Genomic DNA, 55,830 nt, shown 5'->3' with positions numbered 1-55,830 from the left:
CAGCTCGACGAGTTCCTCGACATCGTCGTCCACGTCCACGTCGACCGGCTCGTCGACGTCTTCGTCGACTTCCAGCTCCACCTCGTCGTCCTCGAACGGCAGCACCTCATCCTCGACGTCCAGCGGCACCGAAGTGCCCGAACCGTCGATGGTCCTGCTGTTCGGCGCGGCCGCGGCCGCGCTGGTCGCGCGCCGGCGCTTCACCAGGCCCAAGGCCGCCTGACACCATCGTTACGTCACGGGAACTTTTCCCGTAGCCTCCACACGGTCCGGGAAAAGGGAAGGGCGGCCTCCGCAAGGGGAGCCGCCCTTCTTCTTGTCACGTCATGCTAGTGCAGTGCAGCCCCGGCCTCGCAAGGAGGCCGGGAACAGCCGGCGCGGCGGTCAGGCCGCCAGCTTGCGCAGCACGTAGTGCAGGATGCCGCCGTTCATGAAGTATTCGACTTCGTTGGCGGTATCGATGCGGCACAGCGCGGTGAAGCTGAAGGTCGATCCGTCGGGCCGGGTCACTTCCACTTCCACGTCCTGCCGCGGCTGGAGGTTGGCCACGCCCTTGATCGTGTAGGTATCGTCCCCGGTCAGGCCCAGCGACTGGCGGGTGGCGCCATCCTTGAACTGCAGCGGCAGCACGCCCATGCCGACCAGGTTCGAACGGTGGATGCGCTCGAAGCTTTCGACGATCACCGCGCGCACGCCCAGCAGGTTGGTGCCCTTGGCCGCCCAGTCACGGCTGGAACCGGTGCCATATTCCTTGCCCGCGATCACGACCATCGGCGTACCGGCGGCCTTGTACTTCATCGCCACGTCATAGACCGGCAGCACTTCGCCATTGAACTTCGAGAAGCCGCCTTCGACGCCCGGCACCATTTCGTTCTTGATGCGGATGTTGGCGAAGGTGCCGCGCATCATCACTTCGTGGTGGCCACGGCGCGCGCCATAGCTGTTGAAGTCGGCCTTCGAGACCTGGTGCTCCAGCAGCCACTGGCCGGCGGGGCTATCGGCCTTGATGTTGCCGGCGGGGCTGATGTGGTCGGTGGTGATCGAATCGCCGAGCACCAGCAGCGGCTTGGCCTCGATGATGTCCTGCACCGGAGCCGGCGTCATCGACATGCCCTCGAAGTAGGGCGGGTTGGCGACATAGGTCGAACCGGCGCGCCACTGGTAGGTTTCCGAACCCGTGACGTTGATCGCCTGCCAGTGCTTGTCGCCCTTGTAGACGTCGGCGTAGCGGGCCTGGAACATGGCGCGGTCCATGCAGCCGGCCATCGTCGAATAGACTTCCTCGTTGGTCGGCCAGATGTCCTTGAGGAACACGTCCTGCCCGTCCTTGCCGGTGCCGATCGGGGTGGTGACGAAGTCCTCGATCACCGTGCCCTTCAGCGCATAGGCCACGACCAGCGGCGGCGAGGCGAGGAAGTTGGCGCGCACGTCGGGGCTGACGCGGCCTTCGAAGTTGCGGTTGCCCGAGATCACCGCGCTGGCGACGAGGCCGTTCTCGTTGATCGCCTTGCTGATCGGATCGGCCAGCGGGCCGGAGTTGCCGATGCAGGTGGTGCAACCATAGCCGACGAGGTTGAAGCCGACATTGTCGAGGTGCGGCTGCAGCCCGGCACGTTCGAGATAGTCGGTGACGACCTGCGATCCGGGAGCAAGGCTGGTCTTGACCCAGGGCTTAGGCTTGAGGCCCAGCTCGTCGGCCTTCTTGGCGACGAGACCGGCGGCCACGAGCACGCCCGGGTTCGAGGTGTTGGTGCAGCTCGTGATCGCGGCGATCACGACGTCGCCGTCGCCCAGGTCGAAGTCCTTGCCTTCGACCGGCACGCGCGCGTGGGCCTTCTTGTAGGTTTCGGCCATGTCCTTGTTGAACACGTCGTCCACGTCGGGCAGCGAAACGCGGTCCTGCGGGCGCTTGGGGCCGGCAAGCGAAGGCACCACGGTCGACAGGTCGAGTTCGAGCGTCGAGGAGAAGATCGGCTCCACCGAGGGATCGATCCAGAAGCCCTGCTCCTTGGCATAGGCTTCGATCAGCGCGATCTGCGCTTCCTCGCGGCCGGTCAGGCGCAGGTAGTCCAGCGTCTTGTCGTCGATGCCGAAGAAGCCGCAGGTCGCGCCGTATTCAGGCGCCATGTTGGCCAGCGTGGCGCGGTCGGCCAGCGTCAGGCCGGCAAGGCCCGGACCGTAGTATTCGACGAAACGGCCGACCACGCCATGCTTGCGCAGCATATTGGTGGCGGTGAGCACCAGGTCGGTGGCGGTCACGCCTTCCTGCAGCTGGCCGGTGAACTTGAAGCCGACCACTTCGGGAATGAGCATCGAGACCGGCTGACCCAGCATCGCCGCTTCGGCTTCGATGCCGCCCACGCCCCAGCCCAGCACGCCCAGGCCATTGATCATCGTGGTGTGGCTGTCGGTGCCGACGCAGGTGTCGGGATAGGCCACCGTCGCGCCGTTCTGGTCGGTGCTGGTCCACACCGTCTGCGCGATGTTCTCGAGGTTGACCTGGTGGCAGATGCCGGTGCCCGGGGGCACGGCGTAGAAGTTGTTGAGCGACTTGGAACCCCACTTGAGGAAGTCATAGCGTTCCATGTTGCGGTGGTATTCGATCTCGACGTTCTCCTCGAACGCCTTGGGGTGGCCGAATTCGTCGACCATGACCGAGTGATCGATCACCAGGTTCACCGGCACCAGCGGGTTGATCTTGCTGGTATCACCGCCCAGCGTAGCGATCGCATCGCGCATCGCGGCAAGGTCGACCACGCAGGGCACGCCGGTGAAATCCTGCAGCAGCACGCGCGCCGGGCGGTACTGGATCTCGTTCGACGATTCGCTGGGGTTCTTCTGCCAGTCCACCACCGCCTTCACGTCGTCGGTGGAAACGGTGAAGCCGCCGTCCTCGAAGCGCAGCAGGTTTTCCAGCAGCACCTTCATCGAGAAGGGCAGGCGGGAAATGTCCCCGAACTTCGCCGCTGCCTTGCGGAGCGAATAGTAGGCATAGTCCTTGCCGCCCACGCTCAGCGTGCTGCGGGTTCCGAGCGTATCCTGTCCGACCTGGGTCATGGCTAAGTGTCGTACCTCCTGCCGTTGGCCAAGAGCCATCCATCGGGGCATTCCCGCGACGACGCGATCGTTGCATAATCGGCGCGAAAGTGCGGTTCCGGATGACCCGAAATCGAGTGCGCGATGCGCGCTAACCGCCGCGCCGTCAAGGGTAGCCAAGGTCTAATTCGGCCAAAGCCCAGCATTACATCGGCTAATGCTTCGCAACAGCAATTCAGATCGGAACGAAGCGGGATCAAGCCGCTGGTTCCGGCACTTTCCCGGCGCTCGCCGCATCCGCCTTACCGGCCCGCACGGCGATCAGGCAGCCCGCCACGATCAGGGCGACGCCTGCGAGCGTGCGCAGCGTCAGCGCTTCGCCGAACATCAGCCAGCCGACGATCGCCGCCCAAATGAACGCGGTATATTCCAGCGGCACCAGCACCCGCGTTTCGGCGCGGGCATAAGCCCACGTCATCAGCATCAGCGAGGCGGCGGACAACGCCGCCGAGGTCACGATCCAGCCCAGCGCGGCCGGCGTCGGCGCCGGAGCCACCCACAACAGGCCGGGCAAGAGCACCAGCGCGGTTACCGCGTTCTGGAAGAAGGCCACCTCTTCCGGCCCAGCTAACAGCGCCTGGCGCCGCTGCAGCACGAGATTCCAGGCGTAGAGCACGGCGGAAACAAGGATGGCGCAAAGCCCTTTCACCCCTTCGGCGGAATAATGCCCACCAAGCTTGCCCGCCACGATCACACCCACGCCCATCAGCGCCAGCAGCGATCCGCCCACCGCGCGCCGCCCCACGGGCTCGCCCAGCCAAATGGCGGCGAGATAGAGCGCGATCAGCGGCGCGATGAACGACAGCGCGATGCCTTCGGCCAGCGGTGTGCGCACCACTCCATAGAAGAACAGGATCGCCATCACCCCCGCCACCACCGCGCGCAGGGCATGGAGCCGTATCGTGGACGCCGCCGGCCAGCGTCCGCGCCGGCCAAGCCAGACCGGCAGCATCAGCGCCGTTCCCGCCACGCTGCGCAAGGCCATCGCCGCATAGGCGCCGACAAGAATCGACGCCTCCTTCATGAAGCCGTCCATCACGCTGAACGTGGCAAGCCCCGTCAGCGCGATCAGGATGGGAACGGCATGTGCGTGGCGGGCCATGCGCCAGGCTCCTAGGGATTCCGGCGCCGAATGGAAACGCCATTCGGTCGCCTGCCCGACGGCCAGCGTTTCCGGAACCAAGCGGCAGGTGAATGATTCAGGCTATGGTCAGACGCCGGGCTTGATGGAAGGGCCAAGTGCGGTGCATGAAACATCCAAGGCCACGTCGGCATCCCGGCGGCGGCATCACCCGACGAAAGACAGGGGCTTGTACAGAATGCGTGCAAAGGGTCGGCCGATGGCTCGAACGATGATTTCCGGAACGCTGGCGGTCGCGCTGCTGGCGCAAGCCGGCGTGGCCTCCGCCGCGCAGAACGGCCCTGTCGACCTGACCGCGCAGGCTCCCGCGCCCCGGCCCAGCGCGACATCCACACCGAATCCCGCGCCCGCGCCCGCCGCTTCGCCATCCGCGCCGGCAACCGCGCCGGCGGCTCCCGTCGTTCAGCCCACGCCGGCGCCGCTGCCGCCGCCGCTGGCGGAATGGTCCGTTGCCGACGCGCAGGCGCTGCTCGCCGCGATCCGCGGCATCGGGGCCGAAGGGCTATTTTCCCGCGATTACGAGCCAACCGCGCTTGCCGCCGCCATCGCCAAGGGGCCGGGGCCCGATCTCAACGCGCTCGCCAGCCGCCTGTTCGTCTGGCTGGCCGAAGACCTGCGCGATGGCCGCACCCCGATGACCGCGCGCATCCAGTGGTTCGCGGTCGACCCCGACCAGGACGTGCGCCCGTCGTCGGCGCTGCTGGCCGAAGCGATGGAAAAGCACGACGTGCCGGGGGTGCTCGCTTCGCTCAACCCCACACACCCGGATTACGCCGAACTCAAGTCCATGCTGGCCAAGGCCAAGGACCCCACGCAGATCGCGATGATCCGCGCCAACATGGACCGTTGGCGCTGGCTGGCGCACGATCTGGGCCTGCAATACCTGATCATCAACGTGCCCGAACAGGAACTGCGGCTGACGGTGAACAACAAGGTCATCCGCAGCTATCGCGCCATCGTCGGCAAGCCGGGCAAGACCGCCACGCCGCAGCTGGCCGAACAGGTCCGCAACGTGGTGTTCAACCCGACGTGGACGGTGCCGCAGTCGATCGTGAAAGGTGAAGGGCTGGGCGCCAGGCTGATCGGCAACCCGGCCTCCGCCCGCCGTCAGGGCTATGCCGTCAGCAAATCCGCCGATGGCACGATCACCGTGGTGCAGCAGCCCGGGGCGAACAATTCGCTGGGCCTGATGAAGCTCGACATGCCCAACGAACATGCGATCTATATCCACGATACGCCCAACCGCGCGCTGTTCAACCTGCCCAGCCGCGCGTTGTCGCACGGCTGCATCCGCGCCGAACGCGCCAGCGAACTGGCGATGACGATGGCCATTCTCGGCGCGGACATCACGCCGGACCAGGGTGTCGAATACACGCTCTCCGGCAAGTACACCAAGGTGCCGATGACCAAGACCTTCCCGGTCTACATCACCTATTTCACCGTCGCGCGCGACGTGAACGGGCTGATGCGCAGCTTTTCCGACCTCTATGGCCGCGATGCCCCAGTCATCGCCAGCTTCGCCCAGCCGCGCCAGCTCCACACCAGCCAGCGCAAGAGCAACGAGGCCGTGATCAAGCTCGATAATCCGCTGTAAGGCATCGGCACCGCAAGGCGCGATCCCGCGGGGTTCTATCCGATCCCCAGCCGGTCCGCATAGAGCAGGCGGCCGCCGGAGAGGTGCCACAGCGCCTCGTTGAAGTCCGCTTCGCCCATCGCGAAGCAACCGTCGCTGCGGCCGAGCTTGCCCCATTTCGCCAGCATGTCGGTATTGGCGTACCACGCCGGGTGCATCACGATCGCCCGGTCGAGCGCGTTGGTGTTGTCCGGGTCCACCCCGCCCAGCCGGATCGAGGTGCCGTACTTGCCCTTGTACCATTCGTAGGTGATGAACGCCCCGCGCGAGGTGGCGAGGCTGTTCGGCTCGTTGGAAAAGCGCTTGAGGAAGCCGTCGTGCTCCGGGTCCGATCCCTTGCCGTGGGCGACCAGGAACGAGCGCACCTCGCCCTTTTCGAGATCGGCGAAATGCAGGCGCGGCAGCGAGGACGGCAGCGCGAAATCGGCCACGCCCACCACGTCGGTCCGCCACAGCTGCGCGCGCACGCGCTCCATCTGCTCCTTCGCCACGTCCAGGATGCGGCGGTGCTGCTCGGTTGGCGAATAGGGCTGCGCGAAAACCTTCGCCGGCGCGACCGCGGACACGGCCGCCAGACCCACGCCTTTCAGCACCGCGCGCCGGTCGATTCCGGCTTCGTTCCCACGAGTCTTCATACCACTACCCTGCCACATCGCGCCCTGCCCTAAGCTTAACGGCGCGAATCGTGTCCCCGTGTCAGGAATCTGACGCCTTTGCCCCGAGTCGCGCAAGCGCTTCTCCATCCACGCGCATGACGGTCCATTCGTCCATCGGCCGCGCGCCCAGCGCCTTGTAGAACCCGATGGCCGGTTCGTTCCAGTCGAGAACCCACCATTCCAGACGGGCGCAGTCGCGCTCGATCGCCAACGCGGCGAGGTGCGCCAGCAACGCCTTGCCCAGCCCCGCCCCGCGCGCGGCGGGCCGCACGAACAGGTCTTCCAGATAGACGCCCGGCCGGCCCTCGAAGGTTGAGAAGTTATGGAAAAACAGCGCGAAACCCTGTGCCGCGCCATCCACTTCGCCGATCACCACTTCGGCATAGGGGCGCGGACCGAACAGCTTGGCGCCCAGCACCGCCTCGTCGAAGCGCACCTCGTGCGCCAGTTTCTCGTATTCCGCCAGTTCGCGGATGAAGGCGCCGATCAGCGGCAGGTCTTCGGGCGTCGCAGGCCGGATGGAAATGCTCATGCCCGCGCGGTTAGCGGAGCGCACGCCGTGAGCGCAAGTCAGCCAAGAGAAGTCAACTTGCCGAAATCACCAGCCGGTCGCCTTCCAGCGTCACCTTGCCCAGCCGCTTCAGCGCCGACTGCCCCAGCAGGTTGACCGAAAGATCGCGCACCACCACCGCCTCGACCCCGCCGATCTCGCGCCCGTCCACGGCGAGCCGGTCGATCCGCCGCGCACGGCGCTTTGGAGCGGATTGCCGCGATCCGGGCCATCCGCATCGCGCGCGGCATCCAGATCGGCGACCGTCACCGAAGCCGCATCCGTCGCACCGCTTTCCGGCCCGGCCAGATTGAACACGCCGCCGCCCTGCGCCAGCATCAGCAGCAGCGCGGTCATCCCGACAACAAGAGCCAGCAGGCGATTCATCGCCCGCCGGTCTAACCGCAAGAGGTTGACGATTGGGAAACCGGCCCCCGGGAAACAGGCCACCCCGGACGGCGGATATTACTCCGCCGCTTCGCTGACCTTGTCGTTCGCGGCCTCGATTTCCGCCGCCTTGGCTTCCACCAGCGCCACGATGTGATCGAGCATATCCTCGCTCTGCACATGGTGGTCGGTCACGCCCGAAAGATAGACCATGTGCTTGCCGTTACCGCCACCGGTCAGGCCGATATCGGTCTCGCGCGCCTCGCCGGGGCCGTTGACCACGCAGCCCAGCACCGAGAGCGAAAGCGGCGTCTTGATGTGTGAAAGCCGCGCTTCCAGTGCTTCCACGGTGCGGATCACGTCAAAGCCCTGCCGCGCGCACGAAGGACACGAGACGACGCGGACGCCGCGCGTGCGCAGGCCAAGCGATTTCAGGATTTCGAAGCCGACGCGCACTTCCTCTTCCGGTTCGGCCGAAAGCGAGACACGCAGGGTGTCGCCGATCCCGGCCCACAGCAGATTGCCGATGCCGATCGAGGACTTGACCGTGCCGCCGATCAGCCCGCCCGCCTCGGTGATGCCCAGGTGCAGCGGGCAATCGACCGCTTCGGCCAGCCCCATGTAGGCGGCCACGGCCAGAAACACGTCGCTGGCCTTCACCGCCACCTTGTATTCGTGGAAATCGTGGTCCTGCAGCAACTTGATATGGTCCAGCGCGGATTCGACCAGCGCTTCGGGGCAGGGTTCGCCGTACTTTTCGAGCAGGTCCTTCTCCAGGCTGCCCGCATTCACGCCGATGCGGATGGCGCAGCCGTTGGCCTTCGCCGCGCGCACCACTTCGGCCACGCGTTCGGACGAACCGATGTTGCCGGGGTTTATGCGCAGGCACGCCGCGCCCGCGTCGGCCGCTTCCAGCGCGCGCTTGTAGTGGAAATGGATGTCCGCGATGATCGGGATGCGCGCCGCCTTCACGATCTTGCCGAGCGCGGCGGTGCTTTCCACATCGGGGCACGACACGCGGATCAGGTCCGCGCCGGCATCCTCGCAACGGCGAATCTGGTTGATCGTCGCCACCGGGTCGGAGGTCAGCGTGTTGGTCATGGTCTGGACCGTGATCGGCGCATCGCCACCGACGGGGACCGTGCCGACCATGATCTGGCGGCTCTTGCGACGCGCGATATCGCGCCATGGACGTACGGAAGACATGCGCGCCCTATACCGCCGCCCGCGCGTGCGCAAAAGCCCGCATGTGGCCCAGTCACGAAATGGGTGATGAAAGTGAGGTGTGAACCCTACAGCTTCAGCGCGAACAGCCAGTCCTCGTCGCGCTGTTCGCCCACCATGAAGTCCACCTCGCCCACCTTGACGAAGCCGTAGCGCCCGTAGAACCGCTGCGCGCCGGGGTTTTCGCTCCACACCGAAAGCTGCACCTCGTCCGCGCGGCGCCTGCGCGCCTCGTCCAGCGCCCAGTCCATCAGCCGCGCGCCAAGGCCTTGCCCCAGCACGTCAGGATCGCCGTAAAGCTGCTTCAATTCCAGCGGACGGGCCGCATCGGTCACGCGCGGCAGGCTACTTTCCAGCAGCAGCTTGCAGAACGCGAGCAGCCGCCCAGCCCCGTCCTCCACCACCGCTGTCACCATGCCCGGATCGGTCAGTTCGGCATGAAGCTTCTGCTCGGTGTGGCTGCCATCGAGGAATGCGGCGAGGTCTTCGGGGCGATAGAGATGCCCGAACTTGGCCACGAAGGCGCGACAGCCGAGATCGGCCAGCACGGCGGCATCGGCAGGCGTGGCAAGGCGGACGGTCAGGGAATGTGTGGCCATGCCCCGGCCATAGAGGCAGGAGCCACGCCTTTCCAGCCTTGCCGGTTCGCGATCAGTTGCCCGCGGCGGCGACCTTGGGCGGCTTGGTGTAAGGCACGAACTTGTCCAGGCCCACGAAGCCGCGCTGGAAGTGACTGGTGCGGTCGACGAGATGCACCGTGTCGATGCTGCACAGCTGCGAACTGGTCAGCCGGGTGACGAGCACGTCGTCGTTGTCGAGCGATTCGGCGCCCACGCGCGGCTTCTGGACATAGAGCGTGCCGCCCGCGTCATAGACGATCGCGATCTTGTCGTAGATCTGGGTCGAACGGACAGTCGGCATGTAGATGCAGTCCACCGGCGCGCCCGCCACGCGTCCTTCCAGAGCCTTGGCAAGCTGCTGTTCGGGCGTCAGTTTCGGCTTGGCGGCATCGGCCGCCGCAGCGGTAAGCACCATCGCTGCTGCGGCCAGAGCGAAACCCGTCCTGCGCGCAATTCTGTTCATGGCTTGCACGTCCTTTTCCCGGAAAAATCGATCTTTGATCGATGGCACAATTCCCCTGAACAGGCGCTGACCGGCGCAGCGTTCAGGCGGGCAAGACCAATGCCATCCATTCGTCGCGCGTCGCGGGCTGGGTTTCCAGTTGCGGCACGTCGTCCGGCAGCGCGATCCACGGCTGCTTGCGCGATGTCCACACGTGGAACGCGGGCACAAGGTCCGGGCTGTCATCGCGGGTGCCGGTGCGGATCGTGGCGATCTCGGGCCGTTCGTGGTTTATCGTATAGACCCGGGTCATGCAGGAAGGGCACGCGACGTGCGTCACCGTCGCGCCGTGACTGCCCGTGCAGGTGCCCTCGATCGGCGCGCCTTCGGTCACCAGGTCAGCCACCAGCACCTGCTGGTTCAGCGCAAAGGCGCTGCCCTGCCGCGTCTGGCAGCCCTTGCAATGGCAGGCATAGGGGCGGAAGCCTCGGTCAACCACCCGCCAGCGCACCGCGCCGCAGGCGCAGCCGCCGGTTATCGCGTCGCCAATCGCCATCGCCGCTCCCCGCGTCAGCCCGTGCCGCCCACGGTCAGGCCTTCGACCAGCAGCGTCGGCTGACCGACGCCGGCCGGCACGCTCTGCCCGCCCTTGCCGCACACGCCCACGCCCTCGTCGAGCGCCAGATCGTTGCCGATGCCGACAACCTTGGTCAGGCAGGTGGGGCCATCGCCGATCAGCGTGGCGCCCTTGATCGGCGCGCCCAGCCTGCCGTTCTCGATGCGATAGGCCTCGGTGCAGGAAAACACGAACTTGCCGCTGGTGATATCGACCTGCCCGCCACCAAAGCTCTTGGCGAAAATCCCGTTCTTCACGCGTGACAGCAGTTCGGCGGGATCGTCGTTGCCGCTGCGCATGAAGGTGTTGGTCATGCGCGGCATCGGCGCGTGGGCATAGGATTCGCGGCGGCCGTTGCCGGTGGGGGCCACGCCCATCAGCCGGGCGTTGAGCCGGTCCTGGATATAGCCCTTGAGGATGCCGTCCTCGATCAGCACGTTTTCCTGCGTGGGCGTGCCTTCGTCATCGATGCTGAGCGAGCCGCGCCGGCCGGCGCCGCCCACGCCCAGCAGCGTGCCATCGTCGATCACCGTCACGCCGGGCGCGGCCACGCGCTGGCCGATCCGGCCGGAAAAGGCGCTGGTGCCCTTGCGGTTGAAATCGCCTTCGAGGCCGTGGCCCACCGCTTCGTGCAGCAGCACGCCGGGCCAGCCGGGGCCGAGCAGCACGGTCATTTCACCCGCCGGCGCGGCGACCGATTCGAGGTTGGTCAGCGCCTGCGCCAGCGCGCTGTCGATCGCGCGGTTCCACGTCTCGGGCGCGAACAGGTCGTCGTAGAGCCGCCGGCCGCCGATGCCGAAGCTGCCGGTTTCGCGCCGCCCGTCCTGCTCGGCCACGATCGAGACGTTGAGCCGCACCAGCGGCCGTACGTCATGCGCGACGAAACCATCCGCGCGGACGATCTCCACCACCGACCAGCTTCCGGCGAGCGAAGCCGAAACCTGCGCCACGCGCGGATCGCGGGCGCGGGCCGCGGCATCGATCTGTTCGAGCAGCCGCACCTTGGCCTCGAACGGCACGGCATCGAGCGGCGAAGCGTCGGTGTAGAGGTGGCGGTTGCTGCTGCGCGGCGGCGCGGCGGCGCTGCCCTTCGCCGGATCGAGCAGCTTCAGCGTCTCGCCCGCGCGCGCAATGGCGGCGGCGGAAATTTCGTTGGCGTGGGCAAAACCCGTCATCTCGCCCGAAACGCCGCGCAGGCCGAAGCCCGCATCGCGCGAATAATCGGCCGTTTTCAGCCGCCCGTCATCGAAGCCGAAGCTCTCGCTGGCGATGAACTGGAGATAGAGTTCCCCATCGTCACACGCGGCCAGCGCATCGCGCGTCAGGCGCAGGGCATCATCGGGCGTCAGCGCGCCGGAACGGTAAAGGAGCGAGCGGGTGTCGGAAAAATCGGTCATCGACTCCCGATATAGGAGGCGAAACGCGCCCGCGCTACTCGGGAAAGATCAGGCCGCCTGCGCGGCGTCAGAGCTAGCAGTATCCGCCGGGCCGCCCTTCAGCACGAAGCGCTTGTCGCAATAACCGCAATCGACATAGCCGCGCTCGTCGATTTCCAGCCACACGCGCGGATGGCCGAGCGCCGAGGGCTTGAACGCGGCGCCGCCGCGAATGTCGCCCGCACCGTCGCAGCTGACGCGGTGGGACGTAGTGAAAACGGTTTCGGGGGCCTTGCTCATGGCCGCGCTATAGCGGGGAAGCGGCGGCGATTCCAGAGCGTGCGTGGACAAGGGCGGGTCATCCTTTGGTCCGGGGTCGCGGTGCATTGGCCCTTTACCCGGCGCGGTTCGTGCCTAAATAGCATAGCCTATGGATTCCACACCCACGGTTCCGCCCGCGATCCGCATCCGCGACCTCGTCAAGCAATACGCCGCCTCAGGCAAGGCTCCGGGCAAGCTGGCCCTGCAGGGCGTGAGCTTCGACGTGCCGCAGGGCCAGATCTTCGGCCTGCTCGGCCCCAACGGCGCGGGCAAGTCCACGCTGATCAACACGCTTGCCGGGCTGGTGATGAAGACCTCGGGCAGCGTCGAGATCTGGGGCCACGACATCGATCGCGACCGGCGCAACGCCAAGGCATCGATCGGCATCGTGCCGCAGGAAATCGTGTTCGACCCGTTTTTCACCCCGATCGAGGTGCTGGAGAATCAGGCCGGGCTCTATGGCGTGCCCAAGGCGCTGCGCCGGTCGATGGACCTGCTGCGCGCGGTGCATCTGGAAGACAAGGCCAAGGCCTATGCCCGCACGCTTTCGGGGGGGATGAAGCGCCGCCTGCTTATCGCCAAGGCCTTGGTCCACAATCCGCCGATCATCGTGCTCGACGAGCCGACCGCCGGCGTGGACGTGGAACTGCGCCGCCAGCTCTGGGAACTGGTCTCGCACCTCAACAAGGAAGAAGGCGTTACCGTCGTCCTGACCACGCACTATCTCGAAGAGGCCGAGGAACTGTGCGAGCGCATCGCCATCATCAACCACGGCCAGCTCATCGCCAACAAGCCCACGCGCGAACTGGTCGACATGGCACGCGAGAAGATCGTGGTGCTGACGCTCGACCGGGACGTTCCCGCCGCACCGCAGCATCCGGCCTTCCGCAAGAGCGTGATTTCGGGTGAACGACAAGTCGAGGTCACGTACGACAAGGACCAGATGAATGCCGGCGAAGTGCTCGCCCTGGTGCAGGGACAGGGCTACGCAATCGTCGACGTCTCCACGCGCGAAGCCGATCTCGAGGACGTGTTCGTCTCGCTCACCAGCGAACCCGCGCAGGCTGCCTGAACGCCCGCAAGCGAAGCCATCCCGGATTTTGCACTTGCGAAATTGAACAAACGCGGCCCTCCCTGCCCCGCCGCGCCCGCCAGTTCGCGCTTTTCAAACGGCTTCGCGCGCGGCAAAGCGCGCGCGTGACAGAATCCTTGCAGACCCGCGGGCGGCGTGCAGCGGCCACGGATCGCGCAGAACAGGGCATGGCGCGGGCCATGACGGAAGGCAGCAGGCAGTGAGCCACGACGTCCTGATCATCGGTTCCGGCGCGGCCGGGCTAACCGCCGCGCTGGTGCTGGCGGAAAAGTGCCGCGTCCTCGTGCTGGCCAAGGGCGCGCTCGATGGTGGGTCGACCGCCTGGGCGCAGGGCGGCATCGCCGCCGTGCTCGACGAAGGCGATACCTTCGAGGACCACATCCGCGACACGATGATCGCCGGGTCCGGGCTGAACCGGCACGAGACGGTCGAATTCGTGATCGAGCACGCGCCCGAGGCCATCCGCCGGCTGGTCGATCTGGGCGTGCCCTTCAATGCCGAGGCCGGTGCGCTGCACCTGACGCGCGAGGGCGGGCATTCGCACCGGCGTATCGTCCACGTCGACGATGCCACGGGCGCGGCGGTGCAGAAGGCGCTGCTGCAGGCGGCGCGCGAACACCCCAACATCACTCTGCTGCCGGGACGGGCCTGTATCGATCTGATCACGGGGCGGCACGAGCAAGCGCGCTATTCCGGATCAGGCCGGGTCTGGGGAGTCTATGCGCTCGACGAGGCCAGCGGCACGGTGGAAGCGCACACCGCGCGCGCCACGATCCTCGCCACCGGCGGCGCCGGCCGCGTCTATCAGTTCTCCACCGCCCCGCGCGGCGCGACCGGCGACGGCATCGCCATGGCCTGGCGCGCCGGCGCGCGCGTCTCCAACATGGAGATGATGCAGTTTCACCCCACCTGCCTCTATCATCTGGAGGTCAAGAACTTCCTGATTACCGAGGCGGTGCGTGGCGAGGGCGGGCGGCTGATCAATCCGCGCACCGGCAAGCGTTTCATGGAATTTTACGACGCCGAACGGCTCGAACTCGCCCCGCGCGATATCGTGGCGCGCGCGATCGATTCCGAGATCAAGCGCTTCGGCCTCGATTTCGTGCATCTCGACATCAGCCACATGCCGGCCGGCTTCGTGCGCAGCCACTTTCCCAACATCTACGAGAAGCTGCTCGGCCTCGGCATCGACATGACCAAGCAGCCGATCCCGGTTGTGCCCGCGCAGCACTATACCTGCGGCGGCATCCTGATCGACCTGGCCGGCCGTACCGACCTGCCCGGTCTCTACGCGGCGGGCGAATGCACCGAAAGCGGGCTGCACGGTGCCAACCGCCTCGCCTCCAATTCGCTGCTCGAATGCTTCGTGTTCGGCGATGCCGCCGCGCGCGACATCCTCGCGCGGTGGGACAGCTTCGACGCCCCACCCGCGGTGCGCCCGTGGGACGAAAGCCGCGTGACCGATTCCGACGAGGAAGTCGTGATCAAGCAGAACTGGACCGAGATCCGCCGCTTCATGTGGAACTATGTGGGCATCGTGCGCACCGACAAGCGGCTGGAACGCGCCGCGCACCGGATCAAGATGCTGGAGGGCGAGGTCAACGACTACTACGGCCACTTCCGCGTCTCGACCGACCTGATCGAACTGCGCAACCTGCTGCAGAGCGCCGACCTGATCGTCCAGTCGGCCCGCGCCCGGCACGAAAGCCGGGGCCTGCACTACAACCTGGATTATCCGCAGACCGACGATGCCGCGCGCGATACCGTCCTGACACCGCGCTGAGTCCCGGCCCCGGCCCCGGGCATCAGGCCATCAGGCCATCACGTTGAACAGCGTGCCCGGCTGGAGCGACGCGAGGTAGTCCTGCGCCTTCTGCTCGTCGCTCTTGCCCGTCTTGGTGCCCGACGTGGCATTTGTCGAACCGGTATCGGGTTCCGTGGTCACGCTGGTCTGCGTTTCGGTGCTGCCGTCGCTATAGGTGATGACCGTGGTCATGATCCCGCCGGCGACCGTTTCCACGCGCGAGACTTCGGTCTTGGTGTCGCCCCCACCGCCCCCACCATGACCACCGGCCGGCCGCGCCGAACCGGCCGCCGCTGCCGCGACCGAGGCTGCTCCACTGGCGTCGGTGGAAGCGCTTGCGCCGGAGGCGGTTCCCTCGATCTGATCGAGCGCCTTGCCGACCGCCTCGGCATCCTTCGCGGTCAACTTGCCCGAAGCGACATCGTCGGCGATCTTCGCATCGATCGCGGCGCGGAACGCGGTGCTGTCGACCGTGCCCGAAACGCTGGCCGACATGCTCGACGCCAGCGATTGCCGGGTGTCGGCGAGATCACCTTCGACGATCTTGATCTTGTCGGCGGACAGACCGCTCGTCTGCAACAGGCTGGCCAGCGTGCTGCCGGACGAGGCGGCCGACGTGACGGCCGATGTAATGGAACCGATCGACATGGCTATTCTCCTTGCTCTCGCAAGGACGGACCGAAATGGCGGAATTCTAATATTTTTCGCTACATTTCACCGCGTTTCACACCCTGTCCGGATGCTGCGCGATGTAGCGCCAGATCGCCCCGATTGACGGACTCCTAGTCCAGATTCGGCCGCAGCCAGCGCTCCGCCGCGGCCAGGTCCATCCCGCGCCGGCCGGCGTAGTCCTCAAGCTGGTCGCGCCCGATGGTAGCAACGCCGAAGTACTGGCTTTCCGGGTGGGCGAAATAGAAGCCCGAAACCGCCGCCGTGGGCAGCATCGCCTGGCTCTCCGTCAGCACGATCCCGGCGTTCTCTTGCGCGCCCAGCAGATCGAACAGGATCGGCTTCAGGCTGTGATCCGGGCAGGCCGGATAGCCGGGCGCGGGACGGATGCCGCGGTACTGCTCGCGGATCAGCGCCTCGTTGGTCAGCTGTTCGCCCGGCGCATAGGCCCACAGCGTCGTGCGCACGTACTGGTGCAGGCGTTCGGCGAAGGCTTCGGCGAAGCGATCGGCCAGCGCTTTCAGCAGGATGTCCGAATAGTCGTCGTGCGCGGCCTTGAACCGCTCCAGATGCGGTTCGATGCCGTGGATGCCGACGGCGAAGCCGCCGATCCAGTCCCCCGCCGGATCGATGAAATCGGCCAGGCAGAAATTGGCCCTCCCCGTTCCATTTGGCCCGCGGCTCTTGATGAATTGCTGGCGCAGGAACGGCAGGCGCACCGACCGTTCGTCGTCATCGGGATGCAGCACCACGTCGTCGCCGTGGCGGGCGCAGGGCCAGAACCCGGCGACAGCCTTGGCCGTCAGCCACTTTTCGGCGACGATGGTTTCGAGCATCGCGCGGGCATCGGCGTAGAGGTTGCGCGCGCTTTCGCCCACCACCGCGTCGTCGAGGATCGCGGGATAGGTGCCAGCCAGTTCCCAGGCGCGGAAGAACGGCGTCCAGTCGAAACAGTCGACCAGATCGGCGAGATCCCATTCCGGGAAGACGTGCAGGCCGGGCTGTTCGGGCGGCGGCGCCTTTTCCGAGAAATCGGGCGCGAAGGCGTTGTCGCGCGCATCGGCCAGCGGCAGCAGCTTCGATGCGCCCTTGCCCGCGCGGGCATCGCGCACGTGCTGGTAATCGGCGGCGGTCGCCTTCACGAAGCCATCGTGCTGCGTATCCGACAGCAACTGGCTGGCGACCCCGACCGCGCGGCTGGCGTCGAGCACGTGGACCACGGGGCCGTCATAGGCCGGGTCGATGCGCAGCGCGGTGTGGACCTTGCTGGTGGTGGCCCCGCCGATCAGCAGCGGGATGGTCATGCCGGCGCGCTGCATTTCCTCGGCCACGGTCACCATCTCGTCGAGCGAGGGGGTGATGAGGCCCGAGAGGCCGATGATGTCGGCCTCGTTCTCGTTGGCGGCCTGCAGGATCGTCGCCCACGGCACCATCACGCCCAGGTCGATCACCTCGTAGCCGTTGCACTGCAGCACGACGCCGACGATGTTTTTGCCGATATCGTGTACATCGCCCTTCACCGTGGCCATCACGATGCGGCCCTTGGCCTTGGAGCCGGCGTCCTTCTCCGCCTCGATGAACGGGATCAGGTGCGCCACCGCCTTCTTCATCACGCGCGCGGACTTGACCACCTGCGGCAGGAACATCTTGCCCGATCCGAACAGGTCGCCAACGGTGTTCATGCCTTCCATCAGCGGGCCTTCGATCACTTCGATCGGGCGGCCGTTGCGGGCGGCGATCTGCTGGCGCGCTTCCTCGGTATCGTCGACGATATGGGCGTCTATACCCTTGACCAGCGCGTGTTCCAGCCGGCGCACGACATCCCAGCCGCGCCATTCCTCGGCCGCCTTCTCGGCCGCCTTGTCCTGGCCCTTGTAGCTTTCCGCCAGGTCTATCAGCCGTTCGGTGGCGTCTGCCCGGCGCATCAGCAATACGTCCTCGCAGGCTTCGCGCAGCACGGGATCGATCTGGTCGTAGATGTCGAGCTGGCCGGCGTTGACGATCGCCATGTCCATGCCCGCCGGGATGGCGTGGTAGAGGAACACCGAATGCATGGCGCGCCGCACCGTCTCGTTGCCGCGGAACGAGAACGAGAGGTTGGACAGGCCGCCGGAAATGTGGACGTGCGGGCAGGCCGCCTTGATCTCGCGCGTGGCCTCGATGAAATCGAGCGCGTAGCGGTCGTGCTCCTCGATGCCGGTGGCAACGGCGAAGACGTTGGGATCGAACACGATGTCTTCGGGCGGGAAGCCGATGCCCGTCAGCAGCGTGTAGGCGCGGCTGCAGATTTCGACCTTGCGCTCCTTGGTGTCGGCCTGACCCTTTTCATCGAAGGCCATCACGACCACGGCCGCGCCATAGTCCATGCATTTGCGCGCGTGATCGAGGAAGGCTTCCTCGCCTTCCTTCATCGAAATCGAATTGACGATCGGCTTGCCGGAGACACACTTGAGGCCCGCCTCGATCACCTCCCACTTCGAGCTGTCGATCATCACCGGCACGCGCGCGATGTCGGGTTCGGCAGCGATCAGCTTCAGGAACGTGGTCATCGCCTCGACCGCGTCGAGCAGGCCCTCGTCCATGTTGACGTCGATCACCTGCGCGCCGTTCTCGACCTGCTGGCGCGCGACCTCGACCGCCTTCGCGTAGTCCCCCGCGAGGATCAGCTTCTTGAACGCGGCGGAACCGGTAACGTTGGTGCGTTCGCCGACGTTGACGAAACGGGAAGAGGCTTGGGTGGTCATCTGATGCTCCCCCCTCCCGCTTGCGGGAGGGGCCGGGGGTGGGTTCTTTTCTCTTGGAGCGGGCGCCGTTGCGCTGCCCACCCCTGCCCCCTCCCGCTGGCGGGAGGGGAACTGGTTCACGCCGCCATCACGAACGGTTCCAGCCCGGCCAGGCGCGTGACCTGATCGGGATGGGGCAAGGCGCGCGGGGCAAGCCCGGCAACCGTCTGGGCCATCGCCGCGATGTGATCGGGCGTGGACCCGCAGCAGCCGCCGAGGATGTTGACCTGGCCATGGTCGGCCCATTCCCGGACGAGGCCGGCGGTGGTCAGCGGCATCTCGTCGTATTCGCCCAGTTCGTTGGGCAGGCCGGCGTTGGGATAGACCATGATCAGCGTGTCGGCGATTTCCGACAGCGCCTTCACGTGCGGGCGCAGCTGGGTGGCGCCGAACGAGCAGTTGAGGCCGATCGTGACCGGCCGCGCGTGGCGCACCGCGTACCAGAACGCCTCGACCGTGTGGCCCGAAAGGTTGCGGCCCGAAAGGTCGGTCAGCGTCATCGACAGCATGATCGGGATTTCGCGCCCCAGCGCCGCCTCGACCTTGCGCACCGCCATCACCCCGGCCTTAGCGTTCAGCGTATCGAACACCGTCTCGATCAGGATGAAGTCCGCCCCCCCTTCGACCAGCGCGGCGATCTGTTCGGCATAGACATCGACCAGGAAATCCCAGTCGATCTCGCGGAAGCCGGGGTCGTTGACGTCGGGCGAGAGCGACAGGGTCTTGTTGGTCGGCCCGATCGCGCCGGCGACGAAGCGCGGGCGGCCATCTTTGGCGGCGAACTCGTCGGCGATCCGCCGGGCGAGCTTCGCGGATTCGAGGTTGATCTCGCGCACCATATGCTCGGCGGCATAGTCCGCCTGGCTGATGCGATTGGCCGAGAACGTGTTGGTTTCGGCGATGTCCGCCCCGGCCGTAAAATAGGCGCGGTGGATCGATTCGGGCACTTCGGGCTTGGTCAGCGCGAGGATGTCGTTGTTGCCCTTCTGGTCCTTCGCCAGCCCCAGCGTGCCGGCATAGTCCTCCTCGGACAGCTTCCAGCGCTGGATCTCGGTGCCGAAGGCGCCATCGGTGATGAGAATGCGCTGGCGCGCCTGATCGAGCAGCGCGGCGCGGGCGGAGGATGGGGTGAGAGTCATGCGGCCTTTTCCAGTGCGGGACGGCCGGGACGCAGACCAAGCAGGTGGCAGATCGCGTAGCTCAGTTCGGCCCGGTTGAGCGTGTAGAAGTGGAAATCGCGCACGCCGCCGGCATAGAGGCGGCGGCAGAACTCGGCGGCGATCGTCGCGGCGACGAGCTGGCGCGAGGCGGGATGCGTGTCCAGCCCTTCGAACAGGCCATCCATCCACGCCGGGATCGCCGCGCCGCAGGCCGCCGCAAACTTGCGCGTCTGCGCCACGTTGGACACGGGCAGGATACCCGGCAGCACCGGCGCATCGATCCCCGCCGCCGCCAGCTTGTCGCGGAAGCGGAAGAACGTTTCGGGTTCGAAGAAGAACTGGCTGATCGCACGCGTGGCGCCGGCATCGAGCTTGCGCTTGAGGTTGTCGATATCCGCCTGGACGCTGGGCGAATCCGGGTGGCTTTCCGGATAGGCCGCGACCGAAATCTCGAACGGCGCGATCGCCTTCAGCCCGGCGACGAGTTCCGCCGCGTTGGCATAGCCTTCGGGGTGCGGGGTGAACGGCACGCCCGGTGCGCCCATGTCGCCACGCAGCGCTACGATATGCCGCACGCCGGCTTCCCAGTACCCTTCCGCCACCTCGCGGATTTCCGCCTTGCTGGCGTCCACGCAAGTCAGGTGCGCGGCGGCCGGCAGGCGCGCTTCGGAAATGATCCGCGCGACGGTGCCGTGGGTGCGATCGCGCGTGGAGCCGCCCGCGCCGTAAGTCACCGAAACGAACTGCGGCTCCAGCGGCGCCAGCGTGGTTACCACATCCCAAAGCTGCGTCATCAGCGCGTCGGTCTTGGGCGGGAAGAATTCGAAGCTCACGCGAATGTCGCCGGGAAGCCCGGCGAACAAAGGCGTATCGAGAGCGGTGCGCGCTTCGCGCAGCTGATCGTAGGACGTGGTCATGACGTGGCCTTCCGCCCGGTGTGGGCATGTTCGGGCTGGATAGGGGTGACGTTGCCGGCCGGAGCAGCTTGGACGTGCGCGCTGCGGACGCCGGTCCAGACCTTTACGATCAGTTCGTGCCCCGGCAGCGCACGTTCGCCATCGGGTTTGAACCCAGCATCGAGCAGGAGCTTTTCCACCTGGGCGTCTGAAAAGCCAAGACGCGCATGAGCGTGCGCGGTGCGCAGTTCCTCGCGGTCGTGCGCGGCGAAATCGACGATGGCGACACGGCCGCCCGGCGCGGTGACCCGCGCGGCTTCGGCCAGCACCGCTTCGGGCGCGATCGCATAGTGCAGCACCTGGTGGAACAGCACCGTATCGAAGCTGCCCGGCGCGAACGGCAGTTGCGCGAAATCGCCCTGCACCAGTTCGACCCGGCCGGCGGGCAGATGCTGAAGCCGGGTGCGGGCGACGCGCAGCATTTCCGGGCTCTTGTCGAGCGCCACCACACGGTCGGCCCGCGCCGCGAACAGTTCGGCCATGCGCCCGGTGCCGGTGCCCACGTCCAGCACGCGGCCCAGTGCCGGGGATTCCGCACCCTGCCCAAGCATCTCTACCAGCGCGGCTTCCACCGGGCCGTCGGCGATGTGCAGGCTGCGCAGGTGGTCCCATTGCTCGGCATGGCGCGCGAAGTAATCGGCGGCATGCGTCTCGCGCAGGGCGCGCACCGCATCGAGATGCTGGCGATCCTCCGAACAGCGCAGGCCGAACCCGGCATCCGTCTCTTCCGCCACGGCCAGCAGGCGGGCCACCACCGCCCCGATCGCGGCGCTCTCGCCCCCGGTATCGGCATCACTGCCGATCGCGGCGCGCAGGAACACCCATCCGCCTTCGCGGCGGCGTTCGGCCAGCCCGGCATCGCACAGGATCTTCACATGGCGCGAAACGCGCGGCTGGCTTTGCCCCAGCACTTGCGCCAGTTCCCCCACGGCCAGCTCCATGCTGGCCAGCAGCCGCATGATCCGCAATCGCGTGGGATCGGCCAGGGCACGAAGAGTGTCGAGCAGGGTCATGAAGGCACCATATAAAGAAGTCTTTATATCAATCAAGCCACATAAAGACTTCTTTATATCAGTCGTTAGGGTTGCTACCTAAACCCCCTACCAGCGACGTGTCGGCGGCGCAGGTCCCTTTTGTGGTTTGCCTTGGCCCCGCCACGCCGATAGAACGCGCCCGAACGGAAATACAGTAGAGGGACCCCATGAAGAAGATCGCCTTCACCGCAATCGCCTGCGCCGCCGCCCTTTCGCTCAGCGCGTGCGGCAAGTCCGAGGACGCCACCGAAGCCGCCGCCACCGACAACGTCGAGATGCCGGCCGAGGAACTGCCCGCGGTCGATACCTCGGCTGCCGCCGCGCCGGTGGAAGCGCCCGCCGCCGATGCCACGCCGCTTTCGGCCGAAGATGCCGCGCGCAACGCAGCTGACAGCGCCGCCGCCGCCGCTGCCGACGTCAAGAAGGCCGCCGCCGACGCCGCAGCGGACGCCGAAAAGAAGATGTGATTCCGTGCGCCCCGACCGCACCGGCGGGGCGCGGCACGGATTCTCGAGAACGAAGGGGGCGGCAGATGGGAATCTCCGCCCCTTTTCCTTGCCTTTCCGGAGTATCGCGATGCGCGCCCTGAAACCCGCCCTCAACCGGGCGCCGTATCTTCTCCCGCTGCTAGCCCTGGCGAGCTGCGGCCAGAAGGACACCGATCCGGGGCCGGGCGGCGTGACCGTGGGCGAAGCCCGCGCGCTCGACGAAGCCGCCGAAATGCTGGAAAAGCGGCCGGCCCCACCCACGACGGACGCGGACGTGCCACAGGCCAGCGCCAGCGCGGCCGCCGCTACCCCGCCGGTTCAGGCCTCAGCTCGGGCCGACGCGCCAGCGCACTGAGCGCCCGCCCCAGCTCGTCGAGCGCGGCCGCGTCGCGCGATCCGGCGAAGATCGTTGCCGAAAGGCAGAACCGCACCGGCGCAGCGGGCACGACGACGCCCACCGAACAGACGCCGGCGTGAATGTAGCCGTCGTCCACCGCATAGCCGCGCTGGACCGCTTCGGCGACCTGACCCAGCCAGGTGGTGAAGCCCAGCGGGGTACGCCAGCGCACCCTTGCGAAGCGGGCGGCGAGATCGTCCCGGCCCAGCGCTTCCGCCGCCGCCAGCGCCCGCCCGGCGGCACCCCCGCCCAGCGGTTGACGCTGGCCTTCGACCATGTGGATGCGGGTCTCCGCCCCGCTTTCGCCCAGCGCGATCAGCGACAGGCGCTCCCCGGCCTGCACCTGCCATAGCCCGGCGGTGGCGTCGTGCGCGGCAGCGAACCGCGCCAGCAATGGCCGGACGCGAGCGGCGAAACGCGAAACCGCGTTCGCCTGCAGCACCCCAAGATCGCCCCAGCCCGCCGCCAGCCGGTAGCGCTTGCCGCCGGTATCGCGATCGACCGCCCCTTCGGCCACCAGCGTGCGCAGCAGATTCAGTCCGCTCGAGGGGCTGAGACCGGTTTCCCGGCAGATGTCGGACAAAGTCAGCGCTTCGCGCACAGCCAACAGGCGCAGAATGGTGAACCCTTGGGAAAGCGAGCGGACAGGACCGGACATGAAGGCATCATATTTTTCATGATGATGAAAAACAATTCCCAATATTGAATTTATCCGCCTGCACGGTTAGCTTCGGCATCGAACCGACTGGAGAGAATCGTTGTCCGGAATCCTGGAAGGCAAGGTCGTCGCGGTAACGGGTGCGGGCCGTGGCATCGGTCGCGAAATCGCACTGCTCTGCGCCCGGCATGGTGCGGCCGTAGTGGTCAACGATCCCGGCGTGGCGCAAGGCGGCGACGGCGGCGATGCGGGGCCCGCGGACACCACCGTCAACGATATCCGCGCGGCGGGCGGCAAGGCCTGGGCCAACCTCGCCAACGTGGCCGACCCCAAGGCCGCCGCCTCGATCGTCGAGGATGCGGTGCAGCGGTTCGGGCGGATCGACGCGGTGGTGAACAACGCCGGCATCCTGCGCGACACCATCTGGCACAAGATGTCCTACGAGGACTGGACCAGCGTGATCGACGTCAACCTGACCGGCGCGTTCAACGTTTCCAAGGCGGCAACGCCCTATTTCCGTGAGCAGCAATCGGGCAGCTTCATCCACTTCACCTCCACCAGCGGGCTGATCGGCAACGTGGGGCAGGCCAACTATTCGGCGGCCAAGCTCGGCCTTGTCGCCCTGTCGCATTCGATCGCGCTCGACATGGCGCGCTGGGGCGTGCGCTCGAACTGCATCGCGCCGTTCGCATGGAGCCGGATGACCGCCTCGATCCCCGCCGAAACGCCCGAACAGAAGCTGCGCGTCGAACGGATGAAGACGATGAGCGCGGACAAGATCGCCCCGCTGGTCGCCTATCTCGCCTCCGATGCCGCGAAGGACGTGACCAACCAGATCTTCGCGGTGCGCAAGAACGAGATCGTGCTGTTCAACAAGCCGCGCCCGGTCCGTTCGATGGTCAAGCTGGAAGGCTGGACGCCCGAAGCGATCGCGGAGGAGCTGATCCCCGCGTTCCGCCCCGCCTTCGCGCGGGCCGACGAGGTTTCGGCCCACGTCTTCCCCTACGATCCGGTTTGAGGAGAGGCCCGGTGAGCATGGTGAACCCCGGCATGGATGCTGATGTCTTCGAACAGTTTCTCGACCAGCTGAAGCGCTATGTCCGCGAACGGCTGGTGCCGGCCGAAGCCGACGTGATCGCGCACGATCGCATCCCCGACGATCTGCTGGACGAAATGCGCGAGATGGGTCTGTTCGGCCTGACCATGCCCGAGGAATACGGCGGCGCGGGCATGAACGTGTCGCAGTATATCGAGACCATCCACACGCTGAGCTATGCCATGCCGGCCTACCGCTCGATCGTGTCGATCAACCTCGGCATGGTCTGCTCCGCGATCAAGAACGGCGGCACGGAGGAGCAGAAGGCCACCTGGCTTCCGCGCCTCGCCGCTGGCGAGATCGCCAGCTTCGGGCTGACCGAACCGGGATCGGGATCGGATTCGGCGGGGCTGCAGACCACGGCCGTGCGTTCGGGCAACGGCTATGTGCTCAACGGCACCAAGCGCTACATCACCAATGCCCCTTTCGCGAAAGTCGCGCTGATCATGGCGCGCACCGAGAAGGAGAACCTGCCCCGCAACGCGCATGTCTCGGCCTTTCTCGTGCCGATGGACACGGCCGGCGTCACGGTGGGCAAGTCCGATAAGAAGATGGGCCAGTCCGGCAGCCACATCGCCGACATCATCCTGGAGGATGTGTTCGTCCCCGGCGATGCGTTGCTGGGTGGCGAGGAAGGCAAGGGCTTCGCCACGGCGATGCAGAGCCTCGACAACGGCCGCCTTTCGGTCGGCGCAGCCAGCACCGCCTATGCCCGGCGCATCCTGGATACCGCCGTGCGCTATGCCACGGAACGCAAGGCGTTCGGCGAACCGATCGCCAACTTCCAGCTGATCCAGGCGATGCTGGCGGACAGCCACGCCGAAATCTACGCCGCCGAATGCATGATGCGCGATGCCATCCGCAAGGCGGACGAAGGGCGCAAGATCCTGCTCGAAGCCGCCGCCTTCAAGATGTTCGCCAGCGAGATGTGCGGCCGCGTTGCCGATCGCTGCGTGCAGGTCCACGGCGGTGCGGGCTACCTCGCGGAGTACGAAGCCGAACGCTTCTTCCGCGACAGCCGCATCTACCGCATCTACGAAGGCACCACGCAGATCATGCAACTGGTGATCGCCAAGCAGATGCTGCGCGATTTCGCCGCCGGCGCGCAAGGCTGAGGGGGACGCAGCGGGTGTACGATCTCCTTGGCGGCCTGTCGGTGATCGAGGCGTCGTCGTTCGTCGCCTCGCCCACCGCTGGTCTCTATTGCGCGCAGATGGGCGCGGACGTGATCCGCGTGGACCAGATCGGCGGCGGCCCGGATTTGCGCCGCTGGCCGGTCACCGCCAACAACGATTCGCTCTATTGGGAGAATCTCAACCGCGCCAAGCGGTCGGTCGCGCTCGATCTCGCCCGGCCCGAAGGGCGCGCGCTGCTGCAGGAGCTGATCCGCGCGACAGGCCAGGTCATCACCAACTTCCCGGTCGGCGGCTTCATGGCGCATGACATGCTGGCACAGGGCCGCGCGGACCTGATCACCGTGCGCGTGATGGGCTGGGCGGACGGCTCGCCCGCGCTGGACTACACGGTCAACAACGCGGTCGGCTATCCGATGATGACCGGCCCCGGCCCGGACCCGGTCAACCACGTCCTGCCCGCGTGGGACCTGTTGAGCGGCGCCTATGCCGCCTTCGCGCTGCTCGCCGCGATCCGCAAGCGCGAAACTTCGGGCGCGGGCGGCGAGGTGCGGATTCCGCTGTCCGACGTCGCCATCGGCACCGCCGCCAATCTCGGCAGCGTGGCCGAAGTGCTGTACGAAAACGCCAACCGGCCGCGCCTGGGCAACGCCGTCTATGGCCTGTTCGGACGCGATTTCATGACCGCCGACGGCGTGCGCACGATGATCGTGGTGGTTACCCCCCGCCAGTGGGCCAATCTCGTCACCGCGCTGGACCTTGGCGGTGCCATCGCCGCGATCGAGGCGGAACGCGGCGTGTCCTTCGCCAAGGACGACGGGCTGCGCTTCACCCACCGCGATGCGCTCTATCCCCTGTTCGAACGCGCGATCGGCGCGCGCGCGCACGCAGACCTGGCCGCCGCGTTCGATGCCGCCGGAATCGTCCATTCCGCCTATCGCACGATGCTGGAAGCGGTCGAGGATCGCGCGCTGGTGGCCGACAATCCCGTGTTCGGCGCCTGCGACAACCCCAGCGGCTTTACCTATCCGGCGGCGGGCGCCTTCGCCACGCTGCCCCAGGCCGACCGCCAGCCGCCCCGGCCCGCCCCGCGCAACGGCCAGCATTCCGAAGAAGTGCTGGCCACGCGGCTCAACCTTTCGTCGGGCGAAATCGCCCGCCTGATCGATGCCGGCATCGTCGGCACCGCCCCAACCGGAGAATCCTGATGACCCTGCGCCGCGCCGCCATCGTCGCCCCGATCCGCACCCCCGTCGGCAAGTTCGGGGGGGCGCTGTCCGGCCTCACCGCCGGCCAGCTCGGCGCGGTGATCCTCAAGGCACTTGTCGAACGAACGAAGATCGATCCCGCGCGGGTGGACGATGTCGTCTTCGCGCAAGGCTATGGCAGCGGCGAAGCGCCGTGCATCGCGCACTGGTCGTGGCTGGCGGCGGACCTGCCGCTGGAGGTGCCGGGCTACCAGCTCGACCGGCGCTGCGGATCGGGCCTGCAGGCGATCGTCAACGCGGCGATGATGGTCCAGACCGGCGCTTCGGACGTGGTCGTGGCCGGCGGCGTCGAATCGATGTCCAACGTCGAGCACTACACCACCGACGTGCGCAAGGGCGTGCGCGCCGGCAGCCTGACGCTGCACGACCGGCTGACGCGCGGCCGCGTGATGTCGCAGCCGGTGGAGCGCTTCGGCGTGATCACCGGCATGATCGAGACGGCGGAAAACCTCGCCAAGGACTATGGCATCACGCGCGAACAGGCCGATGCCTATGCCGTGCGCAGCCATCAGCGCGCGACGGCGGCTTGGGCCAGCGGCCTGTTCGCCGATGAACTGGTGCCGGTGCCCGTGCCCCAGAAGAAGGGCGATCCGGTGCTGTTCGATCACGACGAAGGCTATCGCCCGGACGCCAGCCTGGAAACGCTGGGCAAGCTGCGCGCGCTGGAAGGCGGCGTGGTGACGGCGGGCAACGCCAGCCAGCAGAACGACGCGGCGGCCGCCTGCCTGATCGTGGCCGAGGACAAGCTCGCCGAACTGGGCCTCGAACCGATCGCATGGTTCCATTCGTGGGCCGCCGCCGGCTGCGATCCCAGCCGCATGGGGATCGGCCCGGTCCCGGCGGTGGAGCGCCTGTTCGCGCGCACCGGCCTCGGCTGGTCCGACATCGATCTGGTGGAACTGAACGAAGCCTTCGCGCCGCAAGTGCTGGCCGTGCTCAAGGGCTGGGGCTGGAGCGAGGACGACAGCCGCAACGCAATGCTCAACGTCAACGGATCGGGCATCTCGCTCGGCCATCCGATCGGCGCCACCGGCGGGCGCATCCTTGCCAACCTGACGCGCGAACTGGTGCGGCGCGGCGGCCGCTATGGCCTCGAAACGATGTGCATCGGCGGCGGGCAGGGCATCGCCGCGGTGTTCGAACGGGCGTGACGACACAAGCCGCGCTGGAGGCCGCGCGCGCCTATCGCGCGGCGGCTCAGGGCGCCCTGGCCGACCGGCTGGCGACGCGGCCGATCGACGCCGAACAGCGCGCCGCGCACGGCTTCGCCTGGGTGGCGACGAGCGTGGCCGCGCTCGAAGCGATCCACGGCTGGCTGGCTGCCAATGACGACACCAACCCGGTCGACGCACTGGTCGGCCGACTGGCCTTCGCCGAAACGCTGGCCCAGCTCGTCGGCGGGCTGCCGATGGGGCAGAACGAGCTGTTCCGTCCGGCGGACCTTGGTCTGGGGCAAGCCGCGCGCGCGCTGGCGGAAGCTTGCGCCGGCCTGCTCGATGCCGATCACGCCGCCACGCGCGGCGCCCTCGTCGCCGCGCTCGCCGACGGGAAGTGGCCGAGCGAGACCTTCCACGATCCCGATCTCGACGCGATCCGCGACCAGTTCCGCAAGTTCACCGAGGCGGAAATCCTGCCGCACGCGCACCAGTGGCACCTCGCCAACGCGCTGATCCCCGATGCCACGGTGCAGGCGATGGCCGATCTCGGCACGTTCGGCGTGTGCATTCCCGAAGCGTTCGGCGGACTGGGCCTCAACAAGCTGGTGATGTGCCTTGTCACCGAGGAGCTTTCGCGCGGGTGGATCGGTGCCGGTTCGCTCGGCACGCGCTCCGAAATCGCCGGCGAGCTGATCGCGATGGGCGGCACGGACGAACAGAAGGCGCACTGGCTGCCCCGCATCGCCAGCGGCGCGGTGCTGCCGACCGCCGTGTTCACCGAACCCGATGTCGGATCGGACCTCGGTTCGTTGCAGACGCGCGCGCGGCTCGACGGCGAAGACTGGGTGATCGACGGAGCGAAGACCTGGATCACCCACGCCAGCCGGTCCGACCTGATGACGCTGCTGGCGCGCACGGTGCCGGACGCGAAAGGCTATGCCGGCCTGTCGATACTGCTGGTGCCCAAGCCGCGCGGAACCGAAGCCGATCCCTTCCCCGCCCCCGGCATGACCGGCAGCGAGATCGAAGTACTGGGCTATCGCGGGATGCGCGAATACGCGCTCCAGTTCGACGGAATGCGCGCGCCGGCCGACGCCCTGCTCGGCGGCGAGGAGGGCATGGGCTTCAAGCAGTTGATGCGCACCTTCGAAGGCGCGCGCATCCAGACCGCCGCCCGCGCCGTGGGCGTTGCCCGCCGCGCGCTGGAGCTGGGGCTGGACTATGCCTTGACGCGCCGGCAGTTCGGCAAGGCGATCGTCCACTTCCCGCGCGTGGCCGACAAGCTGGCGATGAGCCTCGTCGATTTCGTCATGGCCCGCGAACTTTCCTACGCCGCCGCGCGCGCCAAGGATTCGGGCAAGCGCTGCGATATCGAGGCCGGCATGGCCAAGCTTCTGGCGGCGCGCGCGGCGTGGTCCAACGCCGATGCCGCGTTGCAGATCCACGGCGGCAACGGCTATGCGCTGGAATACGAAATCAGCCGCGTGCTGTGCGACGCGCGCATCCTCAACATCTTCGAAGGCGCGGCCGAAATCCAGGCGCAGGTGATCGCGCGCGGCCTGGTGGGCGGACGCAATTGAAAGGCGGATCAAGCCGATGAGCGAATGGGCGGCATGGGTCGGGCGGGAGGAAACCCGGTCCGACCGGGTGGACGCGGGGCTGGTGGGGCGCTGGTGCGCCACGCTCGACCGCGCGGCCCCGGTCGGTGGCGCGGCGCCGCAGGGCCTGCACTGGTGCCTGTGCCTGCCCGATGCCCCCACCGCCGCGCTGGGGCCGGACGGCCACCCCCGCCGCGACGACGGCCCGGAGGGCTTCCTGCCCCCGGTGCCGCTGCCGCGCCGGATGTGGGCATCGAGCAAGGTCGAGTTCCTGCGCGCGCTGCGCGCGGGCGAAGCGGTCGAGCGGCGTTCGCGCGTGCTGTCGGTAACGCCCAAGCAGGGGGGATCGGGCCATCTGGTGTTCGTAGACGTGGCGCACGAGACGCTGGGCGATGGCGTGCCCGCCGTGCGCGAGGTGCAGTCGATCGTCTATCGCGAACCCGCGCCCGCCGGCACCCCGCCCGCCCCGCCGCCCCTGGGGGAAGGCCGGTTCGATCCTGCGGCATGGGATGCGGTGCGCACGGTGGAGCCGGATGCGGCGCTGCTGTTTCGCTATTCCGCGCTCACCTTCAACAGCCACCGCATCCATTACGACCGGCCTTACGCCACGGGCGAGGAAGGCTATCGCGGGCTGGTCGTCCACGGGCCGCTGACCGCCACGCTGCTGCTCGATCTCGCCCGGCGGCAACTGGGCGACAACGTGCTGGAACGCTTCGCCTTTCGCGGGCTTTCGCCGGCCGTGGCGGACGAGCCGCTGCACCTTGCCTTCCGCCGCGCGGACGCGGGATACGAACTGGGCGCCTATGCCGCCGATGGCCGCGCGGTGATGGGAGCGACCGCCGGATAGGGACATAGCAGAGGCAGCACCGCTTCAATCCAGCCGCACCTTGCTGCGCCCCGCCTTCACCGCGCCGCGCTTCTTCTTGCCTTCCAGCCGTGCGGTCTTGCCCACGCGGTTGAGGCGGGACTTGGCGCGCTTTTCCGGCAGGTTCGTCGCCTCGCGCAACAAGTCAGCCAGGCGCTTGCGCGCATCCTCGCGATTGGCTTCCTGCGTGCGGTGGCTGCGCGCGGTCAGCACGATCTCGCCTTTCGCGGTGAACTTGCTGCCTGCCAGTTCCTTCAGGCGGTGGAACACCGGCGGCGAGAGGCGCAGCGCGAACACGTCGAGCCGCACCTGCACCGCCGTCGCCACCTTGTTGACGTTCTGCCCGCCCGGCCCGGCGGCCGCGATGAAGCTTTCCTCGATCAGCGGCAGCGCCCGGGCGATGATCTGGTCGGCATCGTCAGCCAAGATCGAATCCCAGCGCGTGAAAATCCGGCGGCAAGGGCGACTGCGCTTCGATCGGCGGCTTGCCTTCACGCGGGACGGTGAGCGCGGCGGCGTGCAGCATCGTCCGCTTGGCGCCCTTGCCGTTTCCGTACACGGGATCGCCCACCAGCGCATGGCCCAGCCCCGCCAGGGCGTGCACGCGGATCTGGTGGGTGCGGCCGGTTTCGGGGCGGAATTCCACCAGAGTCAGCGCGTCGCGCCGATCCACCACCCGCCAGTGGGTGACGGCGGGCTTGCCCTTCTTGGCCGGGATCATCCGCCAGCCGTCCTTTTCGGTGCTGACCTTGGACAGGCTGAGGCTCACCGTACCGCTTTCCCCCTCCACCGGCCCCGCGACCACGCCCAGATAGACCTTGCCCACCTGCCGCGCCTCGAACGCGGCGGAAAAGCGCTTCAGCGCCTTGGGATTGCGCGCCAGCAGCAGGCAGCCCGACGTATCGCGATCGAGCCGGTGGACCGGGAAAGGTTCGCGCTGGAAGCCGAACCGCAGATCGTCGAGATGATCCTCCAGGCACGGGCCGCCCGCGCGCGGCCGGTCGAGCGGCAGGCCAGCGGGCTTGTCGATGACCAGCGCTTCGCCGTCTTCAAACAGGATGGAGAAATCGATCATCGCGCAAAAATCCGTTCATGCTGGGCTTGGCGAAGCGCGCACGCCCGCGTGCCGTCTGTGACCGGCTCGGGGTGAACCGCAACGGGCGGCAGGATCATACCACGGCGCCGGCAATGCGCCGCAAGGCTTCTTCCAAAGTCGCCTCGTCGGCCGCAAAGCTGATGCGGAAGCCGTCCCGGCCGCCAAATGCCGAAGCCGCGACCACGGCGACGCCGTGCTCCAGCAAATGCAGGCACAGCGCCTCGTCCGCGTTGGGGCTTTCGCCGCCGAAGCGCGCCATCAGCGGCGCGGCATCGACCATGCAATAGAACGCGCCATCGGGAACCGGGGTGGAAAGCCCCGGAATCGCGTTGATCGCGGCCACGCACAAGTCACGCCGCGCGCGGAACCGTTCGCGCCAGGCAAGCAGAAAATCCTGCGGGCCTTCGAACGCGGCAACGGCGGCGGCCTGGCTGATCGAGGCGGGATTGCCCGAGGAATGCGATTGCAGCCGCGCCATGGCGTTGATCAGCCATAGCGGCCCGGCGGCGACGCCGATGCGGAAGCCGGTCATCGCGTGGCTCTTGGATACGCCGGACACGGTCAGCACGCGATCGGCCAGGTCCGGGCATTCCACCGCCAGCGTGGCGTGCGCGCCCGCGCCATAGCGCAGCGGCGCGTAGATATCGTCGCTCATCACCAGCACGCGCGGGTGGCGGCGCAGCACCTCGCCCAGCGCACGCAATTCCTCGGCCGGATAGGTGGCGCCGGTGGGATTGCCGGGGCTGTTGAGCAGCAGCCAGCGCGTGGCGGGCGTGATCGCGGCCTCGAGCTGCGCGGCGTTGATGCGAAAGCCCCCGTCCGCCCGCGTCGGCAGGTCCACCACCTTGGCGCCGGCGAAGCGCACGATTTCCGGATAGCTCACCCACCACGGACTGGGGATCAGCACCGCGTCGCCCGGATCGAGCGTGGCGAGCAGCGCGTGGAAGATCGCCTGCTTGCCCCCGGCGCTGACGATCACTTGCGCCGGCGGAACGACGATGCCGAGATCGCGCTCGAAATGGAGCGCGGCCGCCGCGCGCAGCCGGGCCGATCCGGCGACGGCGGTGTACTTCGTGTCGCCCGCGTCGAGCGCGTCCTTCGCCGCCTGGACGACATGGGCGGGCGTGGCGAAATCGGGCTCGCCCACCGACAGAGAGATGATGTCGCGCCCTTCGGCCCGCAGCGCCATGGCGCGATCGGTCATGGCGGTGGTGCGCGACGGCGCGATGCGCGCCAGCGCGCGGCTCAGGGCGGAGTCGGTCATGCCTGTTCGCCGAGCAGCCGCGCCGGCAGCAGGCCACGCAGCGCGTTACCAATGAAGAAGCCGCCGGACAGATCGGTCAGCGTCAGGTCGGCCTCCGCCGCGCGCCCGCTCTCGATCAGGTTGCGGCGCAGCACGCCCGGAAGCAGGCCGTGTTCGGCACGCGGCGTAAGCAGCAGACCCTCCCGCTCGACGAAAAGATTGGTGAAGCTGCCTTCGGTCAGCAGCCCGTCATCGCGCAGGAACAGCGCCTCGCCCGCGCCGGCCGCCTTCGCCGCGCGCAGTGCCGCTTCGTAGAAGCCGCGATCCGATGTCTTGTGGCGCAGCCGCCAGTCGCCCTCGGCCACCGGCAGCGGCAGCACGGCGCACGCCACCGGTCCATCGGCGGGCGCGGGCAGCGCCGATGCCTCCAGCGCCAGCGCGCCGGCCTTCGACACCACCAGCCGCACTTTCGACGGCGCTTCCAGATCGAAGCACAGCGCGTGGATGGCATTGCGCGCGGCATGACGATCGAACGCGAAGCCCAGTACGGCCGCGCTCGCCTTGATGCGTTCCAGATGCAGTTCGAGCAGCGCGATGCCCTGCGCGGGATCGAAGGCCATCGTTTCGATAAGATCGGCATTGCCGGCGGACAGGCGCAAGAAATCCCCCTTCACCACGCATTCCCGCCATTCGCCCAGCATCGCGGAATCCGCCACGACCGCCGAGCCCACCCCCATCACCGCGCGGTCCGTCCGGGGATCGAGGCGCACCGTGCGGATTGCCACATTGAACGCCGCATCACCAGAGGGGTCGATCCGCCCGAAAGCACCACAGTAGGGGCCACGCGCATCGCGTTCGGCCGCGTCGATCAGCTCCATCGCGCGAATCTTGGGCGCGCCGGTGATCGAGCCGCACGGGAAGATCGCCCGCACCAGTTCGCGCGCGCCGGTGCCCGCCGCTAGCCGGGCGCGCACGGTGGTGACCATCTGGTGGACCGTGGGATAGCTCTCGATCGCGAACGGCTGCTCCACCCGGACGGTGCCGGGCACCGCCACGCGCGACAGGTCGTTGCGCATGAGGTCCACGATCATCAGGTTTTCCGCGCGGTCCTTGGCGTTGCCCGCCAGCCCGGCGCGGAACGCCTCGTCCTGTCCGGGCGTTTCGCCGCGCGGCGCGGTGCCCTTCATCGGGCGGACCGTGGCCAGGCCGTCCTTCAGTGCGAAGAACAGTTCGGGCGAGAACGACAGGTGCCAGTGCGATCCATCCCAGCACACCCCGCCATAGCCGGCGCGCGCATCGCGGCGGATCGCGGCGTAGATCGCCAGCGGATCACCATGCCAGCTTCCGCCGAGCGGAAAGGTCAGGTTCGCCTGATAGATGTCGCCCGCGCGGATCGCTTCCTGCACCCGATCGAACGCGCGGCCATAGCCGCCGATCGAGACTTGCGGATCGAGCGGACCAAGGTTGCCGGGGCCTGCGCCGTGCCGCTCCAGCCAGTTCTCCACCGCATCGGCGGGAATGGTCTCCACCGCCGCGAAGCGCGCGAACCACACCAGCGGCCCGGTTGCGCCGGTGCGCGCGGCGGCCAGCGGCATAAGGCGCGGCTCCAACGCCAGCCCGGCCTCATAGGCGATATATCCGGCCCATTCGCCCGGTTCGGCACCGATCCGGGCGAGCGCCGGCGCCACGTCCTCCGGCCGGCGCGCGACCACGATCTCCAGCGGGTCGCGATAGACGCGCGCGTCGCTGGCCCCACCGTTGCGAGCATCGTCGCTGCGGGCATCGTCAAGCAGGATGAAAGGCGTCTGGTCCATGGCCGGTGGCGCGCGCTTTAGCGGCACACCGCCGCGGATGCAAAAACCTCTCGCACCGGGCGCCACCTGTTCGTAAACCCGTGGCGGGACCGGACGCTTTCTTGCGGGGACGACTGTTACATGGACGATATCTACCTTGGCCTCGGCGCCAACGGCGAACGGCAGGTGCTGCGGCTCGGCCGGGCCAACCGGCACGGGCTGGTCGCGGGCGCGACCGGCACCGGCAAGACGGTGACGCTGCAGGGCATCGCCGAACAGTTTTCCGCGCGCGGGGTGCCGGTGTTCCTGGCCGACGTGAAAGGCGATCTTTCGGGCATCGCCATGCCGGGCAGCCCCACCTTCAAGAACGCTGACAAGCTTGAAGCCCGCGCCAAGGAACTGGGCATCACCGATTATGCCTATTCCGACAACCCGGCGGTGTTCTGGGATCTCTATGGCGAAAGCGGCCACCCGATCCGCACCACGATCTCGGAAATGGGACCGCTGCTGCTGGCCCGGCTGATGGGCCTGAACGAAACGCAGGAAGGCGTGCTCAACATCGCCTTCCGCTACGCCGACGAAAACGGCCTGCTGCTGATCGACATGGACGACCTGCAGGCGGTGCTGGTCGCCTGCGCGGAAAACGCCGGTGAACTCGCCACCAAGTACGGCAATGTCACCAAGGCCAGCGTCGGCGCGATCCAGCGCCAGTTGCTCGCCTTCGAAAGCCAGGGCGCGGACCGCTTCTTTGGTGAACCGGCGTTCGAGATTCACGACTTCCTCCGCACCGACGACAAGGGCCGGGGCCTGGTCAACATTCTCGCCGCCGAAAAGCTGATGCAGAGCCCCAAGCTCTACGCCACGTTCCTGCTGTGGCTGCTGTCCGAACTGTTCGAGGCGCTGCCCGAGGTGGGCGATCCTGAAAAGCCCGTGCTGGTGTTCTTCTTCGACGAGGCGCACCTGCTGTTCGACGATGCCCCCGAAGCGCTGTTCGACAAGGTGGAGCAGGTCGTCCGCCTGATCCGCTCGAAGGGCGTGGGCGTCTATTTCGTCACGCAGAACCCGATCGACATTCCCGAAAAGATCGCCGGCCAGCTCGGCAACCGCGTGCAGCACGCGCTGCGCGCCTTCACCCCGCGCGACCAGAAGGCGATCAAGGCGGCGGCGCAGACCTTCCGCATCAACCCCGATCTCGATGTGGAAAAGGCGATCACCGAGCTGAAAGTGGGCGAGGCGCTGGTTTCCACGCTGGATGACGATGGCGCGCCCGGCGTGGTGCAGCGCACGCTGATCGCGCCGCCACGTTCGCGGCTGGGGCCGGTCTCGGCGCCCGAACGCGCTGCGATCCAGGCGTCCAGCCCGGTGGAAGGCAAGTACGATACGGCGGTGAACCGCGAATCCGCCGCCGAAGTGCTGGCCAAGAAGGCCGCCGATGCCGCCGCCGCCGCGCAGCAGGTGCAGGAACAGGGCACGGAGGCACAGCGCGCGGCGCCACGCCAGTCGCCGTCGCTGTGGGACAAGGCCGGCAAGGCGGCGATCGGTGCGGTGGCTTCGTCCGCCGGCGCGGTAATCGCGGCGCAGATCAGCGGCAAGAAAACCCGGGCTTCGCCCGTCGAATCCGGTCTCAGCGCGGTGGTCGGCTCGGTCGCCACCAGCCTGGGCGGCGCCGCGTTCGGCCGCTTCGCGCGCGGCCTGCTGGGCGGTTTGCTGCGCTGATCGCTCCGGCCTGAACGCCTCTATGCCCCCCATGTTCGACGAACACCATCGCGTGTTCGTCGAACGCGGTTGCGCATGAAACCAGTTAGGCCCTAGTCAGGTGCATTTTCCATTTCCGGAAAGGCTTTCATGCGCTCCTTGTTCCTTGCCGCGACCATGCTTGCGAGCTGTGCCGCGATTCCCCTCGCCCACGCCGAAACGGCCACCCCGCCCGCCGCAGCCATTCCCACCGAAGCCGGCCCAATGCCTGCCGGCAAGCTCGACGGTTCGGTCGTGCCCTCCACCTACCGGCTGGACCTGACCGTCGATCCGGCCAAGGAGCGGTTTTCCGGCCACGTCGAGATTGACGCCACCAGCCGCAAGGCCAGCCGCTTCGTCTGGCTGCACGGCAAGGAACTGAAGGTTTCGCGCGTCACCGCCACGGCCGGCGGCAAGACGCTGACCGGCACGTTCGCGCAAGTCGATCCCACCGGGGTCGCGCTGCTGACCTTCCCCGAAGCGCTGCCCGCCGGCGCGGTAACCTTCGCCTTCGATTACGACGCGCCGTTCGGCGAAGGGCCGGCCGGCATGTTCCGCGTGAAAGTGGGTGACGACTGGTACAGTTGGACCCAGTTCGAATCGATCGACGCGCGCGCCGCCTTCCCCGGCTTCGACGAACCCGGCTTCAAGACGCCGTGGACGGTTACCCTGCGCACCCCCGCCGGCCTCAAGGCGGTTAGCAACGCGCCGGAAACCGCGACGCGGACCGAAAACGGCATGACGGTCCACACCTTCGCGCCGACGCTGCCGCTGCCGAGCTATCTCGTGGCGATGATGGTCGGGCCGTTCGCCACGGTCGAAGGCACCGTGCCAGCCACGCCGCAGCGCGCCACGCCGCTGCCGATCCGCGTGGTTTCGACGAAGCAGAACGCCGACAAGCTGGCCTTCGCGCTGGAAGGCACCAAGGGCATCGTCCAGCACCTCGAAGCCTATTTCGGCCAGTCCTTCCCCTATCCCAAGCTCGACCAGATCACCGCGCCGATCATGCCCGGCGCCATGGAGAACGCGGGCGCCGATCTCTATGAAGACTCCATCCTGGTGATGGACGACAAGGCATCGACCAGCCAGAAGCGCACCTTCGGCATGGTGGTGGCGCACGAGCTGGCGCACCAGTGGTTCGGCGATCTCGTCACCCCGGCATGGTGGGACGACATCTGGCTGAACGAAAGCTTCGCCAACTGGATGGGCTTCCGCATAGGCAACGCTTGGCGGCCGGACCTCAACATCGGCGCGGGGGCACTGGAAGAAGGCTTCGGCGCGATGAACATCGACGCGCTGATCGCCGGCCGGCCGATCCACCAGCCGATCCCGAAGAACGCCGATATCGACGCCGCGTTCGATACGATCACCTATGGCAAGGGCGGACATGTGGTGGCGATGATCGCCGCGTTCATGGGCGATACGCGCTTCCGCGATGGCGTGCGCGGCTACATGGCCAAGCATCGCTATGGCAACGCCACCAGCGCCGACTTCTTCGGCGCGATGGCCGACGCGGCAGGCGATCCGCGCATCCTTTCGGCGATGCAGAGCTTCACCGACCAGCAGGGCGTGCCGCTGGTGACGTTCGCGGACGGCAAGAACGGTGCCTGGACGGTGACGCAGAGCCGCTACGTCCGATTGGGCACCCCCGCCCCTGCCACGCAATGGGGCATTCCGCTCTGCGCACGGCAGGGCGATGACCGCCAGTGTTCGCTGATGACCGGGCCGACGATGAAGCTGACGCTGAAGGGCAAGGGTCCGGTGGTGCCCAATGCCGGCGGCACCGGATACTATCGCTTCGAACTGCCGGCGGCCGAATGGGACAAGCTGATCGCCGGCGCGGCCAGCCTGCCCGGCGGCGAGGCCCAGGCGCTGGAAGACAGCATCGCGGCCAGCTTCATGGCGGGGCGCGCCACGCCCGCGCAAGTGATCGCCGCGTCCGCCGCGCTGGCCCGCAACCCGGATAGCTACGCCAGCGGCAACGCCACCTCGCTGCTCGAAACGATGGCTGCGCGCGGCGTGATCGACGAGGCGGCCAAGCCCGCGTTCCGGGGATTTGTCGACAAGCTCTACGCGCCGCAGCTTGAAGCGATGGGCTTTGATCCGCGCGCCGGCGCCCATGCCGGCGACGATCCCGACAAAGCGCAGCGCCGCGTGGCGCTGGTCGCCACCCTGTCGGACACGGCGCGCGATCCCGCGCTGCGGTCGCGGCTCGCCGCGGCGGCGGAGGCGTTGCTCGGCGGGAACAAGGCCGCGCTCGATCCAGCGTTCTACGGTTCGGGGATGCGGGCATGGCTGGGCCAGACGAAGCTGGCGGGGGCGCAAAAGCTGGCGGGCGTCGCGCTCGGATCGGAAGATCCGGTGTTCCGCCCCAGCGCGCTGCGCGCCGTGGCCGCCAGCGGCGATGCCGAAACCGCGCGCTGGGTGCTCGACGGGTTCAAGGATGCCCGGCTGCGCCCCAGCGAGCGCCTCAGCATGATCGCCGGCATCCTGGTGACGCCGGAAACGCGCGAGATCGGCTACATCTGGCTCAAGGCGCATCTCGAAGAGATGCTCAGCGGCTCGGGCGGCATCTTCCTCGCCGCGCGGCTACCTGGGACACTGGCCGGGTTCTGCTCGGTCGATCAGGCGAAGGAATTCGAGGCCCTGCGCCCGCGCTTCGCCGGCCGCAGCGGCGCGCTGGAGCTGGAACGCACCATCGAGCGGGTCCGCGATTGCGGCGTGCTCAAGGACGCACGCGGCGCGGAACTCTCCGCGGCGGTGGCGAAGATCAAGTAAGACCCCATCCCGGCACGCCCCGTGCGTGCCGGGATATTTCTGTCACGTAACAGGCAGGCGCAGCGTCGCCACCAGCCCCGCGATCCGGCCTGACTCCACGCGATTGGCGAGTACCAGCGATCCGCCGTGCTGGTCGGCGATGGCCCGCGCCAGCGTCAGGCCCAACCCGGTGCCGCCGGTCGCGGTGTTGCGCGAGGCTTCGAGGCGCGTGAACGGCTCCATCATCCGGGCGATCTCGCCTTCGGGAATCCCCGGCCCGTCATCCTCGATCCGCAACACGGCCTCGTTGCCCTCGCGCACCAGCGATACGCGCGCGCGCTGGCCATAGCGCAGCGCGTTGGACACCAGGTTGCGCATCGCGCGGCGCAGCCACGTCGCCCGCACCGGCAGCACGATGCGCGCGGTATCGCCCAGCGTCACATCCTCGCCCATGTCCTCGAACTCGTCGGCCACATCGGCGACGAGCGCCGACAGCTCGGTCATTTCCAGCGGATCGGACGGACGGCCCACCCGCGCCAGCGAGAGAATGTCATCGAGCGAGCGGTTGATGTCCTCGATCACCTTGGCCATCCGGCCGCGCTCGGCGTCGTCCTCCACCGCCTCGATCCGCACGCGCAGCGCAGCCAGCGGCGTTTTCAGATCGTGCCCGATCGCGCCCAGCATCACGTCCTTTTCGTCGAGCAGTCCGGCGATGCGTGCTTCCATCGCGTTGTGCGCCTCGATCAGGCGGCGGATATCTTCCGGCCCGCCGGGAACGAGCTGGCCATCGATGCTGCGGTCGCGCGCGAAGTCCTCCACCCGCCGCGTCAGCGCCTTGAGCGGCTGCGCGATGCGACGCAGGATCAGCGCCACCGCGCCGATGAGGACGAGGTACAGCAGCACGGTCTGCCACAGCAACGAGATCAGCAACTGCCGCTCGCCCGCCGGCGTCAGGACGCGCGCGGACAGCCACGTGCCGTCGGAGCGCTTGAACGAGGCGATCACCAGGCGCGGCGGCGGTTCGCCATTGCTGAAGGCGGCGAAGCGGTGGCGTTGCTGTTCCCACCATTCGGCAATCACGCTGTCCTGATGGGGATCGCGTTCGAGCACGACCACTTGTGACACCGCGACGCCCTGGTTTTCCAGCACTTCGGTCAGATTCTTCTCGGCCGCGGCGATGCGCCGGTCGCCGGGCTGTTCGGGGCTGGCGTTATCCACGCGCACGCGCAAGGGGCGTGGCAGCCGGTAGCCGTCATCGGGCGGCGGCGGACGACGCCGGAAGCCGGGCGCCCCCGGAGGGCCGCCTTCGCGCGCTTCCGGCCAGCGATCGCGCCGCATTCCGCCCCGTTCGCCGCCCTCCGCGCCATAGAGCGGAGGGCCAAGCAGACGGAAGGCGGCGGAGTTCACCAGCGCGCCCACGTGCCGTTCATGCTGCGCGCGCCAGATAAGCGCCGCCGAAAGGCTCTGCGCGATCAACAGGGCGATGGCGATGGCGAATAGCATCTGCCCCTGCAAGCTGCGCGGCCAGGGCACGAAACGGGAAAAGGCGCGGGGCAGGTCTCGAAACAAGCGACTACCCCCGCGACGCGATCTTGCGCACTTCGGTGGCCAGCATGTAGCCACCGCCCCAGACCGTCTGGATCAGTTGCGGATTGCGGCTGTCCACTTCCACCTTGCGGCGCAGGCGGCTGATCTGGTTGTCGACGGCGCGGTCGAACAGGTGCGCCTCGCGCCCCTGCACCATGTCGAGCAGGCGATCGCGATCGAGCACCTGGCGCGGATGATCGAGGAAGGCCATCAGCAGGCGGAACTCGGCGGAGGAGATCGCCACCAGCGCGCCTTCCGGATCGGTCAGCCGCCGCTTGAGCGGATCGAGCTGCCAGCCTTCGAATTCATAGACCACCGCGTCCGCCGGTTCCGCCGCCTGCCGCACCGCGCGCCGCAGCACGCTGCGCACGCGCGCGACCAGCTCGCGCGGATCGAACGGCTTCACCACGTAATCGTCGGCGCCGATTTCCAGACCGACGATGCGGTCGGTCGCCTCGCCCTTGGCGGTGATGAAGATCACCGGGATCTGCCGCGCCTCGACCAGATGGCGACACAGCGACAGACCGTCCTCGCCCGGCATCATGATATCGAGCAGCACGATGTCGAAGGCGGCTTCCACTAGCCGGCTGCGCGCCTCGGCGGCGGTACCGGCTTGCGTCACGGCAAACCCCTGGCGGACGAGATAGTCCGCCAGGGGCTCGCGCAGGGCTGCTTCGTCGTCGACGAGCAGCACCCGGATCGGCGAAGTTTCATTCATGCGCTTCGCCGCTCCCCGTCATTCGCCCGGAGGGGGAGGCGGAGGCATGTCGCCGCCCGGGGCACCCGGCCCGCCCGGCCCGCGGCCGAAGCGGGCGCGCATCGCATCGCGCGCGGCCTTGCGTTCTTCCTTGCTGATCTTGCCGTCATGGTTGGTATCGACCCTGTCGAAATGCGCCTTCACCGCCGCATCGTACTCGGCCTTGGTCACAACGCCATCCTTGTTGGCATCGGCCATGCGCAACACCATCATGCCGGGACCGCCCGCGCCGAGACCACCAGGGCCGCGCCCTTCCGGACCGCCGCGTCCGCCGCGATGCCAGCGATGGCCTTCCTCCGGACCAGCGCCGGGGCCATCGGCACGCGGGCCGTGCATGGCGTTGTGATGGGCCAGAAATTCGTCGCGGCTGATCGATCCATCGTGGTTGGTATCGATCGCGTCGAACTTCTGCAGGACCTTGGCGTCGCGATCGGCCTGGTCGAGCTTGCCGTCCTTGTTGACGTCGAGCTTCGCCCACATCTCGTCGGCCTTGGCCTTGGCTTCGGCCCAGGTAACGTCGCCCGCCGGACCTTCGGGGGCAGCGGCATAGAGGGCACCGGCGCCCAGCGCGAACGCGGCGGCGGAAATGCCCAGAACAATCTTCTTCATCGATCCTGACTCCCGTGTGTTCGGAAAGGGGAGGACGTTGCGAGGCCGCCATGAAGGGGGAGAGAGGGAGGCACCCCTTCAGGGGAGGCTGGCGGCCTTCGCAACGACCATGAGCAGGATATAGGAGGCAGTTGTCGCGCAAATATCCCGGCGCCGGCCCGACATTGTCGTAATTTGTCGCGTTTGAGAAAGACCGTTCATTTGGCGGCAAGCGAAGACCCCGCCCGGTCCCCTCACCCCGTCGTTACCGTGCGCGATGCTCGGTTCCGACGCCCGCCGTGATGAACAGCGCCGATGCCTCGTCTGCGGCATCCGTGGCCACGATATCCGCAGTGTGCCACACGCCCGGCGGATTGATCGCATAGTCGCCGGGCGCGAGCCGGACCAGCTCCAGCCGGCCGTCTGGAAATTCCTGATGCAGCACGATTTCGCCCGAGAGGCACAGTACCACCTCGTCGCCCGCCGGGTGCATTTCCCAGCTGTCCCAGCTTTCGGCGAACCGGAACAGGCTGACCAGCCGGCCTTCCTTCCCGTCATCGGCGTGGCGCGCGACATAGCCGGCGTACCACTCCATTCCGGTGAAGGCCGGCTCGGCCACGGCGCGCGCGCCGAGGCCGAGATGGACCGGGCTTTCCGCCAGCCGATGGCCCGCCCGGATCTCCTTCATTCCGGCGCCGCCATGAGGAAAGCATTGAGCTTGTTGCCATCGGGATCGCGGAAATAGGCGGCGTAGAACCCGCCATCGCCACGCGGCCCCGGCTCGCCTTCGCAAGTGCCTCCGTTGGCCAGCGCGATCGCGTGCAGCCGGACCACCTGTTCCTTGTCCTTCGCCTCGAACGCCACCATCACACCATTGCCGACAGAGGCCGCATTGCCGTCGAACGGCTTGGTCAGGCCGATGCCCGCGCCACCGCCGGGTGCGCCCCAGGCGATCGCGCCATCCCATTCCATCATCCGGCCCACACCCAGTTCGGCTGTCAGCGCATCATAGAACTTCGCGCCGCGTTCCAGGTCATTGGTGCCGAGCGTCACGTATCCGATCATCGAAACTCTCCCCTCAGCGAATCATGATAGATGGAACATAACACGAACAAACCACCTCTCAAAGCGGCGCGCAGACCCCTTCAAGCCAGATGCGATCGGCGCCTTCCAGCTGCGGCGAGAGCAGCGCGAGCGTACCCGCGTGGTATGCGTTCCACCACGCTCGCTCGTCGGGCGTCAGCAGGGCGACATCCACCAGGTTCCGATCGATCGGAACGTGCGTCAGCGTCTCGAAGCCATAGAATTCGCCTTCCGCGCCCTCGATTTCACGCGGCTCAACCAGCACCAGGTTCTCGATGCGGATGCCGTAGGCGCCGGTCTTGTAGTAGCCCGGCTCATTCGACAGGATCATGCCCGGCATCAGCATCTGGCCAGTGCCGGCCTGCCCGCCCGCGGCCTTGGCGATGCGCTGCGGTCCTTCGTGCACCGACAGGAAGCTGCCGACGCCGTGCCCGGTGCCGTGCGCGTAATCCAGCCCCGCCGACCACAGGAACTGGCGGGCGAAGCTGTCGAGCTGGCTGCCGGCCGTGCCCTTGGGAAACACCGCCCGCGCCAGCGCGATATGGCCCTTGAGCACGCGGGTGAAGCGGTCCCGGACCTCGGCCGGCGGCTGCCCCGGACCGACCCATACCGTGCGGGTGATGTCAGTGGTGCCATCGACATACTGCGCGCCCGAATCGACGAGATAGACGCTGTTCGGCTCCAGCGTGCGGTTGGTCTCCTCGCTGACGCGATAGTGGACGACCGCGCCGTTCGGCCCCGCGCCGGAAATCGTGTCGAACGACAGATCGCGCAGCAATCCGCCTTCGGCGCGGAACGCTTCGAGCCGATCGGCCGCCGCCAGCTCGGTCACGCCGCCGCGCGGCGCTTCCACCGAGAGCCAGTGCAGGAAGCGCGAAACGGCGGCTCCATCCCGCGCCTGCGCCGCGCGCTGGCCCGCCTTCTCGACCTCGTTCTTGATCGCCTTGGGCAGCACCACCGGATCGGTCAGCGCGATGGTCTTGGCCCCGGCGCGATCGAGCGTGGCGAAGATCGCCGCAACGGCCCGTTCCGGGTCGACCGCCACACGCTTGCCTGCCATCGCTTCCAGCGCGGGCACGAACCCGTCGCGATCATGGATGCGCACCGCGTTGCCCAGGTGCTGGACCAGCGCCGGCGTGACCTTTTCGGGCGCAATGAACAGATCGGCGGTGCCATCGGCGTGCGCCAGCACGAACGACAGCGCCACCGGCGTGCGTTCCACATCCGCGCCCCGGATATTGAGCAGCCAGGCAATCGAATCGAGCGCAGACACGACGACCGCGTCCAGCTTGCGCTCCGCCAGCCATTCGGCCACCGCCGCGCGCTTTTCCGAAGCGGACTGGCCGGCGTGGTCATCGGCATGGACCAGCGCCGGCGCGATCGACGGCGCGGGCCGGTCCGCCCACACCGCGTCGACGGGATTCGAATCGACCGCCACCAGCCGCGCCCCGCGCGAAGAGAGAGCACTCGCCACCGATTCCACCCACGGCCGGCCGTGCAGCCAGGCGTCATAGCCGATCCGCGCGCCTTCCGGCGCGTGTTCCCCCAGCCACGCGGCGGGGCTGGTCTGCGGCACCGACTGATAGCTGTAGAGCCGGCCATCGACCTGCTCGCGCACTTGCAGGGTATAGCGCCCGTCGACGAAGATCGCGGCTTCGTCCCTGAGCACCACCGCCGTGCCGGCCGAACCGCCAAAGCCGGTCAGCCACGCCAGCCGCTGGGCATAGGCGCCGACATATTCGCTCATGTGCTCGTCGGAAATCGGGATGACGAAGCCATCGAGACCGTCCTGCGCCAGTTGCTTGCGCAGGGCATCGAGGCGGGCTTCGTGAGTGTGCATCAGCATGGGATCGTCCTGAATGAAGGCGGCCCGCCTTGCGGGCATCATGGAGGCAACATAGATGCGGGGAATGAGCATTGCCACACCTCCCGTCGCCGCGAAGAAACCGCAGAGCATCACCCACCATGGCATCACGGTCACCGACGATTACGCCTGGCTGCGTGATCCCGGCTATCCCGAAGTCACCGACAAGGCCGTCCTCGCCCATCTCGAAGCCGAAAACGCCTGGTTCGAAAGCCGCATGGCCGACCGGCAGCCGGTGATCGACGCGCTGTTCCGGGAAATGCGCGGGCGCATCAAGGAAGCCGACAAATCGGTGCCGCAGAAGGATGGCAACTGGCTCTACTGGATCGAGTTCGAGGAAGGCGCCGAATACAAGAAATGGTGGCGCCGCCCGGTGGGCGCGGCGGACGATGGCAGCGCCGACGAACTGATTCTCGATGAAGTGACGCTTGCCGAAGGGCTGGACTACTTCCGCCTGGGCGCGATCGCGGTTTCGAATGACGGCACGCGGCTGGCCTGGTCGGTGGACGACAACGGCTCCGAACGCTTCACCGCGCGGATCAAGGTGATCGCCACGGGCGAAGTGCTGCCCGATGAGATTCCCGGCACGCTGTCCGGCCTGATCTGGGTCGCGAACGATACGGGCCTCGTCTATTCGCTCGCCAACGAGAACTGGCGTACCGACAACGCGCGGCTGCACTGGCTGGGCCAGCCGGTCGAGAGCGACATCGAACTGTACCACGAGGACGACGAGGGCTTCCGCGTCGGCGCCGCGCTTTCCGCCAACGAGAAATGGCTGATCGTCTCGACCGGCGACCACGAGACCGGCGAGACGCGCCTGATCCCCGCCGCCGATCCGCTGGCCCCGCCGATCCTCGTCAAGCCGCGCGCCAAGGGCGTGGAATACGACGTCGATGAGCGTGACGGCGTGCTCTACATCCACACCAACGACACCCACGAGAACTTCCGCCTCGCCACCGCGCCGCTGGCCGATCCGGGCAACTGGACCACGCTGATCGCGGGCAGCGACGATTTCTATCTGACCGGGTTCGAGCTGTTCCGCGATTTCTACGTGGTCGAGGGGCGGGTGCGCGGGCTGGACCGGATCGAAGTACGCTACTACGACGATCCCGCCAGGATCGAGCCGATCGCGTTCCCCGAAGCGAGCTACGAGGCAAGCCTGGGCGACAACCCCGAATGGGCCATGACGGTGCTGCGCGTCGGCTACGAATCGATGGTCAGCCCGGCCTCGGTCTATGACTACGATGTCGCCACCCGCAGCCTCACCCTGCTCAAGGTGCAGGAAATCCCTTCGGGCTACGACGCCACGCTCTACGATACCGCGCGGCTGGACATCGCGGCGCGCGATGGCACGCTGGTGCCGGTCAGCGTGGTCTGGCGCAAGGACCGCGCGCCCGGCGGGCCGCTGCATCTCTATGGCTACGGCGCCTATGGCATCGCCATCGGTCCGGGCTTCTCGACCTCACGCCTCAGCCTGGTCGATCGCGGCTTCGCCTATGCCATCGCGCATATCCGCGGCGGCGACGATCTGGGCCGCGCCTGGTACAAGGCGGGCAAGCTGGAACAGCGCACCAACACGTTCAACGATTTCGTCGACGTAGCCCAGGGCCTGATAGCGCGCGGGTTCACCGAGGCGGGGAAGATCAGCATTTCCGGCGGATCGGCCGGGGGCGAGCTGATGGGCGCGGTGATCAATTCCGATCCCGGCCTGTGGGGGGCGGTGGCGGCGCACGTGCCGTTCGTCGACGTGCTCAACACCATGCTCGACGAAAGCCTGCCGCTGACGCCGGGCGAATGGCCCGAATGGGGCAATCCGATCGAGGACAAGGCCGCGTTCGAGCTGATCCATTCCTATTCGCCCTATGACCAGGTGCAGCGCCAGGCCTATCCGCCGCTGCTGGTGACGGCGGGCCTCAACGATCCGCGCGTGACCTATTGGGAGCCGGCAAAATGGGTGGCGAAGCTGCGCGAGTTGAAGACCGACGGCCACGAACTGCTGCTCAAGACCAACATGGGCGCGGGCCACGGCGGCAAGTCCGGCCGGTTCGAAAGCCTGAAGGAAACCGCGGAGGAGTTCGCCTTCATCCTGTGGCAGCTGGGCGTAGAGGCCTGAGGTCCAGCCTGTGAGCAACCGTCATCGCCTGACCTTCACCGCCGCGCCGCAGCACATCGACGAACTGGGCCACGTCAACAACGCGGTCTGGCTGCAATGGGTGCAGGACATCGCGGTGGCGCACTGGGAGGCGGTGGCCGCGCCCGCACACCAGGCCGCCTACGTCTGGGTCGTGACCCGGCACGAGATCGATTATCGCGGCAATATCGGCGCGGGCGAAAGCGTGACGGCGGAAACCTTCATTCCCGAAGGCCCCACCGGCGCGCGGTTCGACCGGCGCGTGGACTTCACCAATGCCGCCGGCAAGGTGATCGTCAGCGCGCGCACCACCTGGGCGCTGCTCGACCGCGCCTCGGGCCGCCTGCTGCGCGTGCCGCGCGACGTCGCCGCGCCGTTCCTGCCGGAGGGTGCAAACCCCTGAACCGCATGGGAACCGTGCCCTGATTGCGCTTGCAATCCGGCCCTTGGCACCCCATATCCAACCCATCGCCCATTATCGTCTTGCACGTGGGTGGCTGAGAGACCGTCGCGCTCCCGCATTAGGCCGGAGCATGTCGATGGACCTGAATCATCTTCTTTATCACCACCAGCTCTCGATCATGCGGGCGGCATCGCTGCCCGCTGCTTCCAGGGCCGGCGCCTGCAGGCTGGTGAAGCACTATCAGACACGGATCGACCGGCTGCGTCACCAGATGGGTGTCTCTTCCTATCCCGACTGGTGCGGCGCCGCCGTCCCGGCGGGCGCGGTATCATGAGGGCCACGCGCGGCACGAGCCGCCCTGGTGCCGTTGCGCACGGTAGCAGCGGCATAAGCGATCCCCAGGCCCTCAAGCGGCGTGCCGAAGCATTCAACCTGGCCTTCGTGCTGCTGGGCGGACGCCGCGCGGCCAACGGCTTCCTGGATTCCGTGCATCCGGGCATGATCGACGTTCCCCGCCAGCGCGTCGGCGCGTCGGAGCTAGGCCTGATAGAGGTCATCCGGGTGCTTCGCCGCCAGGCCTTGCGCGCCGCCCCATTGGAGATTCAACCATGACCAAGACCCCCACGGCGTCCAGAAAGCGCGCGCCCGCAAAATCCTGGACGGAACCGGTCGAAACCAGAGTCACGCGGGCGATGAACCTGAACCTGGCCGAACAGGACGTGATCGACCGGTGCCACCGCGAGGCGATCGCGATCAGCGCCATCGAAACGCTCTTGTCGGGTGGAACGCACCTGGTCTGCGTCACCATCGAAGGAGCCGACGAGGCGCGCCACCTGTTCAGGCAGGACGTGAATCTCGGGCCTGTCCGCCGGGCCTCGTTCCAGCGGGTCGATACATCCCGCTTGCGGTAAATCCGGCCGCCCCCGGACAAGAGAACGCCCGGGTTGCCTAGATCGACACCGCCTGCGTCAGCGTCTCGACCGGCTCGCCTGCCAGCAGATCGCGCACCGTGCGGTTGCGGCCGCTGCGCTTGGCTTCATAGAGCAGGCGGTCGCAGTGGGCATAGAGGCTGTCGAACGCCGTCAGGTCGGGGTTGTCGCCATCGTGCTCGACCAGCCCCATGCTGGCGGTGACGATGCGGTCCAGCCCGGCCACCTCGGCCGCGACGCGCGCGGTGATCGCCCGGCGCGCGCGTTCGGCGCGTTCGGCGGCGAAGGGCCCCCGCAGCAGCAGCATGAACTCCTCGCCCCCCATGCGGATCGCGTGGGTATCGCGATCCCCGGCGATCGCGCGCGCGGTCGCCTTCAACACCGCATCGCCCGTCGCATGGCCGTGGGTATCGTTGACGTCCTTGAAGTGATCGAGATCGATCACCGCCATGGTGCGAAAGCCACCTGACAGCAGTTCATCGAACCGACGCTCGATCGACAAGCGGTTGTTGAGCCCGGTCAGCGGATCGCGGCCGACGATGCCTTCCATTTCCTCGGCGCGGGTCATCGCCGAATCGCGCTCCTGCCGCAGCAGGATGAAGCGGCCGACGATGCCCACCGCCGTGACGATCACCTCGATCGCCAGCGCGAAGGAATAGAGCACCGATACATCGGGCGTGGCCGAACCGGGCAGGACATAGGTCACGATGCGCAGCAGGCCCACGCCCATCGCCGGTGTCCAGCCCAGCAGCGGATAGATCACCATCCGGCTGCCCTTGCGCCAGGCGTCGTACAGCGCCAGCGAGACGAGCCCGAGCGGAAACAGCATGTTGAGGTGGACCAGCGTGGTGGACCACACACGCAGGAACGGCGCCTGCGAGGTGGTGATCAGCCCCACCACAGCCACCACCACCGCCGCCTGCCGCATGAAGGCGCGCAGGCGCGGGTCGAGGCATTCCGGCTCCAGGAAATTCGCCGCGAACATCATCGCCGCCGCCGCCATCGCGGCGTAGCAGATGTTGGATATGATCGCTTCGGCCGGATCGTGGATGGTCATGACCAGATGGATGAAGCCGGTGCCGATCGCGGTCTGCGCCAGCATGGCCACCACCATCACGAGATGCCAGACCACGAACCGTTCCGGCAGCACGCTGTAGAACGCCACGTTGAGCAGCAACGGGACCACCAGCATCCCGCAGACGATGCCCAGCGCCGCCACGCGCCACAAGGGCCAGCCGGTGCCTTCGGGCGCGCTGTCCAGCCCGGCTTCGGCGAAGATCGCCTTCACCCACGGGCGGTCGATCCGCACGACCACCTCGCGCGTGCGGGCCGTCACGTCGGGCAGCGCCATGCTCATCAGCGGCGCGGCTTCCAGATGGTGCGCCTCGGGCAGTGTGTAATCGATCGTCCGGCGCGCGCCATCGTCATCGATCGCGGTGATCGCGATCTTCTCGAACCGCACCGCATGGGTCACGAAACTGCGCGGCAGTTCATCCTCGCTCTCGGGCAAGGTGAAGCGCAGGAAGGTGGAATCGGCGGCGATGTCCCAGCCGCCCGGATTGCACGACCAGCGGGCAGCGCGCGCCGCCACGGCGTCATAGCTTTCGCCGATCTCGGCGGCGGCATGGCATAGCCGCGCGCCCTCGACCGGCGCGGCAAGTGCCACGGCCGGCACAAGCCAGCCCAGCAACGCTGCCAGCAGCACAAGGATCTTGCGGCCCGGGACCATCCCCGAAGCCTAAGCCCATGACGTTATAAGGGCGTTAACTCAGTGAAGAATTTCGGCGGAAGACACGAATTCGTAACCCAGTTCGCGCGCCACAGCCTCGAACGTGACCTTGCCGGCATGGACGTTCAGCCCGGCGGCAAGGTGGGGATCGGCGCGCAGCGCCGCGCGCCAGCCCAGATCGGCGATGCGCAGCGCATGGGGCAGGGTCACGTTGTTCAGCGCATAGGTGCTGGTCCGCGCCACCGCGCCAGGCATGTTGGCCACGCAATAGTGGACGATGCCATCGACCAGATAGGTCGGCTCGGCATGGGTCGTGGCATGGCTGGTCTCGAAGCAACCGCCCTGGTCGATCGCCACGTCCACCAGCACCGCGCCGGGCTTCATCGTGCCGAGCATGGCGCGCGTCACCAGCTTGGGCGCAGCCGCGCCGGGGATCAGCACCGCGCCGATCACGAGGTCGGCCTCGGCCACGCTCTCGGCAAGGTTGGCCGTGTTGGAAAAGCGGGTCTTGGCCCGGCTTTCGAAATGGATGCCCAGCCGTTCGAGCGCTTCGGGATCGCGATCGAGAATGGTCACGTCCGCGCCCAGCCCCACCGCCATCTGCGCCGCGTTGAAGCCGACCACGCCGCCGCCGATCACCGCGACCTTGCCCGGCATCACCCCCGGCACGCCGCCCAGCAGCACACCGCGCCCGCCATGCGCCTTTTCCAGCGCGGTGGCGCCGGCCTGGATCGACATACGCCCGGCCACCTGGCTCATTGGCTTGAGCAGCGGCAGCGTGTTGCCGGCGCCGGTCACCGTCTCATAGGCGATCGCGGTCACGCCCGAACGCACGAGATCCGCGGTCTGTTCGGGATCGGGGGCAAGGTGCAGATAGGTGTAGAGGATCTGGCCTTCGCGCAGCATCGCGCGTTCGATCGCCTGCGGTTCCTTTACCTTCACGATCATTTCGCAGCCGTCGAACACCGCGCGGGCATCGGGCTGGATCACCGCGCCGGCCGCCTCGTAATCGCGGTCGGTGGCGCCGATGCCCAGGCCCGCGCCCTGTTCCACCCAGACGTCATGGCCATGGGCGGCAAGTTCGCGCACGCTCTCGGGCGTCAGGCCGACACGGTATTCATGATTCTTGATTTCGCGGACGGTACCTACGCGCATCGGAGTTCTCCCGCAGGGTCGAAAGTCCTGCAAAGATTACGCCGGAATGCGTAGAAAGTTTCACCAGAATGTATCTTCCGAACCGTTCGCGATAATGATATTTCCCGATTTAGAACCCTTGCGCGGGAAATTTTCGCATGGATCGAGCGGACGTCGCCCTGATTGAAGCGCTGCAGCGCGATTCGTCGCGATCCATCGCGGAGCTTGCGGAGGTGACCGCGCTCTCGCCGTCCGCCTGTCATAGGCGCATTCACGCGCTGCAGGCGCAGGGGATCATCGCCGGCTACAGCGCGCGCATCGATCCGGCCCGGCTGGGACTGACCATGCTCGTCTTCGTCGAGATCACGCTGACCAGCCAGAGCCGCGAGGCGATGGACCGCTTCGAACAGGCGGTGGGCGATTTCGACGACATTCTGGAATGCCACCTGATGTCAGGATCGGCTGATTACCTGCTGCGCGTCGCCGCCGCCGATCTCGCCCAGTACGACCGCATCCATCGCGATTGCCTGGCCCGGCTGCCCGGCGTTTCCGCGATGCGGTCCAGCTTTTCGCTGCGGCAGATCAAGCGCTTTGCGGGCTATCCGGTTCCGCATCGCTGACATCGGCCGGCGGCGAGACCTTGCGGCCCCGCTTCTTGCGGCCGCTGTCGACCAGCACCAGCGAGCTGCCCGGCTCGTTCATCCCGTGTTCTTCGCGCAACTGCAGCTTGAACGCATCGACCGCCGCTTCATCGGGCAGATGCGCCACCGGATAGCGGGCGACGATATAGTCGTCCTCGCGATCCAGCACGGTGATGAAGCGCGCCGCGCTTTCCGCCAGCCGCGTGACGTTGAAGCCACCGGCCAGGAACCAGTTCAGGCGGTTCCAGCTGGTGATCGGCCGATGGCAATGCCGGCACAGGCTGCTGACCGAACCGTCGGGCTCGCGATGACGCTTGCGTTCGGGTTGGTGAACGCGGGTGAACCAGCACTGGGTCAGAGCTTCCATGACAACCACTCGCCTTTCGACGACGTGCGTTATCCCTTGCGACCGCCCCCCAACGACCAACGGACTTCGCCGCACTGATAGGGGTTAATACGCGGAAACCTTTAAGACTCGCTTAAGTGCGGGCAGTCGCGGTCAGACCCCGGCGCCAATACCGGGAACTTGATAACGTCGTCATTGCGAGCGTTAGCGAAGCAATCCAGGGTGTCGGGTGCGGCTCTGGATTGCCACGGGGCTTCGCCCCTCGCAATGACGATGGCGGAAAATAAAGGCCGGTCCTAAAGCGGGTTGCCGTCGCGATCGCGGTATATCTCGCGCCGGCCGACATGGTTGGCGGGGCCGACCAGACCGTCGGCTTCCATCCGCTCGATCCATTTCGAAGCGGTGTTGTAGCCCACGCCCATCTGGCGCTGGATCCAGCTGGCCGAAGCCTTCTGGCTTTCGAACACCAGCTGGCAGACCTGCCGGTACTTGCGGTCTTCCGGATTGTCGGACGCAGCATCGATGTCGTCGAAGCCGAAGCCGCCGTCTTCCGGTTCCTCGGTGACCGAATCGACGTATTCGGGCGATCCCTGGGCGCGCCAGTGGTCGGCCACGCGTTCCACTTCCTCGTCCGACACGAACGGGCCGTGGACGCGTTTGATCGGGTCGGTGTTGGGCTTGTAGAGCATGTCGCCCTTGCCCAGCAGCTGCTCGGCGCCCTGTTCGCCCAGGATGGTGCGGCTGTCGATGCGGCTGGTGACGGCGAAGCTGATGCGCGTGGGCAGGTTGGCCTTGATGACGCCAGTGATGACGTCCACCGACGGGCGCTGCGTCGCCATGATCAGGTGGATACCCGCCGCGCGGCTCTTCTGCGAAAGCCGCTGGATCAGCACTTCGATTTCCTTGCCGACGGTGACCATCAGGTCGGCCAGTTCGTCGACGATGACCACGATCTGCGGCAGCGTCTTGTAGTCGAGCTGCTGTTCCTCGAACAGTTCCTCGCCGGTATCGGGATCGAAGCCCACCTGGATTCGCCGGCCCAGCGGCTTGCCCTTGGCTTCGGCGGTGCGGACCTTCTCGTTGAAGCCGGTCAGGTTGCGCACGCCCACCGAGGACATCATGCGGTAGCGCCGCTCCATTTCCTCCACCGCCCATTTCAGCGCGCGCACGGCCTTGGCCGGCTCGGTCACCACGGGCGAGAGCAGGTGCGGAATGTCGTCGTAGCTCTTGAGTTCGAGCACCTTGGGATCGACGAGGATCAGGCGGCACTGCTGCGGCGTGAGCCGGTAGAGCAGCGAGAGCAGGATGCAGTTGAGGCCGACCGATTTGCCCGAGCCGGTGGTGCCGGCGACCAGCAGGTGCGGCATGGTGGCGAGATCGGCCACCACCGGTTCCCCCGCGATGTCCTTGCCCAGGATGATCGGCAACAGCGCCTTCGCATCGACGAACTTGTCGCAAGCCACGATCTCGCGGAACGAGACCATGTCGCGCACGGCGTTGGGCAGCTCGATTCCCATCACCGTGCGGCCAGGGATCGAGGACACGCGCGCCGAAATCGCGCTCATGTTGCGGGCGATGTCGTCCGCCAGGCCGATCACGCGGCTGGCCTTGATGCCGGGGGCCGGCTCCAGTTCGTACATCGTCACCACCGGCCCGGTGCGGACGGCGGCGATCTCGCCCTTCACGTTGAAATCGTCGAGCACGTTCTCGAGCAGGCGCGCGTTGCGTTCCAGCGCCAGCTTGTCGATCTTCGGCTGCGCACTCGCCGGCGCTTCGACCAGCAGGTCAAGGCCCGGCAGCTCGTATTCCGAAAACAGGTCGCCCTGCCGCGCCTTGGCGTTGAAAGTGGCGGGCGCCGTCGCGCGCGATGGATCGGTAATTTCGGTCGGCCGGCGCGGCGCAATCGCGGTTTCGACATCCAGCGGGGTTGACGGCGTAACCGTCGACGCCTCGCGCCGCTCGGCCTTTTCCTTTCTGGAAACGGGCGTCGCAGGGGCATCCGCACCATCCGCCGCCTGCGGCGCGCGGACCGGCAGCAGACGCGGGAGGCGGAACATGCGTGCCCAGTCGAACGCGAACACCCGCCCCGCGATCAGCGCGCCAACGCACAGCGCCACCAGCGCAACGGGAAGAATGATCCAGCCCTCGGCAGGCCCGGCAAGGTGGGCGACGGCGCGCACCGCCGCCGCACCGATCAGGCCGGTAAGGCCGCCCATGCCGGCGGGCAGGCCGAATCGCGGCGCGGTGAAAGCCAGCGCCAGCGTCGTGCCGATCAGCACCATCGCCACCATCAGCAGGCCGGTCGGCCGCAACCAGCCCGGATCGGACGTGGGGTCTTCGTCCTCGTCCGCGTCGATCAGGTCGCCGGCCGCTTCCCACAGTCGGCGCGCAAACACGAACAACAGCGGCAGTAGCAGCACCGAAGCGGCGCCGAACAGCATCAGCACGCGCTCCGCCGCCCAGGCGCCGGGCAGCCCCATCCAGTTTTCGACCGGCCCGCCGGCTGCGGTGCTGCCCGAAGGGTCGGTCTGCGTGTAGCTTACCAGCGCCAGCGCCAGGAACAGCATCAGCGCGAACAGCGCGGTGCCGCCGATCAGTTCCAGGCTGCGACGCAGGCTGCGGCGCAGAACCGCGCGCCAATCCGCGCCCGCCCTTCCTGGAATGATTGCACGAGATGCCATGATGACCCTTGTCCCTTTCGCCCCATCATGCGCCGGAAGGGGAGTCACCGTCAAGAATCCAAGGGAATCCAGCGAGTCCCACGATCACGAAAGGCCGTCGATGGCGGCCCAGCCGTGGCTGCGCAAACGCCGCGCCCGCCGCCGGTTCAGCCCGCCAAGCGCGATCACCGGCACGCCCGACAGCGCCGCGAGCAAATGGAACCGGACCGGTCCCAGCACGCGCGCGCCGGGGTGGCTGCGCGTCGCGAACACGGGAGAAAGCAAGACCGCATCCGCCCCGGCGCGGGCCGCATCGCGCAGTTCCGCCAGATCATGCGCGGTCGCCAGCCGCAGGCCGCTGGTGCGCCTGCCAAGGCGCGCCGACGCGCCATAGGCCCCGTCCGCGCCCCATGCCCGCGCCTCCACCGCCGCGCCCGAGAGGAGAATGGAGTGGCCGTGCCGCCGGCAAAGCCGCCGCAACGCCCCGAATCGCACCCGGCGCGCGGCCGGTGCAAGGTGGTAGTGCCGGAACACCAGCCCGCTTCCGCGTGGCAGGCGGCCCAGCGTGCGTTCCAGCGTGGCATCGTTGCGCGCATCGCTGAGGAGGAGGATCCGGGGGACGGGGTAGCGCTTCGCCATGCGCGCGCTATAGCACCGCGCCATGAGCCAGCCAGCCACTCCGCTTGAAGACATCCGCGCCCGCATCGCCCAGGCCGAACGAATCGCCGGGCGTCCGGCGGGCGAGGTCACGCTCGTCGCCATTTCCAAGACCAAGCCGGCCGAGGCGATCCTGCCGCTGATCGCGCAGGGACAGACTGTGTTCGGCGAAAACCGGGTGCAGGAAGCGCAGGCCAAGTGGCCCGCGCTCCGCGAGGCGCATCCGGAGATCGCGCTGCACCTCGTCGGTCAGCTTCAGTCGAACAAGGCCGAGGACGCGGTGCGGCTGTTCGACTGCATCCATTCGCTCGACCGGCCAAGCCTCGTCTCCGCGCTGGCCCGGGCGATGGACAAGGTCGGCCGACGGCTGCCCTGCTTCGTGCAGGTCAACATCGGGGAAGAGGAGCAGAAGGGCGGATGCGCGATCGCGGACCTGCCGGCGCTGCTGACGGAGGCGCGGACGGCCAATCTGCCACT

At 67.5% G+C, this 55,830-nt stretch carries 54 protein-coding genes (2 of these 54 running past the window's edge); 22 read left to right on the top strand and 32 right to left on the bottom strand.

Annotated features, from left to right (window positions below; all coding sequences use genetic code 11):
* On the top strand, window positions 1-223 hold the 3' end of the coding sequence (locus EH199_RS25050) for a PEP-CTERM sorting domain-containing protein (RefSeq protein ID WP_370449663.1). Its footprint begins 926 nt before the window's first position; only the last 223 of its 1,149 coding nucleotides appear in the window; its start codon lies off the left edge, out of view; the stop codon is at window positions 221-223.
* Window positions 224-384: 161 nt separating this feature from the next.
* Here the strand turns inward: EH199_RS25050 and acnA are convergent, their stop codons facing one another.
* The gene (gene acnA, locus EH199_RS05150) at window positions 385-3,057 is read right to left on the bottom strand and encodes an aconitate hydratase AcnA (RefSeq protein ID WP_124808196.1); all 2,673 of its coding nucleotides are present in this window, start codon (window positions 3,055-3,057) and stop codon (window positions 385-387) included.
* 235 nt (window positions 3,058-3,292) lie between these two features.
* Window positions 3,293-4,198, bottom strand: a complete 906-nt coding sequence (locus EH199_RS05145) for a DMT family transporter (protein ID WP_124808195.1) — start codon at window positions 4,196-4,198, stop codon at window positions 3,293-3,295.
* A gap of 238 nt (window positions 4,199-4,436) precedes the next feature.
* Between EH199_RS05145 and EH199_RS05140 the strand changes: the two genes are divergently transcribed.
* The gene (locus EH199_RS05140) at window positions 4,437-5,831 is read left to right on the top strand and encodes a L,D-transpeptidase family protein (RefSeq protein WP_124808194.1); all 1,395 of its coding nucleotides are present in this window, start codon (window positions 4,437-4,439) and stop codon (window positions 5,829-5,831) included.
* A 35-nt stretch (window positions 5,832-5,866) separates the two neighbouring features.
* Here the strand turns inward: EH199_RS05140 and EH199_RS05135 are convergent, their stop codons facing one another.
* The 3 genes from EH199_RS05135 to EH199_RS24340 all read right to left on the bottom strand — a co-directional run bounded on the left by EH199_RS05135 (window position 5,867) and on the right by EH199_RS24340 (window position 7,248).
* Window positions 5,867-6,505 carry a murein L,D-transpeptidase catalytic domain-containing protein gene (locus tag EH199_RS05135; RefSeq protein WP_124808193.1) on the bottom strand — a complete coding sequence of 213 codons (639 nt, stop codon included), beginning with the start codon at window positions 6,503-6,505 and terminating at the stop codon, window positions 5,867-5,869.
* Between the two features lie 61 nt (window positions 6,506-6,566).
* Window positions 6,567-7,058 (bottom strand): GNAT family N-acetyltransferase, encoded by a 492-nt coding sequence (locus tag EH199_RS05130; protein WP_124808192.1) that lies wholly within the window; start codon window positions 7,056-7,058, stop codon window positions 6,567-6,569.
* 52 nt (window positions 7,059-7,110) lie between these two features.
* Complete coding sequence (locus EH199_RS24340) at window positions 7,111-7,248, bottom strand: hypothetical protein (protein WP_190287136.1); 138 nt, start codon at window positions 7,246-7,248, stop codon at window positions 7,111-7,113.
* Window positions 7,249-7,280: 32 nt separating this feature from the next.
* Here EH199_RS24340 and EH199_RS05125 point away from each other — a divergent pair, with 32 nt between their 5' ends.
* Window positions 7,281-7,478: a hypothetical protein gene (locus tag EH199_RS05125; RefSeq protein WP_124808191.1), complete on the top strand. Its 198-nt coding sequence runs from the start codon at window positions 7,281-7,283 to the stop codon at window positions 7,476-7,478.
* Between the two features lie 63 nt (window positions 7,479-7,541).
* Here EH199_RS05125 and ispG read toward each other — a convergent pair whose 3' ends face one another.
* The 6 genes from ispG to EH199_RS05095 all read right to left on the bottom strand — a co-directional run bounded on the left by ispG (window position 7,542) and on the right by EH199_RS05095 (window position 12,041).
* Window positions 7,542-8,669 (bottom strand): flavodoxin-dependent (E)-4-hydroxy-3-methylbut-2-enyl-diphosphate synthase, encoded by a 1,128-nt coding sequence (gene ispG / locus EH199_RS05120; RefSeq protein WP_124808190.1) that lies wholly within the window; start codon window positions 8,667-8,669, stop codon window positions 7,542-7,544.
* Between the two features lie 86 nt (window positions 8,670-8,755).
* Entirely contained in the window at window positions 8,756-9,286 is a 531-nt protein-coding gene (locus EH199_RS05115) for a GNAT family N-acetyltransferase (RefSeq protein WP_223806476.1), read from the bottom strand.
* A gap of 52 nt (window positions 9,287-9,338) precedes the next feature.
* Entirely contained in the window at window positions 9,339-9,770 is a 432-nt protein-coding gene (locus EH199_RS05110; RefSeq protein WP_124808189.1) for a hypothetical protein, read from the bottom strand.
* Between the two features lie 82 nt (window positions 9,771-9,852).
* A complete protein-coding gene (locus tag EH199_RS05105; protein WP_124808188.1) occupies window positions 9,853-10,305 on the bottom strand; it encodes a GFA family protein in 453 nt (150 codons plus the stop codon).
* Between the two features lie 14 nt (window positions 10,306-10,319).
* The gene (tldD, locus tag EH199_RS05100) at window positions 10,320-11,762 is read right to left on the bottom strand and encodes a metalloprotease TldD (RefSeq protein WP_124808187.1); all 1,443 of its coding nucleotides are present in this window, start codon (window positions 11,760-11,762) and stop codon (window positions 10,320-10,322) included.
* Between the two features lie 48 nt (window positions 11,763-11,810).
* Complete coding sequence (locus tag EH199_RS05095) at window positions 11,811-12,041, bottom strand: zinc-finger domain-containing protein (protein WP_124808246.1); 231 nt, start codon at window positions 12,039-12,041, stop codon at window positions 11,811-11,813.
* 130 nt (window positions 12,042-12,171) lie between these two features.
* On the opposite strand from EH199_RS05095, the gene EH199_RS05090 reads away from it, so the two are divergent.
* Both EH199_RS05090 and nadB read left to right on the top strand, forming a co-directional pair.
* On the top strand, window positions 12,172-13,134 hold the full coding sequence (locus EH199_RS05090) for an ABC transporter ATP-binding protein (protein ID WP_124808186.1): 963 nt from the start codon (window positions 12,172-12,174) through the stop codon (window positions 13,132-13,134).
* 220 nt (window positions 13,135-13,354) lie between these two features.
* Window positions 13,355-14,938 carry an L-aspartate oxidase gene (gene nadB / locus EH199_RS05085; RefSeq protein WP_124808185.1) on the top strand — a complete coding sequence of 528 codons (1,584 nt, stop codon included), beginning with the start codon at window positions 13,355-13,357 and terminating at the stop codon, window positions 14,936-14,938.
* Between the two features lie 30 nt (window positions 14,939-14,968).
* Here nadB and EH199_RS05080 read toward each other — a convergent pair whose 3' ends face one another.
* The 5 genes from EH199_RS05080 to EH199_RS05060 all read right to left on the bottom strand — a co-directional run bounded on the left by EH199_RS05080 (window position 14,969) and on the right by EH199_RS05060 (window position 21,540).
* The gene (locus tag EH199_RS05080; protein ID WP_124808184.1) at window positions 14,969-15,607 is read right to left on the bottom strand and encodes a hypothetical protein; all 639 of its coding nucleotides are present in this window, start codon (window positions 15,605-15,607) and stop codon (window positions 14,969-14,971) included.
* Between the two features lie 134 nt (window positions 15,608-15,741).
* Window positions 15,742-18,372, bottom strand: a complete 2,631-nt coding sequence (gene metH, locus EH199_RS05075; protein WP_124808183.1) for a methionine synthase — start codon at window positions 18,370-18,372, stop codon at window positions 15,742-15,744.
* 116 nt (window positions 18,373-18,488) lie between these two features.
* The gene (locus EH199_RS05070) at window positions 18,489-19,550 is read right to left on the bottom strand and encodes a homocysteine S-methyltransferase family protein (RefSeq protein ID WP_124808182.1); all 1,062 of its coding nucleotides are present in this window, start codon (window positions 19,548-19,550) and stop codon (window positions 18,489-18,491) included.
* Window positions 19,547-20,488, bottom strand: a complete 942-nt coding sequence (gene metF / locus EH199_RS05065) for a methylenetetrahydrofolate reductase [NAD(P)H] (protein ID WP_124808181.1) — start codon at window positions 20,486-20,488, stop codon at window positions 19,547-19,549. Before metF ends, EH199_RS05070 begins: the two co-directional genes overlap by 4 nt.
* Window positions 20,485-21,540, bottom strand: coding sequence for a metalloregulator ArsR/SmtB family transcription factor (locus tag EH199_RS05060; protein WP_124808180.1), 1,056 nt, complete (start codon window positions 21,538-21,540; stop codon window positions 20,485-20,487). The genes metF and EH199_RS05060 overlap by 4 nt, the downstream gene beginning before the upstream one ends.
* A gap of 188 nt (window positions 21,541-21,728) precedes the next feature.
* Here EH199_RS05060 and EH199_RS05055 point away from each other — a divergent pair, with 188 nt between their 5' ends.
* Both EH199_RS05055 and EH199_RS05050 read left to right on the top strand, forming a co-directional pair.
* Entirely contained in the window at window positions 21,729-22,028 is a 300-nt protein-coding gene (locus tag EH199_RS05055) for a hypothetical protein (RefSeq protein WP_124808179.1), read from the top strand.
* A gap of 109 nt (window positions 22,029-22,137) precedes the next feature.
* On the top strand, window positions 22,138-22,404 hold the full coding sequence (locus tag EH199_RS05050; RefSeq protein WP_124808178.1) for a hypothetical protein: 267 nt from the start codon (window positions 22,138-22,140) through the stop codon (window positions 22,402-22,404).
* On the opposite strand, the gene EH199_RS05045 is transcribed toward EH199_RS05050, so the two are convergent.
* On the bottom strand, window positions 22,355-23,104 hold the full coding sequence (locus tag EH199_RS05045; protein ID WP_124808177.1) for a helix-turn-helix domain-containing protein: 750 nt from the start codon (window positions 23,102-23,104) through the stop codon (window positions 22,355-22,357). The genes EH199_RS05050 and EH199_RS05045 overlap by 50 nt on opposite strands.
* 100 nt (window positions 23,105-23,204) lie before the next feature.
* Between EH199_RS05045 and EH199_RS05040 the strand changes: the two genes are divergently transcribed.
* From EH199_RS05040 to EH199_RS05015, 6 genes are read left to right on the top strand one after another with little or no spacing between them, the layout of a single operon-like run.
* Window positions 23,205-24,122, top strand: coding sequence for an SDR family NAD(P)-dependent oxidoreductase (locus EH199_RS05040; RefSeq protein ID WP_124808176.1), 918 nt, complete (start codon window positions 23,205-23,207; stop codon window positions 24,120-24,122).
* 17 nt (window positions 24,123-24,139) lie between these two features.
* Entirely contained in the window at window positions 24,140-25,315 is a 1,176-nt protein-coding gene (locus tag EH199_RS05035; RefSeq protein ID WP_124808245.1) for an acyl-CoA dehydrogenase family protein, read from the top strand.
* Window positions 25,316-25,329: 14 nt separating this feature from the next.
* Complete coding sequence (locus EH199_RS05030) at window positions 25,330-26,541, top strand: CoA transferase (protein ID WP_124808175.1); 1,212 nt, start codon at window positions 25,330-25,332, stop codon at window positions 26,539-26,541.
* Window positions 26,541-27,752 (top strand): acetyl-CoA C-acetyltransferase, encoded by a 1,212-nt coding sequence (locus EH199_RS05025; RefSeq protein ID WP_124808174.1) that lies wholly within the window; start codon window positions 26,541-26,543, stop codon window positions 27,750-27,752. The genes EH199_RS05030 and EH199_RS05025 overlap by 1 nt, the downstream gene beginning before the upstream one ends.
* The gene (locus tag EH199_RS05020; protein WP_124808173.1) at window positions 27,749-29,338 is read left to right on the top strand and encodes an acyl-CoA dehydrogenase family protein; all 1,590 of its coding nucleotides are present in this window, start codon (window positions 27,749-27,751) and stop codon (window positions 29,336-29,338) included. The genes EH199_RS05025 and EH199_RS05020 overlap by 4 nt, the downstream gene beginning before the upstream one ends.
* A 16-nt stretch (window positions 29,339-29,354) precedes the next feature.
* Complete coding sequence (locus EH199_RS05015) at window positions 29,355-30,203, top strand: MaoC family dehydratase N-terminal domain-containing protein (protein ID WP_124808172.1); 849 nt, start codon at window positions 29,355-29,357, stop codon at window positions 30,201-30,203.
* 24 nt (window positions 30,204-30,227) lie between these two features.
* Here EH199_RS05015 and arfB read toward each other — a convergent pair whose 3' ends face one another.
* The 4 genes from arfB to pabB all read right to left on the bottom strand — a co-directional run bounded on the left by arfB (window position 30,228) and on the right by pabB (window position 34,374).
* Window positions 30,228-30,647, bottom strand: coding sequence for an alternative ribosome rescue aminoacyl-tRNA hydrolase ArfB (gene arfB / locus EH199_RS05010; RefSeq protein ID WP_124808171.1), 420 nt, complete (start codon window positions 30,645-30,647; stop codon window positions 30,228-30,230).
* Window positions 30,640-31,296, bottom strand: coding sequence for an RluA family pseudouridine synthase (locus EH199_RS05005; RefSeq protein ID WP_124808170.1), 657 nt, complete (start codon window positions 31,294-31,296; stop codon window positions 30,640-30,642). Before EH199_RS05005 ends, arfB begins: the two co-directional genes overlap by 8 nt.
* Window positions 31,297-31,390: 94 nt before the next feature.
* Entirely contained in the window at window positions 31,391-32,581 is a 1,191-nt protein-coding gene (locus EH199_RS05000; RefSeq protein ID WP_124808169.1) for a pyridoxal phosphate-dependent aminotransferase, read from the bottom strand.
* Window positions 32,578-34,374, bottom strand: a complete 1,797-nt coding sequence (gene pabB, locus EH199_RS04995; RefSeq protein ID WP_124808168.1) for an aminodeoxychorismate synthase component I — start codon at window positions 34,372-34,374, stop codon at window positions 32,578-32,580. The genes EH199_RS05000 and pabB overlap by 4 nt, the downstream gene beginning before the upstream one ends.
* Before the next feature lie 120 nt (window positions 34,375-34,494).
* On the opposite strand from pabB, the gene EH199_RS04990 reads away from it, so the two are divergent.
* Window positions 34,495-36,069 (top strand): helicase HerA-like domain-containing protein, encoded by a 1,575-nt coding sequence (locus EH199_RS04990; protein ID WP_124808167.1) that lies wholly within the window; start codon window positions 34,495-34,497, stop codon window positions 36,067-36,069.
* Between the two features lie 129 nt (window positions 36,070-36,198).
* Window positions 36,199-38,865, top strand: coding sequence for a M1 family metallopeptidase (locus EH199_RS04985; protein WP_124808166.1), 2,667 nt, complete (start codon window positions 36,199-36,201; stop codon window positions 38,863-38,865).
* A gap of 42 nt (window positions 38,866-38,907) precedes the next feature.
* Here EH199_RS04985 and EH199_RS04980 read toward each other — a convergent pair whose 3' ends face one another.
* From EH199_RS04980 to EH199_RS04955, 6 genes are all read right to left on the bottom strand, one after another.
* Window positions 38,908-40,413 (bottom strand): sensor histidine kinase, encoded by a 1,506-nt coding sequence (locus EH199_RS04980; protein WP_370449662.1) that lies wholly within the window; start codon window positions 40,411-40,413, stop codon window positions 38,908-38,910.
* A gap of 4 nt (window positions 40,414-40,417) precedes the next feature.
* Window positions 40,418-41,149 (bottom strand): response regulator, encoded by a 732-nt coding sequence (locus EH199_RS04975; RefSeq protein WP_124808165.1) that lies wholly within the window; start codon window positions 41,147-41,149, stop codon window positions 40,418-40,420.
* Window positions 41,150-41,167: 18 nt separating this feature from the next.
* Window positions 41,168-41,797: an EF-hand domain-containing protein gene (locus EH199_RS04970; protein ID WP_124808164.1), complete on the bottom strand. Its 630-nt coding sequence runs from the start codon at window positions 41,795-41,797 to the stop codon at window positions 41,168-41,170.
* A 244-nt stretch (window positions 41,798-42,041) separates the two neighbouring features.
* Complete coding sequence (locus EH199_RS04965; protein WP_124808163.1) at window positions 42,042-42,464, bottom strand: cupin domain-containing protein; 423 nt, start codon at window positions 42,462-42,464, stop codon at window positions 42,042-42,044.
* Complete coding sequence (locus tag EH199_RS04960; RefSeq protein WP_124808162.1) at window positions 42,461-42,841, bottom strand: VOC family protein; 381 nt, start codon at window positions 42,839-42,841, stop codon at window positions 42,461-42,463. Before EH199_RS04960 ends, EH199_RS04965 begins: the two co-directional genes overlap by 4 nt.
* Window positions 42,842-42,899: 58 nt before the next feature.
* On the bottom strand, window positions 42,900-44,699 hold the full coding sequence (locus EH199_RS04955) for an aminopeptidase P family protein (protein ID WP_124808243.1): 1,800 nt from the start codon (window positions 44,697-44,699) through the stop codon (window positions 42,900-42,902).
* Between the two features lie 61 nt (window positions 44,700-44,760).
* Between EH199_RS04955 and EH199_RS04950 the strand changes: the two genes are divergently transcribed.
* The 5 genes from EH199_RS04950 (at window position 44,761) to EH199_RS04930 (ending at window position 48,168) form a co-directional block, all read left to right on the top strand.
* Entirely contained in the window at window positions 44,761-46,836 is a 2,076-nt protein-coding gene (locus EH199_RS04950; RefSeq protein ID WP_124808161.1) for a S9 family peptidase, read from the top strand.
* Window positions 46,837-46,846: 10 nt separating this feature from the next.
* Window positions 46,847-47,257 carry a thioesterase family protein gene (locus EH199_RS04945; protein ID WP_124808160.1) on the top strand — a complete coding sequence of 137 codons (411 nt, stop codon included), beginning with the start codon at window positions 46,847-46,849 and terminating at the stop codon, window positions 47,255-47,257.
* 136 nt (window positions 47,258-47,393) lie between these two features.
* Window positions 47,394-47,591, top strand: coding sequence for a hypothetical protein (locus EH199_RS04940; RefSeq protein ID WP_124808159.1), 198 nt, complete (start codon window positions 47,394-47,396; stop codon window positions 47,589-47,591).
* Window positions 47,588-47,869: a hypothetical protein gene (locus EH199_RS04935; protein WP_124808158.1), complete on the top strand. Its 282-nt coding sequence runs from the start codon at window positions 47,588-47,590 to the stop codon at window positions 47,867-47,869. Before EH199_RS04940 ends, EH199_RS04935 begins: the two co-directional genes overlap by 4 nt.
* Window positions 47,866-48,168 (top strand): hypothetical protein, encoded by a 303-nt coding sequence (locus EH199_RS04930; RefSeq protein ID WP_223806474.1) that lies wholly within the window; start codon window positions 47,866-47,868, stop codon window positions 48,166-48,168. The genes EH199_RS04935 and EH199_RS04930 overlap by 4 nt, the downstream gene beginning before the upstream one ends.
* Window positions 48,169-48,205: 37 nt before the next feature.
* On the opposite strand, the gene EH199_RS04925 is transcribed toward EH199_RS04930, so the two are convergent.
* Entirely contained in the window at window positions 48,206-49,915 is a 1,710-nt protein-coding gene (locus EH199_RS04925; RefSeq protein ID WP_124808157.1) for a diguanylate cyclase, read from the bottom strand.
* 39 nt (window positions 49,916-49,954) lie between these two features.
* Window positions 49,955-51,070 carry an alanine dehydrogenase gene (gene ald, locus EH199_RS04920; protein WP_124808156.1) on the bottom strand — a complete coding sequence of 372 codons (1,116 nt, stop codon included), beginning with the start codon at window positions 51,068-51,070 and terminating at the stop codon, window positions 49,955-49,957.
* Between the two features lie 137 nt (window positions 51,071-51,207).
* On the opposite strand from ald, the gene EH199_RS04915 reads away from it, so the two are divergent.
* A complete protein-coding gene (locus EH199_RS04915) occupies window positions 51,208-51,669 on the top strand; it encodes an Lrp/AsnC family transcriptional regulator (protein ID WP_124808155.1) in 462 nt (153 codons plus the stop codon).
* Here EH199_RS04915 and EH199_RS04910 read toward each other — a convergent pair.
* The 3 genes from EH199_RS04910 to EH199_RS04900 all read right to left on the bottom strand — a co-directional run bounded on the left by EH199_RS04910 (window position 51,632) and on the right by EH199_RS04900 (window position 55,335).
* The gene (locus tag EH199_RS04910) at window positions 51,632-52,057 is read right to left on the bottom strand and encodes a hypothetical protein (RefSeq protein ID WP_124808154.1); all 426 of its coding nucleotides are present in this window, start codon (window positions 52,055-52,057) and stop codon (window positions 51,632-51,634) included. The two genes, EH199_RS04915 and EH199_RS04910, sit on opposite strands and share 38 nt — an antisense overlap.
* A 275-nt stretch (window positions 52,058-52,332) precedes the next feature.
* Window positions 52,333-54,717, bottom strand: coding sequence for a DNA translocase FtsK 4TM domain-containing protein (locus EH199_RS04905; protein WP_124808153.1), 2,385 nt, complete (start codon window positions 54,715-54,717; stop codon window positions 52,333-52,335).
* An 84-nt stretch (window positions 54,718-54,801) separates the two neighbouring features.
* A complete protein-coding gene (locus EH199_RS04900) occupies window positions 54,802-55,335 on the bottom strand; it encodes a thiamine phosphate synthase (RefSeq protein ID WP_223806473.1) in 534 nt (177 codons plus the stop codon).
* A gap of 22 nt (window positions 55,336-55,357) precedes the next feature.
* On the opposite strand from EH199_RS04900, the gene EH199_RS04895 reads away from it, so the two are divergent.
* Window positions 55,358-55,830: the 5' portion of a YggS family pyridoxal phosphate-dependent enzyme gene (locus EH199_RS04895; RefSeq protein ID WP_124808151.1), read on the top strand. The gene runs 187 nt beyond the window's last position; the window shows 473 of its 660 coding nt (coding positions 1-473); its start codon is at window positions 55,358-55,360; the stop codon falls past the right edge of the window.

The organism is Novosphingobium sp. LASN5T, assembly GCF_003856955.1.
Taxonomy (GTDB): domain Bacteria; phylum Pseudomonadota; class Alphaproteobacteria; order Sphingomonadales; family Sphingomonadaceae; genus Novosphingobium.
Note: the sequence above shows the minus strand (reverse complement) of the source record. Positions and strands in the feature narration are given on the sequence as shown.

What these genes read in the sequence shown, in the direction of transcription:
- EH199_RS05060 (WP_124808180.1), bottom strand. Translation starts at nt 21,540, where the DNA reads ATGACCCTGCTCGACACTCTTCGTGCCCTGGCCGATCCCACGCGATTG.
- metH (WP_124808183.1), bottom strand. Translation starts at nt 18,372, where the DNA reads ATGACCACCCAAGCCTCTTCCCGTTTCGTCAACGTCGGCGAACGCACC.
- EH199_RS05095 (WP_124808246.1), bottom strand. Translation starts at nt 12,041, where the DNA reads ATGAGCAAGGCCCCCGAAACCGTTTTCACTACGTCCCACCGCGTCAGC.
- EH199_RS05050 (WP_124808178.1), top strand. Translation starts at nt 22,138, where the DNA reads ATGCGCGCCCTGAAACCCGCCCTCAACCGGGCGCCGTATCTTCTCCCG.
- EH199_RS05005 (WP_124808170.1), bottom strand. Translation starts at nt 31,296, where the DNA reads ATGATCGATTTCTCCATCCTGTTTGAAGACGGCGAAGCGCTGGTCATC.
- EH199_RS05070 (WP_124808182.1), bottom strand. Translation starts at nt 19,550, where the DNA reads ATGACTCTCACCCCATCCTCCGCCCGCGCCGCGCTGCTCGATCAGGCG.
- EH199_RS05135 (WP_124808193.1), bottom strand. Translation starts at nt 6,505, where the DNA reads ATGAAGACTCGTGGGAACGAAGCCGGAATCGACCGGCGCGCGGTGCTG.
- acnA (WP_124808196.1), bottom strand. Translation starts at nt 3,057, where the DNA reads ATGACCCAGGTCGGACAGGATACGCTCGGAACCCGCAGCACGCTGAGC.
- EH199_RS04915 (WP_124808155.1), top strand. Translation starts at nt 51,208, where the DNA reads ATGGATCGAGCGGACGTCGCCCTGATTGAAGCGCTGCAGCGCGATTCG.
- EH199_RS04930 (WP_223806474.1), top strand. Translation starts at nt 47,866, where the DNA reads ATGACCAAGACCCCCACGGCGTCCAGAAAGCGCGCGCCCGCAAAATCC.
- EH199_RS04955 (WP_124808243.1), bottom strand. Translation starts at nt 44,699, where the DNA reads ATGCACACTCACGAAGCCCGCCTCGATGCCCTGCGCAAGCAACTGGCG.
- EH199_RS04965 (WP_124808163.1), bottom strand. Translation starts at nt 42,464, where the DNA reads ATGAAGGAGATCCGGGCGGGCCATCGGCTGGCGGAAAGCCCGGTCCAT.
- EH199_RS05130 (WP_124808192.1), bottom strand. Translation starts at nt 7,058, where the DNA reads ATGAGCATTTCCATCCGGCCTGCGACGCCCGAAGACCTGCCGCTGATC.
- EH199_RS04990 (WP_124808167.1), top strand. Translation starts at nt 34,495, where the DNA reads ATGGACGATATCTACCTTGGCCTCGGCGCCAACGGCGAACGGCAGGTG.
- ispG (WP_124808190.1), bottom strand. Translation starts at nt 8,669, where the DNA reads ATGTCTTCCGTACGTCCATGGCGCGATATCGCGCGTCGCAAGAGCCGC.
- EH199_RS04940 (WP_124808159.1), top strand. Translation starts at nt 47,394, where the DNA reads ATGGACCTGAATCATCTTCTTTATCACCACCAGCTCTCGATCATGCGG.
- EH199_RS04900 (WP_223806473.1), bottom strand. Translation starts at nt 55,335, where the DNA reads ATGGCGAAGCGCTACCCCGTCCCCCGGATCCTCCTCCTCAGCGATGCG.
- EH199_RS04985 (WP_124808166.1), top strand. Translation starts at nt 36,199, where the DNA reads ATGCGCTCCTTGTTCCTTGCCGCGACCATGCTTGCGAGCTGTGCCGCG.
- EH199_RS05035 (WP_124808245.1), top strand. Translation starts at nt 24,140, where the DNA reads ATGGTGAACCCCGGCATGGATGCTGATGTCTTCGAACAGTTTCTCGAC.
- EH199_RS04970 (WP_124808164.1), bottom strand. Translation starts at nt 41,797, where the DNA reads ATGAAGAAGATTGTTCTGGGCATTTCCGCCGCCGCGTTCGCGCTGGGC.
- EH199_RS05105 (WP_124808188.1), bottom strand. Translation starts at nt 10,305, where the DNA reads ATGGCGATTGGCGACGCGATAACCGGCGGCTGCGCCTGCGGCGCGGTG.
- EH199_RS04975 (WP_124808165.1), bottom strand. Translation starts at nt 41,149, where the DNA reads ATGAATGAAACTTCGCCGATCCGGGTGCTGCTCGTCGACGACGAAGCA.
- EH199_RS05145 (WP_124808195.1), bottom strand. Translation starts at nt 4,198, where the DNA reads ATGGCCCGCCACGCACATGCCGTTCCCATCCTGATCGCGCTGACGGGG.
- metF (WP_124808181.1), bottom strand. Translation starts at nt 20,488, where the DNA reads ATGACCACGTCCTACGATCAGCTGCGCGAAGCGCGCACCGCTCTCGAT.
- EH199_RS04910 (WP_124808154.1), bottom strand. Translation starts at nt 52,057, where the DNA reads ATGGAAGCTCTGACCCAGTGCTGGTTCACCCGCGTTCACCAACCCGAA.
- EH199_RS04950 (WP_124808161.1), top strand. Translation starts at nt 44,761, where the DNA reads ATGCGGGGAATGAGCATTGCCACACCTCCCGTCGCCGCGAAGAAACCG.
- EH199_RS05055 (WP_124808179.1), top strand. Translation starts at nt 21,729, where the DNA reads ATGAAGAAGATCGCCTTCACCGCAATCGCCTGCGCCGCCGCCCTTTCG.
- tldD (WP_124808187.1), bottom strand. Translation starts at nt 11,762, where the DNA reads ATGACCGATTTTTCCGACACCCGCTCGCTCCTTTACCGTTCCGGCGCG.
- EH199_RS05110 (WP_124808189.1), bottom strand. Translation starts at nt 9,770, where the DNA reads ATGAACAGAATTGCGCGCAGGACGGGTTTCGCTCTGGCCGCAGCAGCG.
- EH199_RS04935 (WP_124808158.1), top strand. Translation starts at nt 47,588, where the DNA reads ATGAGGGCCACGCGCGGCACGAGCCGCCCTGGTGCCGTTGCGCACGGT.
- EH199_RS05140 (WP_124808194.1), top strand. Translation starts at nt 4,437, where the DNA reads ATGGCTCGAACGATGATTTCCGGAACGCTGGCGGTCGCGCTGCTGGCG.
- EH199_RS04905 (WP_124808153.1), bottom strand. Translation starts at nt 54,717, where the DNA reads ATGGCATCTCGTGCAATCATTCCAGGAAGGGCGGGCGCGGATTGGCGC.
- EH199_RS05115 (WP_223806476.1), bottom strand. Translation starts at nt 9,286, where the DNA reads ATGGCCACACATTCCCTGACCGTCCGCCTTGCCACGCCTGCCGATGCC.
- pabB (WP_124808168.1), bottom strand. Translation starts at nt 34,374, where the DNA reads ATGGACCAGACGCCTTTCATCCTGCTTGACGATGCCCGCAGCGACGAT.
- EH199_RS04925 (WP_124808157.1), bottom strand. Translation starts at nt 49,915, where the DNA reads ATGGTCCCGGGCCGCAAGATCCTTGTGCTGCTGGCAGCGTTGCTGGGC.
- EH199_RS05090 (WP_124808186.1), top strand. Translation starts at nt 12,172, where the DNA reads ATGGATTCCACACCCACGGTTCCGCCCGCGATCCGCATCCGCGACCTC.
- EH199_RS05045 (WP_124808177.1), bottom strand. Translation starts at nt 23,104, where the DNA reads ATGTCCGGTCCTGTCCGCTCGCTTTCCCAAGGGTTCACCATTCTGCGC.
- EH199_RS05080 (WP_124808184.1), bottom strand. Translation starts at nt 15,607, where the DNA reads ATGTCGATCGGTTCCATTACATCGGCCGTCACGTCGGCCGCCTCGTCC.
- EH199_RS04960 (WP_124808162.1), bottom strand. Translation starts at nt 42,841, where the DNA reads ATGATCGGATACGTGACGCTCGGCACCAATGACCTGGAACGCGGCGCG.
- EH199_RS05015 (WP_124808172.1), top strand. Translation starts at nt 29,355, where the DNA reads ATGAGCGAATGGGCGGCATGGGTCGGGCGGGAGGAAACCCGGTCCGAC.
- EH199_RS05025 (WP_124808174.1), top strand. Translation starts at nt 26,541, where the DNA reads ATGACCCTGCGCCGCGCCGCCATCGTCGCCCCGATCCGCACCCCCGTC.
- ald (WP_124808156.1), bottom strand. Translation starts at nt 51,070, where the DNA reads ATGCGCGTAGGTACCGTCCGCGAAATCAAGAATCATGAATACCGTGTC.
- EH199_RS05000 (WP_124808169.1), bottom strand. Translation starts at nt 32,581, where the DNA reads ATGACCGACTCCGCCCTGAGCCGCGCGCTGGCGCGCATCGCGCCGTCG.